The organism is Acinetobacter sp. BWR-L5 (assembly GCF_039655985.1).
Taxonomy (GTDB): Bacteria; Pseudomonadota; Gammaproteobacteria; order Pseudomonadales; family Moraxellaceae; genus Acinetobacter; species Acinetobacter johnsonii.
Genome location: NZ_JAGFEV010000001.1, coordinates 462,816 through 520,486, shown reverse-complemented (window position 1 = coordinate 520,486; position 57,671 = coordinate 462,816). Strand labels below are relative to the sequence as shown.

Below are 57,671 nucleotides of genomic sequence, written 5' to 3'. Positions count from 1 at the left end.
GCCTCAGGCTGAAAAAGATCAGACTCGTATTTTCTAAATCAGCCATAAAAAAAGCCCAACCTGTTGAGTTGGGCTTTTTTTTGCTTTTTTAGGAGAGTGAATAGGACTGATTTTGTTTTTTGGCTTGCATAATATTAATGCTGATGGCGATCACCACCATCACAATCCCGATAATATCAGTCACGGTTTCAGGGATAATCATACATAAAGCACCTGCACCTAAGAAAATTCGCCAGAACCAGTTCAAACCAACTTTAAAGTAACCTTCAACTGCTGCCCCCAGTGCCAAAATCCCAACCACTGAGGTAAAGACAATACTCACAATAGTTGTCCATGCAGGAAAAGCAAACTCACGCGCATTGACTGCGACATTGGCTGTATCAATCATCAGCATGGCAGGGTTATAGACAAACAAGAACGGGACAATGAAACCTGCCAAAGAAAGTTTCAAGGCTTGGAAACCTGTGCGCATTGGGTCGCCCCCTGCGATTCCCGCACCTGCAAAGGCGGCTAAGGCGACAGGTGGCGTAATATTGGCAAACAGACCAAAGTAGAACACAAACATATGCGCCACCAGTGTGGGAATATCAAAGTTTGCCAAAGCGGGTGCAGCCATGGTCGCGGTAATGATATAGGCTGGAATCGAAGGAAGTCCCATACCTAAAATCATTGATGCAATCATGGTAAAGAACAGCGTTAGAAATAGGCTGCCTGCACCGATGCTCATAATCGAGGAGGTCATGACAGAGCCAAAGCTGGTCAGGCTCACCACACCAATAATAATCCCCACCACAGCACAGGCTGCCATGACTGAAAGGGATTGCTTTGCACCATCGGCGAGCGCTTCTAATATTTCTTTGAAACCCATACGGGTCGATTTGCGGAAACTCGCCACAATCACAGTTAAGACAATGGTGTAGACTGCGGCATAACTGACAGGGATGGATTGAAAGAGGAAAAACACCAAAGCCACGATTGGAATAAGTAAGTGCCCTCGCTCTTTTAGGACATCTTTAACCCGTGGTAAATCCGCTTTCGGGACACCTTTTAAATTGTCTTTACCAGCACGGAAATGAACTTGAGCCATCACACCTAAATAGTAGAGTAAAGCCGGAAGCGTGGCTGCAAGGGCAATGGTGCCATAACTGACACCCGTGGTTTCAGCCATAATGAAGGCACTGGCTCCCATCACAGGGGGTAAAATTTGTCCACCTACAGAAGCGCTGGCTTCAACAGCACCTGCAAAATTTTTGTGGTAGCCAATTTTTTTCATCAGGGGAATGGTAAATGAACCAGTACCTACGACATTGGCCACCGCTGTGCCATTAATGCTGCCCATAAATCCACTGGAAATGACGGCAACTTTTGCAGGGCCACCTTGTTTATGTCCCGCAAGTGCCATCGCGAGATCATTAAACAGTTTTCCCATGCCTGATTTCGCCAAAAAAGCACCAAACAAAATAAACAGGAAAATAAAAGTGACTGAAGCACCGATTGCGGAAGAATAAAGCCCTTCGGTTTTTAAATACATTTGCCCGAAAATATCACTAATACTATACGGGCGCGTCAATAAACGATCAGGGACCCAGTCATAGTGGCTAAAAAACGGGTAAGACAGAAAGACTAAACCTAAAATAGGCAGCATCCATCCCATGACCCGCCGAGCACCTTCAACCACCAGCACCACGGCTAAAATGGCAAAAACAATATCTAAGGTGTTTGGAATACCCCCACGCGTGGTCATAATGGCTTGATATTCTTTCCAAAGGTATAAAAAGGTTGCTAAAGAGGCTAGGGCAAGTAACCAATCCAACCAAGGGATGCTTTGTCGTGAACTGGACTGACGTGCAGGATAAAGTAGAAAGATCAAAACCAAACCAATAGCGACATGGGCGGAACGTTGAATCAGTTCGGGTAGTGGATTAAAGGTAATAAATAAATGAAATAAGGAATAGAAAATAGCAATCGCCGCTATGAACCATGCCACAGATTTGTTGCTTGGGGTACGAGTCACTGACTCACGATCAAATTTTTCTAAAATGGCTTGTTGTTGTTGCTCATCTAATTGTTCAGGGGCAACTTTGTCTTCATTTTGAGTCATCGGCATTCTCCGATCTGCCATGCTTTCCACAAGGGCTGTTGTTGTGCTGTAATTTGAACCAAGGTGTAATCTGGATATTGTTGAAAAATGGGCCAGACGCTCTGGTGAATGATGATACTGCCTTGCATATTCTTGGAAATGATCCAGTTGATTTGATCAATGCGCCGATTAACTTTCATTCTGACCATACCGTCTTTTTGAAAGATGATGGGGTAGTCATTCGGTGTGCCTGCACCGAAAGAAATCAGGTCGGTGTAGCGCAATATAAAGTGCTGTTGCTCCTGTTGATAGTTTTCAATCCAACGGGTTTTTTCAACTGAATGTTTCCACTGCAAACTAAATTGTGCTGTTGAAATTCGGCACTGCATTTGAGCAACAGTTACTTCGCTATAGCGAACAGGTAAGAACAACAGCCCGCATAAACCGAGTAGAAAAAGTGCAGTAATCACTGCACCTTTTTTCAGCTTCATTTTTTCGCTGCGAGTTCGTCGTAATAACGCTTAGCCCCAGGGTGTAGCGGAGCAACCACGCCTTTTTGAGCCGTTTCCAGATTAATTTCTGTCGCTGCCTGATGTGAGTTGGCCAATTGTCCTAAACTATCAAAGAAGGTTTTGGTCAGTTTATAGACATCATCTTCAGAAAGATCGGAACGTACCACTAAAGCGTTCATAATGGCCGCAGTTGGAATATCTTCTGCATTACCATAAGTGCCTTTCGGAATATTCAGAGATAGGAAATAGGTTTGGTTTTTGGCGATTTGTTTCACTTTCTCAGGATCGATCCCGACCAGTTGTAAATCGAAACCTTGTTGCAGTTCCATCAAGGATGAGTTGGGGATACCACTGGTTAAGAATGCAGCGTCAATTTTTCCACCCTTTAAAGCATCCGCGGCTTCTGCATAGCCTAGATAATCGACCTTCACGTCATTGTAAGTAATACCAAAACCATTTAAGAGGGTGCGCGCATTAACTTCAACCCCTGAGTTTTGGGCACCGACGGCAATGCGTTTACCTTTTAAGTCTTCAAGCTTTTTAATGCCTGATTTTTTTGACGCCACAATTTGCACATAGTTGGGATAAAGTGCTGCAATTTGTTGGACATTATCAATTTTCCCACTGGCAAAACTGCCTGTGCCATTCAGTGCTTCAGTTAAGCTGTCACTCATGACAAAAGCCATTTCGACTTTTTTCTGTTTGAGTAAGTTAAGATTTTCTACCGATGCGCCTGTGGTTTGGGTTTTTGAATTTACACCGTAGGTTTTATTATAAATTTCAGCCAAACTGGTGCCAATCACGTTGTATGGCCCAGATGCGCCACCTGTTGCTATGTTGACAAATTTACTTTGGAGTTTGTCGGATGCTTGTGCACTGGTTTCAGTTTGAACATCGCCTGAAGTCGTGGTTTTATTGTCACTTGAGCATGCTCCTAGACCCGCAAGTGCAATTGAAAGTAGCGTGAGTTGAGTCCATTTTTTCATATACTTTTCCTCGTTTTATTATCTTCAAAGCCATTCACTTGGCTCTTTTATCCTTGACTTTGCGCGATCAGATTGATGAATAAAAATACGCATGTTTTAAAAAGTAACTGATTAAAAATCATTTGAATAGTTTTTTTTCATTAGGCATGTCTATTTGATTTATAAAATCATTGATTTGAAAAAAGAATAAAGCATGTGGCGTCATTTTTATGAATGCTAGATTGGGTAAGGGTCTTATACGTTATTTATGTTAAGTATTGAATGAAAATTAAAAAAACTGTTATCACGGTTCACTAAATTTGATTGCTTTCAGCATGGCAAGTCATTACGCTTATAGCTATATATATGTGGGTCTGTGAATATGGTCACTTGGTTTTTTATTGGTTTAGTGATAACCATTCTTTTAACTCCAGGACCAACCAATACCTTACTTGCCTCTTCGGGCATTCAAGTCGGTATTCGTAAATCTTTGCGTCTCATTCCAGCAGAAGCTTTTGGCTATCTCATTTCAATCACGGCATGGGGCTTCCTTATTGGAAAAGTGTCCGTACACTTGCCTTTATTGCCGACTATTTTAAAACTGTTCAGTGCAAGCTATATCATTTATTTGGCCATCAAATTATGGCGTACAGCCGATGCTGAAGTGAGTTTTAATCAACCGACTATTCGGGCACGTGAACTGTTTTTGGCAACACTATTGAACCCTAAAGCATTATTGTTTGCTTCAGCCATTTTCCCAACCATTGCGTGGACAAAACTAGATTATTATCTGTCACATATGTCGCTGTTTTTGGTTTTGATCGTTCCAATTGCTTTCTTTTGGACTTTTATCGGGTCAATTTTAGCGAGCAATAAAATTCGTTGGCTTAACCAATCTAACCTGCAAAAAACAGCATCGCTGGTTTTGATGAGTTTTTCGATTCCACTGAGCTATTCTGCGATTTTAAGTTTTTAATTTAGTAATTAAAGCCAGAAATTTTGAGAACTTAAACGCGCTTATTTTCATTGAAAGCGATTTCAGTTAAAGTACAACGCAATTATTGAAATTAAGCTTTTTGGAAAGAATAAATGGCTATTAAGTCCGATCGTTGGATTCGCGAAATGAGCGAAAAACACGGCATGATCGAACCGTATGCAGAAAACCAAGTTCGTTTAGATGAAAATGGTCAAAAACTCATTTCTTATGGTGTGTCGAGCTATGGTTATGATGTTCGTTGTGCACGTGAGTTTAAAGTTTTTACCAATGTTCACTCGGCAATTGTAGATCCAAAAAACTTTGATGATAAAAGTTTTATCGACATTGAAGCTGATGTTTGTATTATTCCACCAAACTCATTTGCTTTAGCACGTACCGTTGAGTATTTCCGTATTCCGCGTAATGTGTTGACTGTGTGTTTGGGTAAATCGACCTATGCACGTTGCGGTATTATCGTAAACGTCACACCACTTGAGCCTGAGTGGGAAGGTCATGTTACTTTAGAGTTCTCGAACACAACCAATCTACCTGCACGTATTTATGCAGGTGAGGGTGTTGCGCAAATGTTGTTCTTCGAATCTGACGAAGTGTGTGAAACATCGTATAAAGACCGTGGTGGTAAGTACCAAGGTCAAACAGGTGTAACTTTACCGAAGACCTAAGTTTTTGATATTTAAGAAAGCGGATCATTGATCCGCTTTTTTTTATGTCAATTCATTCATCGGAAAATAAATATTATCGGACAGTTGGTTTTGCATTTGTGCTGAGTTTCAGCATAATCAATTATGAAATAGAGTGCTTTGGTTGACGCAAATAAAAATTATAGTGCGCAGAGTAGAATGCCAAGCAAAGGATGCAGTACATAAAGATGCGGAGCATCGAATAATAAGGATGGTCGAGATGACGAATCGTATATATCCCGCAGGATTGAAAAAATCTTGTTTAGCTAGTCTTGTCGGACTCATGCTTGCACAGTCTGCATTTGCGCTCGAGTCACTTTCCGATGAATATCTAGCAGATACTACGGGTGAAGGCATTGCTTTACTTCCTGAAAACTTCAAGATGGTGTTTCAAGGGGCCAATGATCTCTCCACGGCGTCTAGCTACAACCGTGGCGTGGCCAATCCACAACAATACGACACGGGCTTTATTCGTATTATTCCTGTGGGTGAGAACTATTCCAAGTATACCGACGCAGATGATCTGAGCACGAAACGAACCAAAGCAGACATCTTTATTTATGGTTTAGCGCTTTCGCGGTCTGATAATAATGCCAATAGTCGTTTCAGCAATCAGGGCTTTACATGGGGAAGCGATGTTAATCCTTGGTTATTTCGCGCTGGTACAGCCACGGGGATTAAACAGTTTCACCAGTCAAATGCAAGTTCAGATGTAAGTTTTCTGGGGCTGGAAGCGCCTTTAGCAACGGTTGTAGCGAGTGACACAGATAATAATATTAAATTAGGTCTATGGTGGGATGCTTTTTCGCGTAGCTGGAATTCCCAAAATAAAGTGGACCCTATCACTGGTGCACCCACAACAACCAACGCGGCAGCAGATCCTGATTTAAGTTTAAATCAAAGAATACGTTTACAGGCGGTTGCAAATGGATTGAGTTTAAATGGCTCACAGGTTCGTATGTTTCAAACTCAAGCATCTACCTTAGACCAGCAAAATAAAACCTTTGGGATGGCAGCCTTACTTCGGATCAATACTAATGATGATCCATCTACATTAATCTATGAAAATACAGATGCAAATAAAGCGCAGTTGAATGGCAAAGTCCTTCGACTGAGCACAGCCGCGACCAACGATGGTATGGCAGTCACACCCGCATTAGATCGTTCATTGGCTCCAATCTTTGATGCCAGTGAAGGACTTTATTTATACAGCCCAAATATTAATTTGGTCTTGGGTAATATGTATCAGCCTTTTGTTGTAGGTTCGGAAGGACGCAATATTATTCTTGAAGTCACGCGTATTCCGAACGTGCCTGAAATTTATAAGCAGATTTATACCTACTACCCAGATGTACAAGGTGGAAACAATGCAGATTATAAAGGATCAACCTGTAATGTGGCCTATTGTGGTTCGAATTTTGTTCAAACTGGGGCAGGGAGTACTGCGATTCAATACCAAGGAAATAACGCAACACATAGCAGTATTTCGATTGGTAGCGTGACACGAGATCCGACCACCAATACGCTCAAAGCCAATACGGCGACACAGTCTACTGGTGTGGTATTCCGTGGGACTGGAACAGCAGTTCCTGTGAATTTGGGTTCAGTTGCTATCGATGGTGTATTGATCCAACACTTAAAAATTAAGACCACAGGGCTATAGGATACCGACATGATGAAAAAATTATGTGTAACCATGTTGATGTCTGTATCCATGTTATCTCAAGCGGGTTTGGTAGATTTGGATAATACGGAGCTGGTCGGTGTGACTGGGCAGGGCGGCGCGGATTTGAGCTTAACCCTATCGATCAACCACCAATATGCCAATGATATGAGTTTAAATACGATCTCTAGGACCAATGGTGTAGATGCAAATGGGCGAGCTATTGTCACTGAAGCGTATTATCAAATGCGCGCAAATCAAGATTGCGCTTTATTAGAATTGTGTCGTATCGCCATTTCTCCAAATAATCATAAGGAAAATGGGCAACGAAAATGGCTGGTGTTTAAGCAGTTCCAAGGCACCATGCAAATTGATAAATTTTCGCTGGAAGGTACCACAATTCTGAATAAAGAAGGTAAGCCACAAACTGCGATGCTGTTAAAATTTTTCGATGATAAACCCCTTAAAATTCGTAACTTGGGTTTTGCCAGCCTTTCAGTAGAAAGTGGTGAAAATGGATATTTTAATACCTCAACATATAACAGTTATGGTACGAGTAAAACTGTCCCCACTTTTGATAAAGGTCAGGAACAAGGTTTTATGGGCTTAAATGTTCACGGAAACTTACATCTGGATGGAAATCTAAAAATCTTTAGCTATAACTGCTCGGGCACTGCGGGTAGCCGCTGTTAGACACATAGTTTCAAAAGGATATTGAGATGCATAAAATAATAAAACTAAACCTTCTGACACTGTGTATCTGTGCAGCGAATCAAAGTTATGCATTACAAGCTTTGAATGATCAGATTTTAAGTGATGTAACGGGTCAAGATGGTATTTCAATTACCCATGAAGCTTCAAAAGTTGACATTAAACAATTGAATTGGGTGGATCCTGCGGAAGTCGGTAAAACACCGATTAAACTGGGCTTACATAATATTGAAGTGAAAACGGCGACAGGTTATAACAATATTAAAACCAAACTCGATTTTGATGTGGGCACAACACAATTAGCCAATGGTACGCAAGGGGTTGGTATTCAGCTCTCTGCAAGTGTGTCACCTTTTACCGCAACGGCTGCCCAAATTATGCTGATGTGTTCGCCGAATTGTGCAACAGGTGAAACAGACCAAAATTTAGGAAGTTTTAAGCTTTCGACTATTTCACCTTTTGAAGTGTACTTGGCAACGACGAATGGTTTGTTTAACCGCGACTCAAAGGTGCATTTAGATTTTAAATTGCAGAATGCCAGTATTAGTTATGGACAGAATAATCAAGATTTAACCTTAAAGGATTTCAACTTCAATTTATCTGCTGATGGATATCTTTATATCGATGAAACGGAAGGTGTAGTTCTCACCTCAAAGGGCAGTGTTGGCGATAATATTGTTGTTTTAGGTCGAGTGGAAGATAAAACTGATGTACATGACAGCCGTGTAGGCAATGCCACAAATCCCGGGTTAAACGTCGATTTACGTTATGGCTCAGCAAACTCGACTCATCGGAACTTAATTCGAATAGGGGCATCAGGTGCTTTAACCAATGGCAAGATCGCGTTAAATGCTGACCAGACAGGTGTTGCTAAGTTTAATACGGTCAACCGTGTTAACGGTAATGTCCAAGAAAATGAGGTGGTTGCCTCTGCGGGTTATGGTTTTAAGAATGCAGGTGGCTTACATTTAAATGTGTCTGCTGACTTTACTCGTGCAGGAAATAGTTTGCTCAGCGCTGCCACACCAACAACGTTTGAATTAGGACACACTGGTACAGGCAGTTACGCCATCGAGTTTTCAAATTTATCACCGCTCAATGTTCGTTCTTCTACTGACCCTAATTCAGCAATAAACAGTCAAAATGCTTATATTGATTTTGGCCAGATTTATATCAATAACATTCGCACCAACTCAATGGGTTTTGTGGTCAATGACCAAATTAAGACGATATTGGGTGCGCAAAACTATGAACTGATTTATAACCCATCGCCAACGGGTAATGCTTCAAATATGGCTTTTATTGCTGTACGTGGGCTCGATTTTCAAGCGATTGCACGTAAAGCCCGTTTTATTTCAGATAATTCTATTGCAGTAAACAATACTAACGAAGGAACATGGGGTTTAGGTATTCCAATTTATAACCTCAATGCCAATGCAGCATTTTTTGCCAAGAAATATACCAATACCGTTGGAACAGTGAAGGATGGGTTGGGCTATGACATCGCGGTATCAACCGATGGTTATGGGGAAGATAGTCAAGGCAATCCGAAAACAACGTCTATTATCGTCATTGATGGTGCGATGAGTAAGCATGGCGAAGAAGTTAACTACTATACAGGCTTACGTAATATTGACTCATATTTTAAAGCCAATGGTGTGATTGGTTTTAATGAAAATGAAATCTATATCAAAGCCGATAGCTTATTGTTTGCCGCCAATGCGGAAATCGCAATCGGGCAGCTTCCGGGTGCACTATATAACTGTCCAGCAGGGGTAAATAGTTGTGCCAAAGAAGTTGTACCGATTAATAACTTTGCCAAAAAAGATGATGTTCTCGCATCGATTGCTTTTATGTTAGATGGTAAAGGTGAACTCTTTATTATTCCAGGACTTGAAGCTGTAGGTGGGACACCACAAAGCAACTATTTGTCATTTAAATCCAATTTTGAGTTTAATACGTTGAGTAGTACAGACCTGAGTAATGAAAGTAAAAAAGGCAGTTTTATTAGTTTAAGTAATACCGATAGTAATGGAACCACAACAAAAACCTCAAGTTTTAACTTAAACAAAATGCAAGGTCACTTAGGTTTGAATGGAAAAATTCATATGCAAAAGGACTCAGTTGTCATGGATAATCAAGTGCAATTTAACCATAAGGCATTAGCAGGTGGACAGGGAACTGCCTTTAGAACGGAAGTTGCATTGTCTCCGACGGGTACCATGCAGAAGATTGCAGATATTGCCATTACAGGTGGGGCTATGCGTAGCACATTAGGGATTACGCCGCGCTAAAAAGAATGACAAGGAATAAATAAAATGAATAAGTCTTTAATTTCAATTCTAATCACAGCGACTTTAGGTTTGAGTCAAAGTTATGCGATGACCGCTTTAAATGACGAGGAATTGGCAGAAGTCGAAGGTCAATCTTTGATGAATCTAGAGTTTCAGCAGGGGACGAATACAACCGATGCACAAGGGAAAACATATAATCAATCAAACATTGGTTTTTATAAGTTGGCTCTAAGTGCCGAATTGGAGTTGAATGCCAATATTAAAAAGCTTCAATTGGGATGTGGTGGCGACAATAATTCCATTCGAGCGAACAGTTGTGATATTGATATCGATCATATTGGTTTAAGTGGACTACCTGATGATCCAAACTATACATCAGATCAGCGTGCAGCAACTTCGGCATTAATCACAAATCCATTTATTCAGTTTGCCATTAAAAATCCGACTTCAGCCGCAACACGTGAAGTACTCGGTTTTCGTGTCAGTGCTGAAAAGATTAAAGGTTTAATGACGCTTGGTACAGAGAATACTTCGACGCCAAATGGTATTAATACCTTTAGTGGTTATATGAAAACTAAAACAGCTTCAGGTACTGCTGTAACAGAAGCTCGTACTATGACGTATGCAGATACGGGTTTACAAATTAAAGGGAAGGTTACAGGAACAATTTTATTTATTCCGACAACATTGGATTACACATCTGATAATTATAATTTAACCCTGAGTTCAACCACAGCACCTTTTACTATTAATTCGACAGTTGTGTCGGGAACTCGAATGAAAGATGTAACTTTAAAAGGAAGTGGTACTGTTGGACAAATCAATTTCTCAGGTCCCCTTACTGCAACAGTACTCGGCGGCGTGCCTCTGAATAAACAGGTAACAGGGAATATTACGGGATTAAAAACCGATATCACTGTGAATCAGAGTTTAGGTTTAATTCATGCACTGTATTTAAACAACCCTGCATCACTATCCTTGCAATCACAAGATATCTTATGGACAGGGGCTGCGGTTGGCGCGAATAAAGGCTGGTGGCTAGCGATGGAAGACGAAGTTGAACTGGGTAGCTTAAGTCCAACCACCAAAGTAGCAATTACCAATGAGGTTCTAAAACAAACCATTGCAGGGATTAATAAAGATTTAACTGAGCATCCACGGCCATGTGGAGATTTACTTTTTCAGTGTGCTTTGGGGAGTGACTTAGCAGTTGGTAATGTTCCAATGAATACGACGACTTTGGATTTTCCACTGACTAATTTAAGCTTACAAGGGCAAAACTTTCGATCGAACTGCTATGGTGGTTTAAAATTCTGCTAGATACATGATCTAATAAAAAATCCCGCGATATACGCGGGATTTTTTATTCTAAAATGAATTATTTTGCAATTTTCGCCAACAACTCGTCTTTAGAAATGTTTACAGATTCAGCATCACGACGGCCTTTATATTCAAAAGTACCTGCATCCAAGCCTTTCTCACCAATCACAATACGGTGAGGAATACCTGTAAGCTCAAGGTCTGAGAATTTCACGCCTGGACGTTCGTTACGATCATCCAGTAAAACATCATAACCTGCTGCCGTAAGTTCAGCGTACAGTGCTTCAGCTGCTTCCAAAGTGCGTGGAGACTTATGTGCATTCATCGGCACAATGGCAACTTCAAACGGTGCAATTGCCATAGGCCAAATAATGCCTTTTTCGTCAAAGTTTTGCTCAATTGCAGAGGCAACTACACGTGTTACACCAATACCGTAACAACCCATGGTTACAGTAAATGGCTTACCATCTTCACCTAAAACTTTACAGCCCAAAGCTTCTGAATACTTTTGACCCAGTTGGAAAATATGCCCAACTTCGATACCACGTTTAATTTGCAGCGTACCTTTACCGTCTGGAGACGGATCACCCTCAACCACATTACGTAAGTCATAAACTTCAGTGAACTGTGCATCACGTTCCCAGTTGAGACCAGTAACGTGTTTATCAACCTCATTTGCACCTGCAACAAAGTCAGATAGGACAGATGCAGCACGGTCGACAATGACCGTTAAGCCTTTTTCAACTAAGCCTTGTGGTCCACAGAAACCAGCGGTTAAACCCAGTGCAGCAAGTTGTTCTTCTGTTGCAAAAGTTAATGGTGATGCAATGCGCGGATGCTTCTCCGCTTTAATTTCATTTAGCTCATGATCGCCACGTAAGAACAATGCCACTACTGGTGTTGCTTGGCCTTCTTCGGTTGCAATACCTTGTACTAACAAGGCTTTGACAGAGTGTGCAGGATCAGACTGTAAGAAGTTTGATACATCTGCAATGGTTTTTTGATTTGGAGTATCGACCACTTCTAAAGCTTTGGTTGGAGCCGCACGTTCACCGACCAAAACGGCTTCAGCCATTTCAACGTTTGCCGCATAGTCAGATTCAGTCGAGAAGGCGATATCATCTTCACCACTTGATGCTAATACGTGGAATTCATGTGAGCCTGAACCACCAATTGAACCTGTATCGGCTTGTACTGGACGGAAATCTAAACCTAAACGGGTAAAGATTTTGCAGTACGCGCCATACATGATGTCATAGGTTTCTTGCAGTGATTCTTGGTTTGCGTGGAAAGAATAAGCATCTTTCATGATAAATTCACGTGAACGCATTACACCGAAACGTGGACGAATTTCATCGCGGAATTTGGTTTGTACTTGATAGAAGTTTGCAGGCAATTGTTTATAGCTTTTGAGTTCATTGCGTGCAAGATCGGTTATGACTTCTTCGTGTGTAGGACCAAGCACAAAAGGGTTGCCATGGCGGTCTTTGAAACGAAGCAATTCAGGGCCGTATTGGACATAGCGACCAGATTCTTCCCATAAAGACGCTGGCTGAGTTACGGGCATCAGGACTTCGAGCGAACCCGCATTGTTCATTTCTTCATGAACGATCGCTGCAACTTTATTTAATACGCGAACGCCCATCGGCAGCCAAGTGTATAAACCTGAAGCCAATTTACGAATCATCCCAGCACGTAGCATTAGTTGATGTGAAATCACTTCTGCGTCATTTGGGGTTTCTCTTAACGTTGCAAATAAAAAGCGACTCGCGCGCATGGAAACTGTCCTAAAATTTTAAACTTTGAAAGTCAAAGATTATACGATAAAAAATGAGGAGGCATGTCGACACCGCCTCAGAAAAATGTCGATTATTATGACATGATTTTACGTACTTGACGCAGCATAAAGTTCTTAAAGTCATCTAAATAGGTGAAGATCACAGGAACCACCACTAAGGTCAGTAGTGTCGATGTAATGACACCGCCGATCACTGCATGTGCCATCGGTGCACTTTGTTCACCTCCTTCACCTAGCCCTAAAGCCAGAGGCACCATGCCCATCACCATGGCACTTGTAGTCATCAAAATAGGGCGTAGACGTGTTTTACCCGCATCAATAATCGCTTGATAACGATCAACGCCGTGATCCATGGCTTTTTTAATGAAATCGATCAATAGAATTGCATTCTTGGTCACCAGACCCATCAACATGATAATACCGATAATAGAAAACAAGTTCATGGTGGAGTTAAATAAGAAGAGCGCTAAAAACACCCCAATCAATGATAGTGGCAGGGAAGCCATAATCGCCGCAGGGTGAATAAAACTATTAAACTGCGAACCTAGCACAATATAAATAAACACGATTGATAAGGTGATTGCGGTCATGGCATAACCTGCAGATTCAGCCATGTCTTTGTTTGAACCTTGTGTGTCAAAGCTATAACCTGCTGGAAGGTCAAAGTTGTCTTCAATTTTTTTAATATCGGCGCCAATATCGCCTGCAGGACGACCTGCGGTGTTGGCTTCGACTAAGACCTCCCGTGCTAGATCACGACGATTAATCTGCGATGCCCCCAGACTTTCTTCTAAATGCGCAACGCTAGAAAGGGGAATCAATAAAGCTTGACCATTGGCATCCGTTTTTTGCGATGTGAGGTAAAGGTTTTGTACATTACTAGGTAAGCTACGTGCAGTTTCAGTTAGGCGTAGGTTAACGTTATAAGTTTCGCCTTTGTTGTCTTGCCATGTGGTGACATCATCGCCTGCAATCAGTGGGCGAATGACATTGGCAATTTGGTTGACCGATAGTCCTAAATCGCTGGCTAAGACCCGATTAATATGCACGCCTAAAGTCGGTTTAGGGGCTTTAAGTGAGCTTTCTAAGTCGACAATGCCTTTGACTTGTGCAATTTCAGCCATAAAGCGGTCTGATATCTTCTGGAGTTCAGCTAAGTCAGGACCTTTGATGGAAATCATTACGGGCTTTTGTCCGCCCGATACCGTTTCATCTGCCGAGGCAATTGAGGTCACAGTAATGCCACCTACTTGTTGTAGGCGTTGGCGGAACTCATTGTTTAAGTCGGTTAAGCTTTTCTTACGCTCTGTGCGTGGCGTAACGGTTACGCGAATACTGACATGGTTTTTACCACGATCCGTAACGCCATTAATCACCGCATAAGTTGCTCGAACGTCAGGGTGCTGCTGAATAATTTTATCGACTTGCAGCAGTTTGGCTTGTGAATATTCCAAAGAGGCGTCGACAGGTGTTTCGAACTTAATCCGAATCTCACCTTTATCTGGAACAGGGACAAACTCTGTTCCAATTAGTTTAGATAAGCCTAATGCACCGAACAGTGAAGCCACAGCAATCATGAGGGTGATGAATCGGAAGCGCAGAGCAAGCTTGAGTAATTTCTCATAGTCATGGCTGAGATTATCTAGTTTGCCAGAAATCCAATTGAAGAAACGTTTGACTCGATTGGGTGGTTTATGTGGATTATGCTTTTCAGCCCAATGTGCAGATAGCATGGGATCTAAAGTAAAGCTGACAAACATGGAGATCAGCACAGCAGTACTGACGGTTACGCCAAACTGATAGAAAAAGCGACCGATAATACCACCCATAAATGCCACAGGTAAAAACACCGCAACAATGGTTAAGGTGGTGGCTAAAACAGCGAGTCCAATTTCTTTGGTGCCATCAAGGGCTGCTGTGACAGGGTCTTTGCCCATGTCTGCATGTCGCACAATATTTTCACGGACCACAATCGCATCATCAATCAGTAGACCAATACTGAGTGATAGTGCCAGTAAGGTCATCATGTTGATGCTAAAGCCGAAGATCCAAATAAACGTCAGAGTGCCAAGAAGAGCAATCGGCAACGTCATGCCTGTAATGGCGGTGGAACGGAACGAGCCTAAAAACAGCAGGACAATCAAAACGGCAAGAGCTGCACCCTCAATAATGGTACGTGCAACATCGGTGATGCTATTACGAATGCCTTTGGATGAATCTACCACGACTTTTGCTGTGGTGCCTTCAGGTAACTGTTTTTGGATATCTGCTAAGGTCTCATAAGCACCATCGACTACATCAATCACATTTGAATCGGAACTGCGTAAAATATCAATCGCAACCGCGGTTTTACCATCTAAATAGGCACTCGACTCAAGTTCGGCTTGGCTGTCTGAAATGCTTGCAACTTGGCGCAAATAAATCGGTACACCATTTTTATTGGCAATCACTAAATCGCCGAAGGCTAAAGGATGAATCACTTTAGACTTGATTTCGACCACAAGTTCACTATTACCATGTTTCAATGTTCCACCCGGAACCTCGACATTTTCAGCTTTTAGCGTGTTGATGATCTGGTCAATACCAATCCCAAAACTTTGTAGTTTGTGGGGTTCAATCTGTATGCGAATTTGTCGCTTGGCATCACCCAATAAGTTGACTGTCCCGACACCAGAAACGGTTCTAAACTGTGGAACGATGCGCTGATCCAGATAAGAACTGAGCTCTTTCAGTGACATGTTTTGTGATTCAAATACAATTGACATCACGGCATTGGCAGAAGGGTCATAACGTTCAACAATCGGGTCTTGAATTTCGTCTCGAAACTCAGCGGTGACCGGTGCAATTTTATCGCGGACATCTTGTGCGGCTATGGCAGAAGAAACATCGAGATCAAATTCAGCAATAATGGTCGATAAGCCTTCGCTAGACTGAGAAATGACCTGTTTTAAACCTGAAATGGTATTGATTTGGTCTTCCATTTTCTTGGTAATTTCAGACTCCACCGTTTCAGGCGATGCTCCTGGATAGGTGGTATAAACCACCACGAAGGGGAAATCGACATCAGGAAACTCCTCAACTCCCATTCTTTGCCAAGAGGCTAAGCCTAAAACCATCAGACAAAACATCATCATGATGGTAAAAACAGGATATTTCACACTAATACGGGTTAACCACATAGCAACAACCTTTTCTTATTTTTATGGATTGATTGTCACCATTTGATGCAAATCTTTTTCATTAAACTTTATACGGCTGATACGGTCGCCGGCTTGTAGTCCCTGTACTACAGCGCTGTTGTTGCTATAGCGTTGTTCCAATACTTTTATGTGAACACGTTCAATTTTATTGTGGCGAATCACCCAAACATAAGGCGAATTTTGTATATTTTGAATGGTATCCAGCGGGATAATTTGCCCTGAGATGGACTGTGAACCAAGTATGTTTCCCTCTACAAAGGTCCCAATACTCAATGAATTAATACTTTCAATTGGCTGAGCAAAAAACTCAATTTGACGGCTTGCGGGGTCAGCAATCGGGGAAATACGAGTAAGCTTGGCGGTTAGTTTTTGGGGATTGCCTTGCAGCCGATATTCAATTTTTTCTCCCAAACTTAAAGCTGCTTGTCGATCACTTGGAATTTTGGCCTGTATTTCTAAATGACTCGGGTCAATGATTTCAAATAGGGTTTGTCCTGCGGATACTGTTTGTCCAGGTTCCACCTGACGTTGAGTAATAACCCCTGAAATCGGGCTTAAAATAGTGCCATCGCGATCCGCTTTTTCGGCAATATCAACATTGGCTTGTTGCGCACGTACATTTTCTAATTGAGCTTGATAGTCCACAAGGCTTTGTTCATATTCCACTTTAGAAATAAAGCCCTGATCGAGTAAACGTTTTTTTCTTTGAACCATGCTTTTTGCAAGATTGGCTTGGGCTTGAGTTGATGCAAGATTGGCTTGAGCTTGGGCAAAACGCGCAGCATTATCTTGATTGTTCAATCGAACCAGTACTTGCCCTTTTTGAACGGCTTGTCCAACTTGAGCGGAGACGGCGGTGGCTGTCGCTGTCACTTGAGCCTGAATGGAACTTTGATTGACGGCTCGAATGGTGCCAGTAAAAGCTGTACGTTGGATAGAAGGCCCTTCTTGGAACTGAACCAAGTCTTGTGCTATCAGCTCGATTTTAGCTGTAGACGAAGTAGGGGAGGTGACTTCATCTTGTTTTTGGCAGGCAGAGAGGAGTAAGCACAAACACAGCGGACTGAGTTTTAAAATAGGGAGCACTTGGCGGCTTAATTTGTTTTTTATACGTAGTGCAGCCTGCATTGAGTCAAATCCTTTGGTCTAGCGGCGAAAGTCAGCACACTGTAAATAAGACGCAGATTATTCAAGTGTTTTTAAACGAGCAATAATTCTGTCGTATTCAGCCTTGGTATTACGATAGTGACTTTGTAACGATTGTATTTGCTCTTTTTTCATCACAATATTTTTGGAATTATAATCAATCATATCTTGGAGCGGTTTCGGATTGCTTTTGCCTTTACGCATGTTCTCTTTTTCTTGGCGTAAGAATCCAATACGGTCATTCTGTAATTGTTTCAATTCATCTTGCTGGAACTTAATCTGCTTTAAGATATAGGAAAGGGCGGTATTGCGTTTCTGAGTGGCGACTTGGCTGTTGGTATAAGCGCGTTTTAATTTAAGATCTGACTCGCGTTGCTTGGCCGCAGCTGCGCGTTGTGGCGCATATTGCGCATCTTTTTCTGCGTTGTATGGACGAGCCCGTTGAATCACTTGCATGTTGCTATCAAGTGCTTCATAACCATAACGAATATGGTTGGGGGTGACACTACTACTGACGTTCGCGATGCCTTTACTGTCGTAATATCGATACCAGACCGCTTTAGGTGGATCGGCCATAATCGAGATGGTCTGCAAACTTAGCAAAGCCAGCAAAATGACTTTCGCAGTCATCCTTTTTTTCACGATCAAAGCAAGTTTGTGATTAAACTCCCTAAGCATCGATACCCCCAGTTTAAAGTTGACTAAATTACTTATTTACAAGCAATAAATAGTGCTATATTAGTCCTAAATTTAGGAATAAAAAATATAATCAGTCAAAAAAAAATCGACGGGTATAGGAAAGTGTGAAGCCGTTCTTAAAAAGAAGATGAAGTGTGGCTTTATGCGGAAACTGTTCGTTGAAAATATAAGTAAATATATGTTAAAAGTGTACGTAACTTGTAAAGCGTCTACGAATCTGTTTCTACAAACATTCTAAAAATGGGAAGGGTCATATTAAATGGACGATAAATTCCAGAATCTAAAAGTAATGGTCATTGATGATTCAAAAACCATTCGTCGTACAGCTGAAACATTATTACAACGTGAGGGTTGTGAAGTTGTGACTGCTGTCGATGGTTTTGACGCATTGTCAAAAATTGCTCAAGCAAATCCTGATATCGTATTTGTCGACATTATGATGCCGCGTCTAGATGGCTATCAAACGTGTGCATTAATCAAAAACTCACAAAATTATCAAAATATTCCTGTAGTGATGCTCTCTAGCAAAGATGGTCTATTTGACCAAGCCAAAGGGCGTGTTGTCGGTTCAGATGAATATTTAACAAAGCCGTTTAGTAAAGATGAATTATTAAATGCGATTCGTAATCATGTTTCAGCATAAATAATATAAGTGTAATTGGGGAAAATTATGGCGCGTATTTTAATTGTGGATGACTCACCTACAGAGACATTCCGCTTTAAAGAAATTTTGGGGAAACACGGTTTTGAAGTGATTGAAGCGTCGAATGGTGCCGATGGTGTAACCATGGCTCAAGCTGAACTTCCTGATCTAGTGTTGATGGATGTGGTGATGCCAGGCGTTAATGGGTTTCAAGCAACCCGTCAAATTGCGCGTGGCGCAACAACAAAACACATTCCCGTAGTGATCGTCAGTACTAAAGACCAAGCTACAGACCGTGTATGGGGTAAGCGTCAAGGTGCATGTGATTATTTAACCAAGCCTGTTGATGAAAACCAACTGATTGATGTGATTAAGCAACACCTGAACGCAGGATAAGCTCTATGGCAGCAAATGGATTTATCGAATTACTTCGACTTGCTAAACGTGGTAATAAAAACTACGTTTCAAACGAAAATGAGGTAAACCGCTGGTCGGGCATTGCTTTTGAGATGATGGGGCAATATTTCGTTGCGCCATTAGGTGAAGTTGCAGAGGTGATTTATCCTCCGAAATATACTTTAGTGCCAAATACTCAACCTTGGGTTGTGGGTTTGGCCAATATTCGAGGACGTTTACTTTCTGTTGCCGATTTAGCGCACTATGTATCAGGGCATCGTAGTGCATATTCACCGACTCAAAAAGTACTCTGTATTAGTCACAATGACCACTATGTCGGTTTAGTTGTAGATCAGGTTCTGGGGATTCAGCACTTTAATAAGAAGAGTTTCTTTTCTAAACATGAAGATTTAGATCGGAATTTAAAAGAATATTGCCAAGGGTATTTTCACCAACACAACCAACAATGGCATGTTTTCTTATTCAGTCGCTTATTAGACAATCCAAAGTATATGAACGCATCTATAAAATTTATAAATTAATATCATTGTCGCGCGCGAAATTATAACGGCGTAAATCGGGGAGAAGCTGCATGGGCTTTAAACTTAAAAAGAAAAATACGGATGGAAGCACTAACCGCTCAGGTGGAAATGCTTTAGTAGCAAAACTTCAATCACAGACGGAACAGTTTTCACGTGTATTTGGTGATAGTGAAAAGTCCAAGCCATTAATTTTGGGTGCGGCATTTTGTATCGTACTGGCAATTTTCTTACTGTTGTACCTATTCTATAGCGTACCTCGAAATAACGAATTCACCCGTAGCTTGGGTGATTTACGTCTTTTATCGCAAACGATTTCGCGTCAGGCAACTGAAGCAACAGCATCAGGTACACCTGAAGCCATTAAAAAACTGACAGAATCACAAAAGTCTTTTGCTGAAAACTTAGAAATAGTAAAAGATATTCACGCGAGTACAGATGCACTGCGTGAAGTAGATACGCAGTGGAAAAAAGTTTCTGAAAATATTGATTTAATTGCATCACAACAAAAAATCATTAACCAACTTTATGATACCAACATCGCGATTAGTGAAAGTATTCCGGGGATTCAGGCCGAATACAACTTAATGGTTGACCAAATGGCACGTCAAAATGTGCCAGCCAACCAAGTCGTAATTGCAAAAAACCAAGTATTCATCGCAGAACGTATTTTACGCTCAATTGGTTCGGTATTAACAGGTTCAGCCAACTCACGTGAATCTGCGGATGACTTTAGCTCAGATACAGAAACCTTCGCGTCATACTTAAACGCACAGTTAAATGGCAGTGCGGACTTAGGTGTAGAGCGTATTAATGACCCTGAAATGCGTGACTCTTTAACCAGTATTCAATCAGAATATGATGATGTACTGAAGTCGGCAGCAGCAACGGTGTTAAAGAACTCATCACAAATTGTTAAAGTACGCCAAGCATCATCATCGATTTTTGAACAGTCGGATGCTTTGTTAAGTAATTTGAACAAATTGTCAGGTGGTACAGGTTTAGCAATTGCAATTCCTGCCTTAGGTTTAATTCTAGCCCTGATTGCTTTCTTATTCTGTGTATTTAAATTACTCGTACTTCGTGGCGAATCAGATAAAAAACGTGTATCTCGTCTACAAGATGAATATGACCGTAACCAAAACGCGATTTTACGTTTACTGGATGAGATTGCCGATCTTGCAGATGGTGATTTACGCTCATATGCAACGGTATCTGAGGACTTCACGGGTGCAATCGCCGACTCGATTAACTTCGCAATTGACCAATTACGTGACCTTGTATCGCGTATTACCGAAACTTCTCAAGAGGTTGCGCAATATACGGCAAGTACGCAGGGGATTACCAACCAGTTAGCCGAAGCATCTGAACACCAAGCACAAGAAATTGCGGGTGCATCTGCTGCGATTAACGAAATGGCAATGTCAATTGACCAAGTATCTTCAAACGCTGAAGAATCAGCGGTGGTAGCAGAACGTTCAGTAAAAATTGCTGCAAATGGCGCGAATGTTGTAAACCGTTCAATTGAAGGTATGGATATCATTCGTGAGCAGATTCAAGAAACCTCTAAACGTATTAAACGTTTGGGTGAATCTTCGCAAGAGATTGGTAACATCGTTGCCTTGATTAATGATATTGCCGACCAAACGAACATCTTGGCTTTAAATGCAGCGATCCAAGCATCGATGGCAGGTGAAGCAGGTCGTGGTTTTGCCGTGGTTGCGGATGAAGTACAGCGTCTAGCTGAACGTTCAGCATCAGCGACCAAACAGATTGAAACATTGGTAAAAACCATTCAGACCGATACCAACGAAGCTGTAATTTCGATGGAGCAAACCACGTCTGAGGTTGTACGCGGTGCGAACTTATCTAAGGATGCGGGTGTTGCACTGGATGAGATTCAAAACGTATCGGGTAATTTGGCGAAATTGATTGCAAACATTTCGGATGCAGCAAAGCTACAATCCGCATCTGCAGGTCATATTGCAACTACGATGAATGTCGTACAAGAAATTACCTCACAAACCACCACTGCGACTTTCGATACAGCCCGTTCAGTCTCTGAACTTGCGAACATGGCGGAAGCGTTACGTGAGTCTGTAACAGACTTTAAACTGCCTGATTAAGCGCTTGCTTTGGGGAGGTATGCTGCTCATTGTTTGAGTGGCATACCAAATCAGGATACACATCAATTCAGTTAGCTTAAGCAAAAAAGACTGGTTTGGGATTGATGGTTATAATGAAGTTTATGCACCTTTTTGGGTAGCTGACAACGCAAGAAGCCTTAGCTATGAAAGAAATATTAAAACATTTAGTTGAAACGACAACGCTTCCGGAAGATAGTTATCTAGATCAAGATGCAGAAATTCTTGAAATTTTTGTTGAAGAAATTGAAGAAATCTTCGTTGAGTTAGATCCATTATTTGAAAAGTGGTACGCTGAACCGACACATCAAGAAACTTTGTTGAGCATACGCCGTCATTTCCATACCTTAAAAGGCTCTGGTCGTATGGTGGGGGCAAAGTCAGCAGGTGAAACAGCGTGGGCAGTTGAAGACACCTTAAATCGTGTGATTTCAGGGGCTGTACCGCTTACGGCAACGGTTCAAAAATTTGCTAAAACAGTATTCAAACTGTTTCAATTTAAACTGTATCCGATATTCAAAGTGGTACAGGAGATTGATCTTGACCTTCGACCACTGGTTTTAATTGGACAACAATTACAACAAAATCAAAGTTTAGAACCTGCACTAGAAGAGTTGCTACAACTGTCTAATCATCTAAATAGTAATGATGTCGTGACGGGATTAGAGCTGAGCGATATTGAAGTGGCTGAATCTGAGCCACAAGTTGCAGACGTTTCTGAGCAGGATGATCAAGTGCATGATGTCCTTGAAGAAACTTTAGCGATCTTCATTGAAGAAGCGGAAGACCATTTAGCGACTATCGATCAGTTCTTAAATGCAGATGAAACCAAAGTACAAGATTACAATGGCTTAATCCGTGCCTTACATACATTGCGTGGTAGTTCGTCTATGGCGCAAATTGAGCATGTCTTTAATGCCAGCTCAAAAGTTGAAAATCTATTTAAAACCTTGGTACAAGAAGAAATTGTTTCTACCTCGAAGGAAATCTCTTTACTCACCCAATATGCTGAATTTGTACGTGACTATTTACACGTGCTTGGGCGTGGTACGAACGAACAGCTTGACGTGATTTACGCCACGTTCACTACGGCTTGGGATAACTATGGTTTCAGTATAGAAGACGTAGACGATGAGCTAAACCCACAAGGTATGGTCTCGAAGCTGATCGAGTTAAATATTGATCTACTGCTTGATGCTGAATTTGAGTTTGATCAGCGGGCTAAAGTTGAATATCCAGACTATATTCAGCACTTAGGTGAACAAGCAAAACAATTGCTAGAATTCACCAATAACCGTGCTGCTCAAGGAATTCATGACTTTACTTCTGAGCTATATGCGGGTTATCAAGCCTTACTGGAAAAGCCAGAATTACTCAATGTAGATTATGCATACGAGTTATTTGGTCAGGCACATCAAGAATTTATCCATTTATTTGACACTTTAGCTGCGGGTCAGCGCGTCATTCTGACTGCAGATGTACATAAAGTTCTGAATGAATTAATGGCCTTCGTACAGCAAGATGTTGAATCGACTTCGACGACGGTAATTGAACCGGTTGCTGAGGCTGTTATTTCTGGAAATACTTCACAACCAAGCCTTGATCTTGCGCAGATTTCGCAGCAAATTGCATCGGATCATCAGTACAAGCAATCGAATACGGCCAATACCGATTTTGATGATGATTTGCTCGATATTTTCTTGGAAGAAGCTGAGGAATTATTGATGGGGATGGATCAGGATCTTAATACTTGGTCTAAAAATGGCAATGATCCAGCAGCACTCAACAATTTAATGCGTTATTTGCACACCTTAAAAGGTGGTGCCAATATGATTTCTGCACCTTTTATTGGTTCGATTGCACACGAATTAGAGTCTATTTATGAGCGTGTGATTCGTCAGCAAATAGCTACAACGCCACAGTTGATCAGCATCATTCGCTTAGTACAGGATGACGTCGCAGACCGAATTCAGGTCATTCGTACGGAGAAGGTTGATTATCCAGCAACAGCGACGATCAATGTACTGCATAACATTCAGAGCTTGGTTGAGGGTACGACTGTTACAACTACAGCATCCGAGCCTTTAGTTAAAGCGTTTGTTGCGGCAGTTGAAGAACCTTTATCTAATATAGATAGAACGATTGAAGCTGAGGCAGCTGCGGTTGAGTCAGCAACTGCGATTGAAGAGCCGAGTATAGTTGATAACACTGACGTTACTGTCGTTGAACAGCTGGATACTCCGTCACTTGTCCAAGAAGAAGCAGTCAGCGCTGTTGAAGAAGCAGCTAGTCTTTTATCAATTGTTGAAGAAACCTTCTTGGAAGAAGCTGAAGAAATTTTAGCGACTACGGATGGCTTACTGAAACAGTGGACTGAACAACGTAGTGACCGTAGTGTGTTACTACAATTGCAACGTGCTGCGCACAGCTTAAAAGGCGGCGCGCGTATGGCGGAGAATGAACCCGTTGGTGCGATTGCTTATGAACTAGAAACTACATTTGAGCAATTTGCTGTACATAATTTCAGTTCAAACGTGTATGACCCATTATTGCAAACTGCATTTGAATGGTTAAAACAAGCCATCTTCAAACGTGATTTTAGTAATTATGATGGTTTGAAAAATAGCTTAGCATCTATTGATTATGTGGATGTGATTGCGCAATTACCGACGCGTGTAACTCAAATTGATTTACTCAATGCGGTACCAAGTTTTGAGTTTGTGCAGGGTGATGGTACTGAGCCGCCAGCAATGCTGGGTGAGTGGAAAGAAACGACTCACTTGGATGGCGGTAATGAGATGATCCGTATCTCAGCTGATTTGGTTGAAAAAATGATCGACCTGTCCGGTGAAAATGCAATTAACCGTTCACGTATTGAAATGGACTTAGGTCAGCTCGGCAATACGTTGAACGAGATGGAGCTTGCAATTAAGCGTTTGGCGGATCAGTTGCGTCGAATGGAAGGTGAGCTTGAGAGTCAAATTATTGCGAAGCACGGTTCTGAAAACTCGCGCTACGCAGACTTTGACCCTTTGGAAATGGACCAATATTCATCGTTGAATCAATTGTCCAAATCCTTAGCCGAATCAGCTTCGGATTTGGTCGATTTTAAGAGCACTTTGGCTGAGAAAATTCGTGATGCGGAAGGCTTGTTATTACAACAATCCCGTATTCAAGCGGAGATTCAAGAAAGCTTAATGCGGACACGTTTGGTACCGTTTTCACGTATGTTGCCTCGTTTGCAGCGTATTGTGCGTCAGACCGCATCAACCTTAAACCGCCCAACGGAATTAGTCGTTCATAACACCGAAGGTGAGTTGGATCGTACGATTCTTGAACGTTTGGTTACGCCGTTTGAGCATATGCTACGTAACGCAATCGACCACGGTATTGAAGATGCGGAACAACGTAGCGCTGCGAAAAAATCAGCGACAGGCCAAATTGAACTAAACATTAGCCGTCAAGGTACAGACGTTATCGTCAGCTTTAAAGATGATGGTAAGGGTATTGATGAAAGCACGATTAAAGCGAAAGCGCTAAACTTAGGTTTAATTAAAGCCGATCAAGTGCTAGATAAACAGGAAATCTTACAGTTTATTTTCCATCCGGGTTTCAGTACAGCCAAAGAAGTGACGCAAATTTCTGGACGTGGTGTCGGTCTTGATGTGGTGCAAAGTGAAATTAAAGCACTGGGTGGACATGTCACGGTTGAATCGGAAGTTGGATTCGGCACGACCTTCATTATTCGCGTACCGACTACGGTAGCGGTGAGTGATGCCTTGATGGTGAAAGCAGGCGATCAACAATATGCGATTCCATTGGCGCAGATTGATCGTATTGTGCGTATTGCTCCAACAGCATTGGATCACTATTTCCACAGCAAAGATGACCAATTCAAAATTGATGGTGTGAGTTATAAACTGCGCTATTTATCTGAGTTTTTATCCAATCAGCCGATTCCGCGTTTGAGTAATATTGGACATTCATTGCCGGTGTTATTGATTAAAGGCAATAGTGGACAAACCATTGCCTTATTGGTTGATCAGCTGATTGGTTCACGTGCGCAAATTGTAGTGAAGCCCGTTGGACAACAGTTTGCCAGCATTGGTGCAATTGCGGGTGCAACGATTTTGGGTGATGGTCATGTCTGCTTGATTTTAGATGGTCAGAACATCGCACGTCAGATTTTAAGTACCAAGCGTGTAACGCATGCAGCCGATCACCGTGACTTTGGTCGTCATCAGGATATGCGTCGTTTAGTGATGATTGTGGATGACTCGGTCACGGTTCGTAAGGTCACATCGCGCTTATTAGAGCGCCAAGGCTTTGATATTGTGACTGCTAAAGACGGTGTCGATGCGATGGAGCAGTTGGAGAGCGTTAAACCAGACTTGATGTTGCTGGATATTGAAATGCCACGTATGGATGGTTTCGAAGTAACGAACTTGGTTCGTCACCATGAAATTCACCAGAACTTGCCGATTATTATGATTACATCGCGTACGGGTGAAAAACACCGTGAACGTGCTTTCAGCTTGGGCGTGACACACTACATGGGCAAACCATTCCAAGAGGCAGAATTACTTGCCAACATTCAGCAGTTATTGGCTGAAAAGCAGGGGTAAATAAATGAATGCAAATGTTTCAAAGAGCATGAATGAGCAAATCAGTCAGCAAGAATTGCAATATCTGATTACAGTATCAACAGGTTTTATTGATGCTTATATTATTGAGTGTCATAGTAAAAACCCCATGCTCTTGCCGCAAAATATTGTTTTATCTGCACTCGATAGTGATACGCAAGTGAAAACGGTGGAATGGCATGATCTACATTTGCCTGTTTATGCCATCAACCGTCCCGACCAAACGGAAGGCGTGGCGCTGGTGATTGAAGGGGATGATGCTTCTCAGCGCTTTGCTTTGATGTGTAATGAAATGCCGAAGTCAATTCGTTTGCGTATTTCTGAAATTGTTGATGATGAAAGCCCTGTGAATGATCCCACCATTTTCCAGTTAGTGCGTATGGGGGATGAGACTTACCACGTACCGAATTTAAATAAAATTCAGGCGAGTTTAGGGCTTTAAGCTTAAGTTTGAATGTAATAAAAAAGGAACTCAACTGAGTTCCTTTTTAATGCGGGGTTGAATGCTTATGCCAAAAGGCCTTCTAAAATTTGTTCGTAAATCTCAGCAAGCGGTTCCAGATCAGCGACATTCACATGCTCATCAATTTGATGGATGCTGGCATTGAGAACGCCAAGTTCAAGTACTTGAGCACCTGTAGGAGCAATAAAGCGACCATCAGATGTTCCGCCTGAAGTTGAAAGCTCAGTTTCTACACCAGTTACATTACGAATGGCATTTTTAGCTGCATTCACCAACTCACCCACTGGCGTCAGGAAAGGTAAACCTGAGTGTGTCCATTTAATGTCGTAGACTAAACCATGATGATCCAAAATTTCTAAAACACGTGTTTTTAATTCCTCAGCGGTCAATTCAGTTGAATAACGGAAATTGAAAGTCACGGTCATGGTACCTGGGACGACATTGGTTGCCCCTGTACCAGCTTGAATATTGGACACTTGGAACGACGTCGCAGGGAAGTATTCGTTGCCCTGATCCCAAACCGTATCACAAAGTTCAGCAACGGCTTTAGACGCCATGTGAATCGGGTTAATAGCCAAATGTGGATAAGCCACGTGACCTTGTTTTCCTTTGACAGTCAGTACTGCATTGAGTGAACCACGACGACCATTTTTAACAATATCACCCAATTGATGGGTACTTGAAGGTTCACCCACCAAACACCACTTCATTTTTTCATTACGGGCTTCGAGTGTTTCGATCACTTTGACCGTGCCATTGATCGATGGGCCTTCTTCATCTGATGTGATGAGGAACGCGATTGAGCCTTTATGATTTGGGTGTTTTGCAACAAAGCGCTCAGAAGCAACCACCATTGCAGCCAAGGCAGTTTTCATGTCTGCACTGCCACGGCCATAAAGCTTGCCATCACGAATTTCAGGGGCAAATGGGTCTGAGTTCCAAGCATCTAAATTACCTGTAGGAACGACATCGGTGTGACCCGCAAAGCAGAATACAGGTGCTTCAGTGCCTTTTCGTGCCCATAGGTTATCAACATCATCAAAGCGCATAGACTCAATGTTGAAACCAATTTTTTTTAAGCGTTCAGCCATAATATTTTGACAGTTGTGGTCCACAGGTGTAACCGATGGCTGACGTAAAAGTTGGAGGCTTAAATCGAGAGTAGCAGAAGAGGTCATGCGCATTTCAAAGTCAATAAAACAGTCGGCACTATAATAGGCGATTAATCTCTGGAATGCGAAACTTAGCAATAAAAAAACCTTATCGTTTAGATAAGGTCTATGGGGCTTACAAGCAGATTATAATTTATCAGCAGTTTTATCAGCAGAGTTGGTCACGACATCACCTACTTTGGAGACATCTTTACCTACACCAGCCACGGTATTACAGCCTGTTAAAACAAAAAGCATCACCAGTGAACCTAAAACAATTTTTTTCATCGCTGTCTCCAAAATTTTTAGTGTATTCATCAAATGATTTTGTTCTGATGTAATTAGAGATTAAAAAATAAACACTTTAAAAAATAGCATGGTTTTGCAGGAGATAAGTAACTGTATGTTGCGTTATGTATTTTTGTATAAAGGAACTTCTGCAAAATCAAGTTAAAATCAAATTAGGATTTCTATACATATAAAACTGATTGTTTTTATTTTGTAAGTACAGTCCATTGGTCCACCAATGTGCATTTTGGCTGCTGACTTCCGCATTTGGGCAAATCCACTCTTGACGTTGTAGGCGATAGTAATTCATGTCGGCCTTTGGAATGATGTTACCCCAAGTACCTAGTCGACGGTCAGGATTGAGCCAATTGGGGAGGGAGTATTGGTTTAACGTTTCGACTGCCGTGAAACCATTTGTTAGTGGGAGAAAGAGTTGCCCCTTTAAAACGGCAAAGCGCGTCTGAATGTCTGTGTCTAAAGCTTGCTGGAATTGAAACTGTTTATGGGTAAAGTGTTTTAATTTTCGATTTAAAGTATCGGTACGATTCAAACCATACCATGTGGTTAAGCTTAGATCTGTTTCACCTAAATAATATTTCAACGCGACTTCCCAATGTTCGATTTGATTGGTTTCGGTATTTTTAATTAAAAAGTCCAGCTCACCCGTAGTCCGAGCACCATCAATGATTTGAATACTATGCCCCAATAACTCGTATGCATGATAGCGATGATCCAATAACCAAAACCACATGAACATTTCAAAGCGCAGACCCAGACGGGTACTTTTCAGTTGAGCCATAAAGTCTTCAAGTTCTTTCGGGTCTTGATCGAGCTGTTTAAGGCGAGGTAAATAGGTTTGAAAGTGCTGTTGCCAGATCTGTGAGGGATGAAAATGAAAAGCATGTTGTATATCGAGTTCTAACGGCAACGCAGACAAAATGTTTGGACTTGCTACAGCAAAAGCCAACTGGCGAACCAATGGGCGTTTGAATTGGAGCCAAGGTTCGAACAACTGATGTTGTGAAATAAGGTGCATGCGAGTGCCTTAAAAAAGAAGCTAAATATGCAGAAGGACAACGGATAAACTTAAAAAACACTTTATACTACCGCAATTCGGTGTTCAGGAAAGTGGTATGAAAACGTTGTTTTGGCGTTGTTTAGTGGTGATCTTTGTCATCCTAGGCTTTATCGGTGCACTGTTGCCGGGTATGCCAACCACTGTTTTTCTGATCTTGGCCGCTTGGGCTGCATCTAAAGGTTGGCCACAAATGGATGCTTGGTTACTTAACCATCCTAAATATGGTGCAACGTTAAGAGCATGGCGTGCCAATGGCACTGTACCACGTAAAGCGAAGTGGTTTGCCAGTATCATGATGTTGATCAGTGGACTGATCATGCTACTTACCAATGCACCATTTTTAGTGAAATTATTTACCAATACCACCATGCTGCTTGTCGCAATATGGTTATGGTTACGTCCAGAACCAAATACTGTAATAGATAAAAAACAAATAGAGGACAATTGATGTCTTATGTAATTGCTGATGCAGACGTCTTGATTGATCTGGCTGAACAGACTCTAACGCTGCCTAAAAAGAATAAATTTTATCTGATCTCGTCAGGGAAAAATGGTATTGGCGAAACTGAAAATAGTGGTAAAACGCCGCGAGGTTGGCATCTGGTTGCTGAGAAGCATGGTGCTGAGCAACCGCAAAATGCCGTTTTTATTGCTCGAAAGCCTACAGGTGAAGTATACGACACCGATTTAGCCAAGCAGTTTCCTGAACGTGACTGGATTTTGTCTCGGATTTTATGGCTGAGTGGTTTAGAAGAGGGCTTCAATCGCGGGGAAGGCTGCGATACCTATCAACGTTATATCTATATTCATGGAACACCAGATAGTGAACTAATGGGGATGCCGATGTCGCATGGCTGTATTCGTATGCGTAATACGGATGTCATAGAGTTATTTGAACTAATTGATTGCAATGCGCTGGTTTATATTTCCGAACATAAACTTGAACTCTAAAAATAGATGTTAAAAAATGTGCAAGCCTATTTTATTGAGTATTCAACGCTGTAATTTAAAATATGAATATTTAGTAGAAGAAGGGGATTAATCATAGAAAATGTGTATTTTTGGGAAAAGAAATTTAGCGAATAATCATTTTAATTTTCGCAAATATGTTAAATAACATACAGAAAATACTTGTTTTTATACCATTTGACCTATTTTTTAATCACTCGATTGCAAAAAAGCGAAAACAAGCCGAAAAGCGTTTGACAGCCTGTAAAGATTCTCTATAATGCACCTCACAAACGATAAAGACGTTAAGGGCGCTTAGCTCAGTTGGTAGAGCGTCTGCCTTACAAGCAGAATGTCGGCGGTTCGATCCCGTCAGCGCCCACCAAGCCTTTACGTTAAAGATCTTACGTGCAGCGGTAGTTCAGTTGGTTAGAATACCGGCCTGTCACGCCGGGGGTCGCGGGTTCGAGCCCCGTCCGCTGCGCCACTTAAGATTTTTAATATTGTTTGTACCACATTAGTGACTTTGTGTAAGTGCAGCGGTAGTTCAGTTGGTTAGAATACCGGCCTGTCACGCCGGGGGTCGCGGGTTCGAGCCCCGTCCGCTGCGCCATTTATACAGAATCCTTAATGAGGGCGCTTAGCTCAGTTGGTAGAGCGTCTGCCTTACAAGCAGAATGTCGGCGGTTCGATCCCGTCAGCGCCCACCAGATTTTTTGCGATGCAGCGGTAGTTCAGTTGGTTAGAATACCGGCCTGTCACGCCGGGGGTCGCGGGTTCGAGCCCCGTCCGCTGCGCCATTCAAAGAATCGATTAAATTTAAGTTCCTGAGCTTAAGTTTAAAAACTAAGACTGACAATCTTAATCAGGGCGCTTAGCTCAGTTGGTAGAGCGTCTGCCTTACAAGCAGAATGTCGGCGGTTCGATCCCGTCAGCGCCCACCATATTTTACGACGCAGCGGTAGTTCAGTTGGTTAGAATACCGGCCTGTCACGCCGGGGGTCGCGGGTTCGAGCCCCGTCCGCTGCGCCATATAAAATATAAATTTAAGTCCCTGAGCTTAAATTTGAAAACTAAGACTGACAATCTTAAATCAGGGCGCTTAGCTCAGTTGGTAGAGCGTCTGCCTTACAAGCAGAATGTCGGCGGTTCGATCCCGTCAGCGCCCACCATATTCAAGCTGTAAAGCTTAATGACCCTAATTGCATTCGCAATTACCGTTGCAGCGGTAGTTCAGTTGGTTAGAATACCGGCCTGTCACGCCGGGGGTCGCGGGTTCGAGCCCCGTCCGCTGCGCCATTTTCTAGATCCCTTGTGCTAGTAAATGGAATCAAGCAAGATTTCTTTCTTGCATCATAAAAATAGCGACGCTATTCTTATTTCTCAAGGGCGCTTAGCTCAGTTGGTAGAGCGTCTGCCTTACAAGCAGAATGTCGGCGGTTCGATCCCGTCAGCGCCCACCATATTCCCTTATCGTAAAAACCTTGCTTATCTCAAGCTGTTTTCATACACTTCTGTGCAATAATAATTTTAAAATATGACAGATTTATGAGAAACCCATATCAACGCAAAGCTGCGTCTAAAAATCAAAATATTGCTTACGATCCTCTTGAAATTTATCGTCTTTTTATCGAAACTATCGTGCATCAAGGCCATGTTATTGCCTTATACCAAGATGGCTGGGCTTTATGTGCTACGCCAACCGGTCAACGTTCATTTGCGATGTGGCAGAGTAAAGGTTTAGCACAGCTTTTAGTGAAAGATAATTGGGCAGGCTACGAAATCCAGAGTATTGGTCTTAGCGATTTAGTCGAAAAAGTGATTCCATTCTTACGTGCAGAAAAAACCACGGTCTCGATGAATTTAAGCCCAGAAGGGCAGAATGTCTTGGTTGCTCCAGAAAAATTATTATTAGATATCAAAAACTATTTATATCAATTTTCAATGCAGAAGCCTGAATTATTTAAACAATTACAATTACCATCACCACGGACAATTCGCCTCCATTAATTCAAGATGATCCCATTTTAGTATTCATTGAGTAACCAACCACTCCAATATGCAAAATACTCACGTAACCATGCATTATAGCGAGTGGCAAGAGGTGTCTGAGCGCTGATCATGATAGGCATTTGATAACCCTGACGTATGGCTATAGCACGACTACGGGGGATATGAAAATCACTGGTCACAATAGCAATCGGTTGCTGGAGAGAAATATGCTGCTTGGCTAAAATCTTTTTACTATTGATCAGATTTAACTCAGTACTGGTGCTTTGATCTTCGGTATAAATACGCTGTGCTGGGATATGGTGTACATCAATCAGATATTGTCGCATTGCTTCAGCTTCACTATTTTTTTGCTGAAAGGAGAGGCCGCCACTGACGACCATAATACTGTTGGGATGGTGTTTGGCATAGCTTGCCGCTTGATCTAAACGGCTGGCCAATGTTGGACTCGGTTTGCCATGCTTCAGACCACTCCCAAGAACTACAATAGCGGGTGCAGCGATATGAGGGGTATTTTGTTGATTTGAAAACCCTAAAAAGACGAAGAAAATGACTAAGCTAAAAACCCAAACAAAGAAAATCGCCCAAGCCCAACGCCATATTGATTGTCTGATTGTAGTGGTTTGAATATAGGCGATAAGTTTAGGATAAGCCAGTGCATAAATGATTAGACCTAGTCCAATCAATAAGGGCAAGAGGGTGCCAAAATTAAAGCGTAGTTGTAAAACAAAATACAAGCCGTCTGCGAACAGTAATGACCCGATAATAAAACTAATGACTCTTTTTGATTTTTGCATATAGGCTTGTGGGTTATCGTTTGCATGATTCTAGCAAATTTACGCATGAAAAAACCGAGCGCTGTGGCTCGGTTTTTTCATTTAGACTTAGTGTTTAGTAAACATCGCGACGATAACGACCTTCTTGACGGAGTTGATCTAATTTTTCTTCGCCTAAGATTTCAATTAGGGCAGCATCGACATCGCTCGCCATACCATTAATGCTACCGCAGACATAAATTACGGCACCATTTTCAACCCATGTTTTAAGCTCAGTGGCTTGTTCACGCAGTTTATGGTGTACATAGACTTTCTCTGCCTGATCTCGCGAGAACGCTAAATCTAAGCGTTGTAGCATGCCTGTGGTTTGCCACGCTTCAATCGTACTTTGATAGAAGAAATCATGTTCACGTTGACGCTCACCAAAGATCAACCAGTTTTGCGTATAGTCTAGGCGGGTACGTGCATGGAGTAGACTCATTAAACCAGCGATACCTGTACCGTTCCCAATACAAATGATAGGACGGTTGTCATTGATCAAATGGAATGATTCATTAGTACGAATACGTAGTGCGATAGGTTGCTGAAGCTCGGCATGTTGGGTTAACCAACCAGAACCTAAGCCCAGTTCACCTGCTGAATCTTGCTGTTGGCGCACGACTAAACGTAACACTTGTTGAGTCGGTACACTTGCAATTGAGTATTCACGTGTAGGTAAAGGGCTCAACTGTTCCAGTAAATGTTCCAAATTGGCAAAAGGCTCAATCTCTGTGTTGAGGTTTTTATCCCAAAGCGCTTGCTCAATGGAAATGGCTAAAGACTCAACGATGCTCTGTGCTGCAATGTGATGCTTTTGCATAAAGGCTTGGATACGTGCTGTGCTGTTACCTGGTTGAACTTCAGCAATATCACCCGCTTGCCATGTTGCATCGAAGTTGGTTTTGAGCTCAATATTATAAGCATGTGCTCCGACACTATTTGGATTGAGTACTTCACGTTGTGCCAAATTCCATTGATCAAAGGTTTTGTCAATGTTCATGGCTTGAAGCTCAAGTTTGGTTGCAGAGGCAAGAGCACTGTTCCAACGTTGAATATCATTGTTATCTGCGTTGTTGACTTCAATGGTTGCAAACAAAGCATGTGCGCCATTGGCTTTTAACCAACTATCAATGCGATGTCCAAAACTACAATAGGAATCAGGATATTCTTGAGAGCCTAAAGCCAAAACGGCATAGTGAAGGTGTGACAAATCCAAAGTTGTATTTAAAAATTTCTTTTCAAAACTACTGGCTAAGTCAGGTGCTTCACCCGTGCCATAAGTACTTGCAACAAAAAGCACTTGCTCAGCAGCTTTTAAGTCATCCTGTGTTAAGTGTTGCACAGCTTTAACGCTTACAGGTTGTCTTGCTTCTTGTAAGCTGGTTGCAGTACGCCAAGCAATTTGTTCAGAAACACCCGTTTGAGTTGCATAGGCAATGAGCCATGGTTTCGCATGTGGATCAACTGGAACATTCAACGCTCCACCACGGGCTTGCTGGGTGAGTTTCTTTTGCTTACGGCGTTTGAGATACAGCATCCAACCCGTTACAAAGAACAGTGGCATCATCAGTGATGCAAACATGGCAAAGAATTGATAAATTGGGCCAAAGAAGCTACCACGGTGCACAGGAAGCATACTGCTCATGATTTTTTCATTCAGCTTCTTCTGCTCATACAACTCCATTTTTTCAATTTGTGAAGTTTGATAATTGAAGACCGCTGAGTTTCTCGCCCGCTCATGCTGTGGAATTGCATCTACAAATGAAAGCTCAAGTGTACCGTCAGGCTTTTTCGGAATATTTAGGGTCAGGGTTGAATAGTCTCGACCAACTTGTGCGTTAAATCCTGTCCATGTTTGGGTTAAAGCAATTTGCACTTGTTCAGGAGATAAGCCTTTACGCTCGCCATGTTGTTCGCCTTGCCCACGTTCGCCACGTGCAGCGTGCTCACCTTGTGGCCCGCCACGACCTTGCTCACGTGATTCTCCACCACGAGCACCAGCCTGTTCGCCACGTGGGCCTTGAGCTGCACCAGTATTTGGACGGGGTCCTTCTTGCATTTGTGCTTGTGGGCGTTCAACGCCGAGGACTTTAAACATGCCATCGCGCCACCAATCATAAGACCAGTACAGTCCTGTACAGGCCAAGATCAGATAAAAGATCACCACCCAAGTACCAACAACAGCATGCAAATCCCAAATGAAGTTGCGTCCTTTCAATTTAGGTTTAATAAAAAACCATTGTTTGATGGAATGACGTTTGGGCCAACGTAAGTACAGGCCACTCAATACAAAGAAAATAAGCATGAGGGTACAAGCGCCAGTAATTTGTTTACCGACAGGACCAACAGTTAAATTACGGTGCAGCTGTTGAATAAAGTTAAAAAACTCACGGCCTTTAACTTCAGGTAAGACTGCAGCAGTATATGGGTTCACCATCATGTTATAACCACGACGTGCGCCTTCTTTCTCGATATTGACTGTACTTGAAGTGGTTGGTTCTTGAGCAATCGTAATACTATTGATTTTGATGGCAGGATTTTGTTTTTGGAAATGTAGATACAGCTCAGCAGGGGTTAATTTATTGTTTTGTGTTGCTTGAACGGTATAGCTATCTGGGTTCATCCATTTTAAGATTTGTTGTTCATAAGAATAGATGGCCCCTGTGACGCCCATAAGCGACAGGATAAGACCCGCAGTGATTCCCAAAAACCAATGCACTTGGAAAAATGTTTTTTTAAACATGGCGATACTTAATGGTGAGCGATTTGTTGTGCGCAAATTATACCTGAAGATTGAGAAGATAATATGGATTTAGAAATTAATATTTATTCTCATTATCATTTATATTCGAGGGTTTGGGATATAAAAAAACCTCCAAAAGTTGGAGGTTTTTTACAGAGGAGAAAGCAGGATTTAAAGTGGCTGCGGTTCACCAACTGTTTCTTTTAAATGTTTACGAATCGTATTAAACGAGAAGTTTTTGCTATCCATGCGTTTTGGCAGAATGTATGCACCTTCTTGGCCTTTCACTTTGAATTTAATCAACAAAAACTCAGGTGTGTTGTACCATTCGTAGATATCTTTCCAACCGATTGCACCGACACCTTCTTGCATGCCCATTTGCTGGCGCATAATCAGACCGTGAGGTTGTACACCTAAACGAATGCCTTTAATTTCCTGAACTGGAAACTCATTCATTTTTCGCTTCACATACCATTCTAAACCGAATTTACGGACTAAAAGGTAAACCACGACGCAGGCGATTGCGACCCAACAAAAGATGGTTGAATAATTCTTGAGTAAAATTAGGCCAAGAATCGAAAGGGCTGTAACGATAGCCATGATGATCCAAGCTTTCATGCTAATTTTGTTTGTGCTACGCCAAATTTTTAATTGAGCATCGCGTTGTTCAGCTTCAGTGATTTCATAGGTCACAGGCTGTAAAGTATAAGCGTATAAATTTTTCGCGGTCATAGTGAAAGTAACAGATTTAAAACTGCAAAAAGTTTAGCATCATTTAGAGCATTTCAGTGAGTATATTGTTCCAAAATCACCCAAATTATAATGAAGCCAGTTCTGTGGCCTCATGATCCCGTTCGTGGCTTAAACTTTGCTTCAAACGACTGAACTGATTCAAGATGCTAAACATCAAGGAAAGCTGTTGTAAAATAATCAATGCCTTCTGATCTTCCTCATTATTTTGGCTTAAACGCTGACGAATGGTCTGTAGCATATTCTGGGCAGTTAAATCAGGCATTTCATCCCGCAGGAGTGCACCTTGGATATTGTCAAAAGCACGATCCATCAATTCTAAAATTTGTGGGTCTTCAATTTTTTCACGATGTGCACCCAGCGCCGCAATATAACTAATAAAGGTATGATTGAGACACAAGAACTCAAACGCCAAGCTCTTTTGCGTTGGGTCAAAGTCGGGCTCGGTGGCTAAAGTTGAAATGAGTGAAGCAACTTCGGCATCAGTATTGTGTGCCGCACGACGGACTACACGATAATTCAGGCCATTGTTGCGTCCAGACTTATACTGTTCAATCACCTCTGCCAAATAATCACATTGAGCGGAAAGCGAACGATAAATTGTGCGGGGTAGGCGACGGAACTTCCAGTCAGGGAAAATAAAACTTACGCCTAACCATGCCAGTCCACAGCCAATTAAGGTATCCATCATGCGCGGAAGGGCAGCTTCGTATCCCATACCATCTAAGTTGAAATTAATCAGCGCCAAAATAGTGATGAAAGCGGTGGCTTGAGCGTATTGTTTACTGCGAAGCTCAAAGAAAAGTACCCCGCTGATGACCAAAACGAGAAGTTGTCCTTCAATCGAAGGTACAAAGTACAATACGGCATACCCTAAAATGATTCCGACCAACGTCCCTACGATACGTAAACGTAAACGACGTTTGGTTGCGTTGAAATTGGGCTGACTGACAAATAGCGCTGTCAGTAGAATCCAGTACCCATATTCAATGTTAGTAACTTGAACAAAGATATATCCAACTAATAGCACGATAGACAGACGAATCGCGTGTCGAAATAACACCGACTCTGGGGTGAGATGTTGTTTAATCCGAACCTTAATGTCATCCCAGCCTTTCAGGTCATCATCTTTGAGCTGGCTTTCGATATGTTTTGTTTTCTCGAGTTTAATATTGCGTTCAGTTTCTAAGTTACGTAGCTGTGCATCAATCGATTTTAAGTTTTGATACAGTGAAAACAGAGCATTGACCCAAATTTGGTCGTATTGTTGTTCATCTCTGAGCTTTTCTAATGATAAACGGAGATTTTCAAAAGCATGTTTAAAGCGTTTATTATGGGTATAGGTTTGACGGTTTAAAATGCTGCTGCTTAAGTCCTTACAGGCTTTGGCTTGAATAGATAAAATTCGTTGAAAGCGGAATAAGATATCGCTGTGTTGAAAAATTTTCGCCAGTTTTTGATAGTCAATATGTGCTGAATCTGCACGTTCATGAATATCTTGCGCCACAAAATAATATTGCAGACTGCGACGTGTATCTCGTTGTCCACGGTCACCTTTTAAACGAGTGAGTAGGGCGGTTTTCATGTCGTTGAAAATTGCAATTAATTTACCATTTTCCAACGACAGTTCAATCATGCTCTGTTGATAGCTGTTAGCTGTCATATCAACATCAAACAGGTTGGATTTGGCAAACAGAAAATCGGCGAGTGAGGAATAACACTTCGATAGATTGTCTTGTACTTGACGAACGGGAAAGAGCAGAAAACTGATGGTTGAAATAACGCTATACCAAATTGCCCCAATCACCAGCAGAGACGGTTGTGTATACCAGTTGTCAAAAAGTCCGACACCGAGCATGGAGTAAACGGAAACCACTAAGCAACCATAGGAAATCGTGGCATAACGACGTCCCAGTGAGCCCAGTAAAATCAGACCAATACACGAAACGATTAGACCCAGTGCGAATAAAATTGGATGCGGAAATAAAAAGTAAATCGACGTTGCAGTAATGAAAAAGCCAATATAGGTAAAAATTAAATTCATGATTCGCACGGAAAAGCGGTCATCAATATCACTTAAACCCGCAGCAACTGCGCCGAGTGTCAGCGGAATAGTTGCCAGTTGAAAACCCATGAGATATGGAACAAAAGCAGTCCCTGCAAAAGTAATGACCATGCGGAGGTTATACATGAAGGTTGTATTATAAGTAGCCTGTTTTAGACTGGTCAGCCATGCTTTCAAAGGGCACCTTTGTTTGTCGCTTAGGGTTGGACAATTTTCAAATATGAGAATATGTGAAATTTCACCTGCTCTGCTATAAATCATACTATGGAGCGTGTAAACTTGTCTGCAAACTCTCCTTCCAAAACATAAATTAATCCTATGTCGACTACACAGGAAAAAGCGGTCTATTCCAACGCTTGGATTCTCTTACTTGCTTCACTGACTGCACTCGGTCCACTGTCTATTGATATGTATTTGCCCGCTTTGCCACAAATGGCGAATGACTTTGGGGTAAGCACACAAATGGTGGCCAACAGCTTACCTGCGTACTTCTTAGGCTTGGCTATTGGACAACTGATTTATGGGCCGGTAAGTGACCGTATTGGGCGCAAAAAACCGCTGTATTTTGGCCTAAGTCTCTACATTATTGCCAGTTTACTGTGTGTGTTTGCAAACAGTGAGTGGAGTCTCATTGCCGCTCGGGTTTTACAAGCCTTAGGCGGTTGTGTGGGCGTGGTGATTGCCCGTGCTGCGATTCGTGACCGTTTAGATATGCAAGCCTCAGCCCAAGCATTTGCCAGTATGATGATCGTGACCACCATCGCGCCGATTATTGCACCGAGTTTAGGTGCGTTGGTGCTGAGTTTCAGCAGTTGGCATAGTATTTTTGCCTTTTTGATGGTCGTTGGTTTGGGAAGCCTGTGCTGCGTACACTTCTTCTTTGAAGAAACTTTAGACCCGAACCGTCGTTTAAAGTTGAACTTTAATCAAGTTTTAAACCTCTACGGGGCGATTCTGCAAGATTCGAGCTTTAGACGTCCGATGTTTGTTGGATGCTTTGCTGGGGCTGTACTCTTTTGCTATATCAGTGCTTCTGCTGCCATTCTGATGGATGGTTACGGCTTAAGTCAGCAAGTTTTTGCCTATGCCTTTGGTGCCAATGCAGTTGGGATTATGCTGTTCTCGACTTTAAATAAACGTCTGGCACAAAAGTTAAGTGTTTTTCAGCGCTTAAAATTAGGCAGTTTTTTGCAGTTAGCTGGTGTGGGGCTGCTGTTGGTAGCGGGTAGCATGACGCATGCGCCCTTATATATCGTATGTGCAGGGATGTTTCTCGCTGTCGCAGCAATTGGTTTTACAGGGCCAAATGCCATGGCGATTGCAATGTCTGAGCAGGGTGCACGGGCAGGAACGGCCAGTGCGATTATGGGCAGTATGCAATTTGGTTGTGGTCTACTTTGTGGTGTGATTATTAATTTTCTACTCTGGTCGGCACTTTTGAATATGGCCATTGTCATGGCTATTTTTGTGGCTTTGGCTTTGTATTATGTGTTTAAGCTTGAGCACGAACAAGCCTAAAAATTGAAGTTGTGACTATATAAAAAAAGAGACTTATTTTAGTCTCTTTTGTTATTTAAATGAATGCTTTAAATCTCACTCATTGTTTAAGAATACTGCAAAATCTTCAACTGGTACGCCAGATGTTATAAAGCGATTGACGATCTGCTCAGGATCCGCATAACCCAGTGCCATGCCGCAGACCAATTCTTCAAATTGTGCAGCATCGAGTATATTCAGCACGAGAGCATGAAGATGATTCCATGCGGCTTGTGGGCAAGTGTCTAAGCCTTGTACTTTGACTGAAGTCATGACATTTCTCATCATGGCAATATCCATTTTCGCGCCGATGCCTAAGGCTTGATTGACTGCGAAGAATAGTCCGACAGGTGCATCAAAAAATTGGTCATTACGTGGTTGCTGCTGTGCGATTTTCGCTTTTCACCTTTTTGAATATTAAGCAAGCCATATAAGCCCCAACCATTTTCACGGTGGCGCTCAATAAAAGGCGAAATTCATTTTTCTGGATAATATGCAAAAGCTTCTTGGTATAGTGCGGATTTTTTTGGATGTTGAAATCATTCAAATTGAACATAACAGACCTACTCAAGCATTTCGTCACGCTTTTTTCCTATGAGCACATCTTTTTGCCCTAACCGTGTATTCATGCTTGCGGATATTTTATTCATCATGCTCAATAATAGTCTGAATAGTTAGGGTTTTTTGGTGCAAAGGTGTGATTTTGACCCATCATTGGGCATAGATGGCTATCTATTAGACTAAGACTTTAGTTATAAGAAAAAAATATAGATCTCAAATAAAACTCAGTCTATATTTAAGAAAATATGAAGAATTGTTACTTAATTATTGCAAAAGTCTGTCTAAATTGTAATTTGATGCTTCAAAGCCAATCGCGAATAACATCAATTATCGTTCAAAATTGCTGGCATTAGACTTTAGTGGCAAGAGTAATAAAAGGTCATATCTTAAAACATCGAAATGTGCGATTTTTCATCTTTATAAGATTACTTTGCATATGAAAAGACCAAAACGGAGTGGTCTTTTGTGCAAAAAATTTTACTGAAATGGAATTTTTGATTCACAATTAACAATGTAATAAAGGAAGTTTGTGTATGCGTTTAGCCCTCAATAAAAAGCCATTTATCGCTCAAAGCCTAGCACTTAGTGTGGCTGCTCTGATGATGACAACAACTCATGCTGCAACCAAAGAACAACAAGAACTCGCTCAGTTGCGTGCCGAAGTTGCAGAGCTAAAAGCATTAATGCAACAACAGCAACAAGTTCAACAACAACAAGCAGTTCAGATTCAACAAGTGAAAGCACAGCCAGCTCCTGTAAAAGCTGAATCTTCACTATCTTCGTTCAAATCTAAGTCTGGCGCAGACATTAACCTATATGGTTTTGTTCGTGGCGATGCAAACTACATTATTGAAGGTGCGGATGACGACTTCAACAAAGTTTCAAGCTCAAATGGCCAAACTAAAGACAAACTTCGTGCAACAGCGAAAACCACACGCTTAGGTTTAGATTTCAATACCAATGTGGCTGGCGACAACAAACTTGGCGGTAAAGTAGAAGTAGACTTTGCTGGAACGAATGAAGCACTGCGTATTCGTCATGCATATTTGACTTATAACAATTGGTTGTTTGGTCAAACCACTTCTAACTTCCTGTCAAACCACGCACCAGAAATGATTGACTTCGGCACTAACGTGGGTGGCGGTACAACTCGTATTCCACAAGTGCGTTATGGCTTTAATTTGGCACCTGCAACGAAATTATTCATTGCTGCGGAAGAAGGAAATAGTTCAGCAAACCAACTTAAAGTTACCACGACTAACGGTGTAACTACGAGTGAGACTGTTAGTTCAGATGTGAAATATAGCTTACCAGTATTAACTGCGAAATTAACGCAAGGTTTTGCAGATGGTAAAGCAAATGCATCTGTTCGTGGTTTGGTAGAACAATACAAATCTGAAACAGCTGGTGATGACAAAACTGGTTGGGGTATTGCTGCTGGTGTAAATTATCAAGTGATTGATCCGTTAAAACTCAGTGCTGATGTGTCTTATGTACAGGGTAATAGCAACTACTTATACGGAAGCAACACTGCATTTTATGTAGATAATGCGAATGGCAAGATCGAGCAAAATGAAGCATTCGGTGTACAAGTCGGTGGTACGTATAAATTCAACGAAAAATTACGTTCGACTTTAGCGTATGGCGCACTCTTTGCGGATGATGGTACTGATTACGCGCGTTTAAACACAGCTGCAAATGAAGAAGTTTACCAAGCATGGATTAACTTCATCTATTCACCAGTTAAGCCTTTGGACTTAGGTGTTGAATATATCAATGGTAAACGTGATACCTTTGCTGGGGATAGCTACAAAGACAACCGTGTTGGCTTAATGGCGAAATACAGCTTCTAATCATGTGATGAAATAGTTGCGGTTTTAAAAACAGGAGCTTTAGGCTCCTGTTTTGTTTTAGTCGACAAATTTATACAGACTAAATACATTCTGAATATAGACTTAAGTATTAGGTCAGAAAAGAATAAGTGAAATAGTTGGAAATTATTGTAAAAAAATAAAGATTATCTATAAAAAATCTGCATAATGTCGGTCTTTCGCCCATATTGTACTTTTATTGGTTGTTTTTGAGCCAATATGGGGCGGTTTTGTGATTTTTTTCAAAAAACCGTATCTGTGTCCAAACATTATTGGGCATTACGTTATTTCAGTTTACTCATCGTGTAGAACTGAACATGTTATGCATCAGATCGCTTAGTTTGTTACCAATTTACCCGTTGCCTGAATTTCCATACGCAAGACTGAGTTTGTCTCAGATTTACGAAATATCTCTTGAAGTATCAATGGATTCGGTGGCTTATTAGCCAGATAACAAAATCTAAGCATCCGCTTTATGGACAATTGTCATGGAATTTACTTTTAACGCTTTTTATACCTTGATTGCTGCTGTCATCGTTTTGTTACTTGGCCGCTTCTTGGTAAATAAAATTGGTTTCTTGAAACGCTACAACATTCCTGAGCCTGTCGCAGGTGGTTTAGTTGCAGCGATTATCTCCTTGGTTGTGCATAGTCTTTGGGGCTATAGCATCACGACCAGTAGCGAATTGCAAACAAGTTTTATGCTGATTTTCTTCGCCTCAATTGGTTTAAGTGCAAACTTTGCCAAATTGCGCGAAGGCGGAATTGGTCTGGTTATTTTCTTGATGGCTGTCGCATCATTTATTGTGGTGCAAAACTTTGTCGGCATTAGCCTTGCAACTTTATTGGGTATTGACCCACTTATTGGTTTGATTGCAGGTTCAATTACCTTAACTGGTGGTCATGGTACTGCGGGTGCTTGGGGTGAAATTTTAGAAGTTAAACATGGTATCCAAGGTGCATTAGCTTTGGGTATGGCGAGTGCGACATTTGGTTTGATTATTGGTGGTTTGATTGGTGGCCCTTTAGCGAAGTTACTCATTAACCGCTATCAATTGGCGACGCCACGTACCAATGAACAAATTGAAAAGAGTGATAACACGCCACTGACTGATATTAATTCAACAGAATATGTACCGTTTGAATATCCACATCGTGTGCGTTTAATCACTGCGGATAATGCGATTACCACATTAGGTTTGTTTGCAGGCTGTTTGGCTTTTGCTGACTTTATGACCGGCCATATGAAAGGCACAATGCTTGAGTTACCGACTTTTGTTTGGGCGCTTGCAGGTGGTGTGATTTTACGTAATGTGTTGGAAGGTATTTTCAAAGTTCAAATCTTTGACCGTGCGATTGATGTATTTGGTAATGCATCATTGTCGTTGTACCTTGCGATGGCTTTGCTTTCATTGAAATTATGGCAATTGGCTGACCTTGCTGGTCCGCTTGTGGTGATTTTAGGTGCACAAACGATTACGATGGGCTTATATGCTGCATTTGTGACATTCCGTGTGATGGGTAAAAACTACGATGCTGCGGTGTTATCTGCGGGTCACTGTGGATTTGGTATGGGTGCAACCCCGACTGCGGTTGCAAACATGCAGGCGATTACCAACATGTATGGTCCTTCGCACAAGGCATTCTTGATTGTGCCTTTATGTGGCGCATTCTTTGTAGACTTGATTAACGTGGCTGTCATTCAGTCTATTTTGCAATATTTTAACTAATTAGAAATGCAATTTGCCCTAGGAAACTAGGGCTTTTTTGCTTTCAGGTCTCTCACAATAATTAGGATATCGAGATGAATGATCAATTAAATGAAACATTACTCGGGTGGGTGAATACACTGAATGGACCTCTGTGGGACTTTTTGGTGATTTTCCTTGTTGCGGTCGGTGTGTTTTACACGCTAATTACGGGTGCAGTACAGGTTCGCTTATTTTTGCACAGCATCAAGGTCATGAAATCAAGCCGTAAGGAATGTGATGATGATCATGGCATTACACCTTTTCAGGCTTTTGTCACTGGGCTTGCAAGTCGTGTAGGGGTAGGTAATGTTGCGGGCGTTGCGATCGCAATTGCGATTGGTGGACCGGGTGCAGTATTTTGGATGTGGGTCACTGCATTTTTAGGCATGAGTTCGGCTTTTGTTGAGTCATCTCTTGCACAGTTGTTCAAGGTGCGTGACCAAGAAAATAAACAGTTCCGTGGTGGACCTGCCTACTATATTACCCAAGGCCTGAAACAAAAATGGTTGGGGGTAGTCTTTGCCGTTGCCCTCATTTCAACCTATGGTTTCGTGTTTAATGCAGTACAAGCCAATGCAATTACAGGTGCGACAGCACATGCATGGGGATGGGATAAAGCCAATTTAGCATTTGAACTCGGCGGCATTCATATTGTGGTGTCTTGGGTTGGACTAGCTTTAGTCTTGCTGACCGCGATGATTATCTTTGGCGGAATCAAACGTATTGCCAAAGTCGCAGAAAGTTTTGTGCCATTGATGGCCTTGTTGTATTTGGCTGTTGCTTTATATATCGCCGTAATCAATTACGCTATTTTACCTGATATCTTCCAACTCATTTTCTCTAAAGCTTTTGAGTTTGAAGCTGCTGCGGGCGGTTTCTTTGGTGCGATGGTTTCTATGGCAATGATGATGGGGATTAAACGTGGTTTATTCTCTAATGAAGCAGGGATGGGGTCGGCACCGAATGCGGCAGCTGCATCGGATGTAAAGCACCCTGTAAACCAAGGTTTGGTACAAATGCTCGGTGTATTTGTGGATACCTTCGTGGTGTGTTCATGTACAGCGATTATTATTTTGGCATCAGGACTTTATCATGATGCGGGCTTTGAAGGCGTAGCGCTCACCCAAATGGCTTTAGAGAGCCAAATTGGTTCTTGGGGTGATGACTTCCTTGCAACGATTTTATTCATGTTTGCCTTTTCATCAGTCATTGGTAACTATGCTTATGCTGAAGGGAATGTGCAATTTATCAATAACAATGCCAAGGTGATGTTCGTCTTCCGTATCTTTGTTTTGATTATGGTGTATCTCGGTTCAGTGATGAGTGTGCCTCTCATTTGGAACACTGCCGATTTGTTCATGGGCATTATGGCCACCATTAACTTGTTTGCTATTTTGCTGTTAACACCATTCTTATTGATGCTGTTAAAAGACTATTTGGCACAGCTGAAACAAGGTGTGAAAGAGCCAGTGTTTAAATTGGATAACCATCCTAAATTTAAAGACAAAGTGAAATCAGACATTTGGTAATCTTTTAGCACATTAAAAAAGCCTCTACATTGATAGGGGCTTTTTTATGGCTATTTAGCCGCTAAAGTAAAACAACAGCTGATACAGTGCAAAACTTAAAATCAGGCTTAGCCAAATCGGGAGTTTGGTTCGAAGTAGTAAAATAACAGCGATTACAAAAACTAAGTCAGTCCAATGCTTGAAATAACTTTGTCCCATTTGTATCACTAAACACAGCAGTAAACTGACCACTGCCGCATTGATCCCAATCACGACTTTTCGGATCGCAGCTTGCTGCATAAGCCAAGACCAATAGGGCAAGGTGGCAAATATTAAAAAGAATGAGGGCAGAAAGATTGCTAAAGTGGCTAGAACTACATTCAGCCAAACAAATGGCGTTAAAGGCAGTAAAGCACCTAAGTAACTGGCGAAACTAAATAAGGGGCCGGGCATGAGTTGAGCCAGCGCATAACCTAAGTCAAATTGTTCGGCAGATAAAATATGGTTGGCAACAAAGTCCTGATGTAAAAGTGGCAAAATAATATGTCCACCACCAAAAACTAAAGATGCGGCTTGGTAAAAACTAAACAGGCTCTGTGAGAAGAGTGAAGAAGATGAATGCCACACCATAAAAACTACAAAAGGCAAAACAAATGCAATCAGCCAAAGATAAGCCTGCTTTGCTTGGACTTTTGATTTTAAGCTGCTGTCTTGAAGCTTTGATGTCGAATCTGCTGCAAAATAAATACCGACGAGAGCAGCCACTAAGATGACGATAACTTGGCTGAATGACCATGGTACAAAGTAAAGAAACAAGGTGCTAAGTAACATCAGCATATATTGCCAAATGGTTTTGCAGAAACTTGTCAACATTTGCCAAAAGGCCCAGATCACCACAGCAAAAACGATCAACTGAATGCTATGTAGTGTCATCGCGCTGAGTTGATTGAAATACTGCTGACCCAATACCGCGAAACATGCCATGAGGAGCATAGACGGCAAAGTAAAACCGAGCCAAGCCGCGCACGCACCGCGGTAGCCTTGGAGTTGATAACCAATGGCAATACCCACTTGGCTGCTGGTTGGCCCTGGAAGTAATTGTGCGAGAGCAACCAACTGGGCGTATTCAACATCACTCAACCATCGAAGTTGCTGTACAAAATGACGGTGAAAAAACACCAAATGAGCAGCAGGCCCACCAAAAGACATGCAGCCCAATTTTAAAAAGTGCAGAAAAATTTGAGTGATATGCTGAGTGCACATGTTGAATTATGCTGACAAATTGAAACAGATTATAATGGGGGAATATGACGCTTTTACGAAAAGCAACAGTACATGGACTGCTGATTTTCATACACTATGCTGCTGGAAAACTTCGCTCTATCTCAACTTCGGTGAATCATGTTGAACATTAAACTTAGCCTTATGTCGTTTACATTGCTCGCTTTAGCAGGCTGTCAAAGCATGCCCAAAGTTGCTCAAGAAACGCCAAGTCAGGCATTTTTAGCTGAAACTGACTCAGGGGAACCCCAAGAGCGACTCAACCAGATTAACTTTAAACAGCTCAAAAAAGAACAAAACCGCCCAATCATTGCTTTGGTATTGGGGAGTGGTGGTGCACGTGGTTATGCACATATTGGCGCAATTCAAGTTTTAGAGCAGTCGGGGATTCGTCCCGACTTTATCGTGGGAACCAGTGCCGGTAGTATCGTCGGTTCACTGTATGCTAGCGGTAAAAATGCCAATCAAATTCGTGATATTGCGCTGAATATGAAAGCCAATGATGTGCGCGATATCCGTTTGGACATGAAAGGTTTCTTTGATGGTCAAAAAGTTGAAGACTATGTCAATGAGCAAGTAAGCGATGTTCCACTACAGCGCTTACCTATCCCGATGTATGTGGTGGCCACGCAGTTAAAAGAAGGTAAAAAAGTCGTCTTTAACTATGGCAATACTGGTCAAGCAGTTCGAGCATCGGTATCGATCCCGAGTATGTTTATTCCAACCAAGATTGGTGCTGATGAATATGTAGATGGTGGTTTAGTCAGCCCCGTACCTGTTGATGTGGCACGCAAGTTAGGGGCAGATATTATTATCGCGGTCGATATCTTGGCACAGCCGATGTATACCGAAACTTCAAATGTTTGGGGGCTGTTTAACCAAAATATCAATATTATGCAAAAGAACCTTGCGCAAATTGAGCTGAAAAATGCAGATATTGTGATTCAGCCAGACTTGCGTGAGAAAGTACATATTTTCGATGTCAGCGGACGTGAGTTGACCATGCAAGCTGGGGTCGATGCAACCGTTGCGCAGTTAGGACAGATTCAAAAAGTTTTTACGCAGAAAAATTATAAGCAGAAATTGAATATTCAAAGTATTCAAGCGCGAACGAATTGATCATGTGTGATTTCAAAATAAAAGCCTGAATGGACTGGACTAACATGTGTTTCTATCACTCGAAATACAGTCAATCAGGCTCAATGCCATTCATATGCTGTAAAAATATCACAGCGACAATGTTTTTGAATAAATTAAAATTTAAAGAAGGCCTATAGATTCAAAAGCTTAGTGTTCTTTATATATATTTTTTTGAATGATAGTCAAATCACTATAAATAATAATGATGTTTTTGTTACCAAATTCAGCGTTCAAAACCGATATAATAAATGTCACATATCCTATTATCTTACCAATTAGAGAACGCGATGTCCCCATTAGATCAAATTGCTGCGGCTGCGGATGACCAGTCTGAACTCACTATGTCGGTCTTAATGACACCTGATATGGCGAATTTTTCAGGAAATGTGCATGGTGGCACCATTTTGAAACTGTTAGACCAAGTGGCATATGCGTGTGCGAGTCGTTTTTCAGGAAGTTATGTGGTGACCTTATCGGTTGATAAAGTTAATTTTAAAGAGCCGATTCATGTGGGCGAGTTAGTGACTTTCTTGGCAAGCGTGAACCATGTCGGTCGTACTTCGATGGAAATTGGTATTCGTGTTGAAGCACAAAATATTCAAAAGCGTACAGTACGCCATACCAATAGTTGTTACTTTACCATGGTCGCGGTAGATGAAAATGGTAAGCCAAAACAAATTCCTGCATTGAATTTGGACAATGACTGGAAGCGTTGCCGTTTTGAAGCAGCAGAACAACGTAAGGTCGCGCGCTTACAAGAGAACCATCATCCTTCGTGCAGTATTTATAAAAAAACATCGCATAGTTAAGTTTTAAAAAAAGATCTCCTACATAGGGGATCTTTTTTTATGTCTGACGTTGATGTTTTGAATAGAAGCTCATATGGGAAAACTACGCAAATTTGGTTTTCTGCACCTGTTGATCTCGAATTTCTAAAGCCCATATGCATAAATAAAAAGAAACCAAGACAGGATATATCTTGGTTTCAAGTGACGCTAAAAAGTTGTTGCGATCCAGCAGGAGAGTAAAGCCACTGGATCTCTCAACATTTCAATTATTTAGCAGCTTTTTCTTGATTCGGTTGTTCTGCTGATGCTTCCGAAGCAGGTGCATTTGCACTTAAGTCTGTAGTTTCAGCTGTTTCTTGGGTTGATACTACAACTTTGTCTTCTTGAGCTGGCGCTTGTTGAGGTGCAGCAAAAGTTGCAAAGCTCGCAGCTGTTAAAGATGTTGCAATAATTAAGTGAGAAAGTTTCATGGTTTTGGCATCCTTATATTTTATAGATAAAAATAGTTCAGACTGATCATCACATCAATTTGAACTGAGCTTCATGCTATCGCCTGAATATCTGCGGTTCAATCGAAGCAACAATGTGAAAAGTGCACATTACCTAAAACTACAGATAATGAAAAAATAGTAAGCTTTAAGTAACAAGTAGAAGTTTTTTGTGAATAGATTGAGAGGAAATGAAGAATTAATGATCAATATGGATGTTTGAAAACTCACATAAACTGTACAAAGCATGCGAATTAAGTGCGAAACCCTAATTTCAGTACTGAGTAAAATGTAAGGAAGTTTGTCCAATAGGGGTATAAATGAATGAAATGTCAGCCAACTGAATGCTGAGTGTTCGATGCCATGGATTTGAGATGAGAAAGTTGGTGATTTAAATTAAGATAAAGGCTTATTTTATTGTGCTGTTTTTATCATATTCCATGCTAGGTATAAAATTTTGAAACTGATGTCGATGCCGCAGGCGGTTCCTACGCATATTATTTCGGGCTTTCTTGGTGCAGGTAAAACCACTTTGCTCATGCATTTGTTAGGTCAGAAACCGGAACATGAAGTTTGGGCGGTACTGATGAATGAGTTTGGGCAAATTGGCGTAGATCAACAGCTCATGCCACAAACGGAAGGCTATGCGGTGAAAGAATTACTCGGTGGTTGTTTATGTTGTAGCAGCCAACTACCGATGCAAATTGCACTGTCTCGTTTGCTTTCAGAACAAAAGCCTGATCGGCTGTTTATTGAACCCACAGGCTTGGGACATCCAGCACAGTTACTAGAGCAACTGACCGAGCCACATTGGCATTCGACCCTGCACATGCGTGCGCCGATCACAGTGCTGGATGGTTCACGTTTACATGATCATGCATGGACAGCACAAAATCTTTATCAGGATCAATTAAAAGCGGCGCAGATTGTGGTGGTTTCGCATCAAGCTCATATGCAAAAAGCAGATCAAGATGCTCTTGAAAAACTGCAAACCGAATATAAGCCTTATGCTCAGCAGTGGCTGATGGCAGAGCAGGGTAAGGTTGAGCTTGCACAAATCGATTTTGAGTACATCGGAACAAAACGATTCAAGCAGCCTTTACTGAACATTCAGCAACAGTTGAAAGCGACTCAACAAGATTTTCCCGAGATTAAACAGCTGCCGTATCACTATGTAGAAACGGCACAAGGTTATAGTGTTGCTGGTTGGAAAATGCCGAAGCGTTGGGTTTTCAACTTTTACGATTTATTAGATTTACTTTGTGAACAGCAAGATTGGCGACGGATTAAAGGAATTTTCCATACCAATCAGGGATGGAAGGCATTTAATTTCAATCCAGAACAATTTAACTATCAAGATGTCGAGGAAGGTATTGATAACCGAGTTGAATTGATTGTTCAAAATGAAAGAGATTGGATGGATTTTGAAAGCGCACTTTTTGCATGCCGCATTGAGCAATGACTTAAATTGTTTTAAGCAAAAAAAGCCGAAATCTTATATGCTAGTCGGCAAATTTGAGGATGGTATGTATGGCGCTTAAAGCTACAATTTATAAGGCAGATTTGAATATTGCCAATATGGATGTTCACCAATATGGGGACTATCAACTGACTTTGGCATTGCATCCTTCAGAAACCATTGAGCGTTTGATGGTGCGTTTGTTGGCATTTGCACGTTTTGCGGATGAAGCTTTAGAGTTTACCAAAGATTTATTTGAAACCAATGAACCTGCGCTGTGGGAAAAAGACCTCACGGGTCAGTTGGTGAAATGGATTGAAGTGGGCAGCCCAGACGAAGATAAAGTGAAAAAAGCCAGTGCACGTTGTAAGCAAGTGGCGATTGTCACTTATGGCACAGCGGTCGATGAATGGTATAAGCGCAACAGTAAGTTGAAGACATTGAACAATGTAGAAATCTGGCAGTTGTCGACTGCAAGTACTGAAGCGGTTCAAGCCCTGTGTGAGCGTACCATGCAACTTCAGTTGAATGTGATGGATGGTGAGTGGACTTTAATTGGTGACCATGCTCAAGCCATTATTGAGTGGACGCAATTGCAATAAGCATACAGTTTAACTAGATTTATTGATTGAATAGGTTGGAGCGAAAACATGAGCGCAGAATTAGAAATTATTGATTTGGTTGTCGGTGAAGGTAAAGAAGCGGTTAAAGGTGCTTTAATCACCACGCATTATACGGGCTGGTTAGAAGATGGAACGAAGTTTGACTCATCTTTAGACCGTGGAAATTACTTTGAAACCGTGATTGGGACAGGCCGTGTCATTAAAGGTTGGGACCAAGGTATTATGGGCATGAAAGTGGGTGGTAAACGTAAACTCATCGTGCCGGCACATTTGGCTTATGGTGAGCGTAAAATGGGCAATATTATTCCTGCCAATTCAAATTTGATTTTTGAAATTGAATTGTATGATGTAAAAACACGTGATTAATCAAAAATAGTGATAAATAAAAGAGTCAATTACAAGGATGTATTTGATTCATTTGTAAAAACACTTGGTTTTTAAGAAAAACATTTGTAGATTAATTATTAGGCAGAGCGTATTTAAGGGAAGAGTCGCTTTTGTATAGCTCATTGAGCAAACGGTCTTTGTTTGGGTTTGTTTTAAGCTGTTTGCTGGTTTTAAGTTTGATACCTTCGACGTGGGCACAATATGAAGCTGAGCCCACGCAGTATTATTTGCATCAAAAAAATGTCAATGACATTCAATTCACCGAACAAACCACCAGTTATTTAAAAGGTACATGGTCTTATTATGACCAAGAGCTGATTTCTCAGCCTAATCGTAAACTCCCTTCTAAAACTACCGAATTGCCAATTTCATTTCAAGAACTTACAGGCAGTAATACTGGTTATGGGACTTTTGTCGGTCATTTCAAAATTCCGGATGAATTTATTGGCCGAAGATTAGCCATTCATATCCCCAATCAAAATTGTGCTTATCGGATTTATCTCAATGGCGATTTTTTAGTTCGTTTAGGGGATGTCGCGGATAATGCGGGAGCACAGCAAACAGAAAATGCACCACGAATTGCTTATTTCGTTCCTGACGGCCCCTATTTTACTTTAAGTATACAAGCCTCAAACTTTAACAATTTACGCGGCGGCCTTGAAAGCCCCATGCATATTGGCATTGCTAAAACCATCAATCGACATTATCAGCAACTGATGATGAGTATCGCCATGATCTGTGGTGTGGTGTTTGGTGTGGGGATGTTCACCACCATGTTCTCGATGTTCCGTGGTTCAGATGAACGGAATAGTAAAAGTATTTTTGTTTTTGGTATTTTTATTTTATTTCTTGCCTTACATAATCTTTTTACCGCACCATATGCTTATACGACTTTCCTAGATATCAACTGGTTGTGGGGCATACGCTTAGAATATTTATTTATCTATTTAGCGGTCATGTTTTTTTTGAGCTATATGTATTTGCTCAATCAGCACTATTTACAGCATTGGATTTATACTGTTTCCATGTTGGTTTTGACCTTGAATATCGTCATTACCTTGTTATCCGAGCAAGTTGTTTTTGAGCAGCTGGCTTTTTATAGCGCATTCTTCAGTATTATTATTTTGCTTAATTTTGCCTATGGTTTTTACATTACTTTAAAGACCAAGCAAAAATATTCAAAACTCAATTTATACGCTGTGGTATTGCTATGTATATCGTTCATTCATGACTTTTTGTTGACGCTACATGTAATTGATTCGATTCATCTCTCTTTTATCTCTACCAGTCTGTATGCACTCTTGGTGATGTTCCAACAATCACGTAACTATGCTTATCAGACTTACCATACCGAACGTTTAAATAATAATTTAATTGAATTGAATGATTCTCTAGACCAAAAAGTGCAACAGCGCACCTCTCAATTACATGACTTAAATGAAAAACTCGAATATCAAATTCAAATTGATGCCTTAACAGGTGCTTATAATCGGCGTGCATTGAATCAAGAAATTCAGCAGCGCTTTGTAGAAACACAACAAGATAGTCATGCAACTTTGGTTTTTGCCATGATGGATGTCGATTATTTCAAAAATTATAATGATTACTATGGGCACTTAAAGGGCGACGAAGTCCTGCAAAACCTGGTCAAAGTGATTGGTGCGGTACTGCCACATAATGCTTACTTAGCACGCTATGGTGGGGAAGAGTTTGCCATTGTTTTATATAATGTCCCAATTGTGATTATTAGTCAGATTATGCAAACCGTTTTAGATGCGGTGCGTAGTGCGCGCTTTGAGCATCATAACCGCCAAGATGGCAAAGATTATGTGACTTTGAGTATGGGCGTGTCGTGGATGGATCGTGAAACGAGTTATGCCAATATTCACGACCTCATGAAAGCGGCCGATTTAAAACTTTATCAAGCCAAAGAAGCGGGCCGTGATCAGATGAAAATGCCTAATGAATCCTATGAAAATGAGTGATTTTTAGGTGAGTCATGCTTCGGTCAATCACCCTTAGCATATGAGTTTAACCATAGTCACCATTTTGGGATTTGGAATGTCTTGGACGTGGATTTGAAAGCCATGTTTTTGATAAAAAGAGCATGCCGTTTGGGTGCTTTCTAAACTAATTTGGTGAATTTTTTTACGTTTAAGATGTTCAATAACGGTTTCTAATAAGGCTTTCCCAATGCCGCGCTTTTGTTCAGCGGATGAAATATAATTGAGTAAAATACGACCTTGATCACTGACCATAATAAAACCCACTACGTGCTGATTGAGTATATAGACCCAGCTGTCGTTATAGTGCATCCACATAATCAGGTTGGATTGGGTTTTATTTTCTAGCCAAATTTGAATCGTACTTTCATGGCGATGGTGGTCTTTGATACATGATCGAATACTGTCGTGCACGACATTTAAAATTTCAGGAATGTCCTGAAGTTGGGCTGCCCGTATCATCTTTTCTTCTTGGAGCTATAGAAACAGCTATTTCATGCTAGGGACTGTATTTATTAAATTGAATTACTGTTAGTACGGATGTAACTTTGTTGTTCAATCGCACTAAGTTAATTATTTTTTATAGTGATTTTGTGAGTGAAAAATCACATATCGTGATGCCTTTCACGTTTGTGCGAATATGTGTTGAATCACTTGAATTGGTCTGAGAATCAACACCCAATTACAAGTCATCGAATTGAGCATTTGAGTTTATACGTAGTCTGCTTTAATTAATTTTGTGTTTATTTGAGCGATAATGTTGTATTTTAAAAGGGAATATTTGTTACGAGAGCAGAGCATGGTGACATTTTTAATGATGATTTGCACACTCATTGCTTTGGTTGCGACATCTATTATTGGAATCAAAATTCAAAAAAAGCACCGCTTTCTGAAGCGACAAAAAAAAGCGGTTGAATCGGAAGCAGCATCTGTGCAAATGGCAACGCATACCAATAGAGCACCTCAGGTTGAGCGTGTTATTGAAGTCGATGCTTATGAACAAGTGCTGTTCGATGACGTGGCGACTCTATTTCTAGATCAAGCGATATTGCTCACGGCTGAAGAAGATGCAACGTTAATGCAAAGCACCTTATTGGTCAAAATGCCTGCGAAAACCCAGACACAAATCCGAAAAATGGATTTAAATGAATGGTCTATTTTTTGGAATTTCTATGATCAGTCGCTTGAATACTATGTAAGTCGTTATGGCATGTTTTATACGCATATTGACCGCAGTGGACGCGAGCATAAAAAAAGCTATCGTACTCGGGATTGATCTCTTCGCTTAAGCCTCCAAAGCGTCCATCCCAGTCATGGATAACTGCTTAAGAATTCGCTCTGCAACATGAGTTAGATAGAAGTCATCCTGTTTTAAGCGTGTCATTAAAATTGCCCCCTCATAATCGGCAACACTGATTTTAGCCAGTGCCTCAGCTTGAGCAATAGGCATGACTTGCTGAAAGTAGTGCAACAACGCCAACTCCCAATCTTGGAAAATTGATTGAATTTTGAGATGAATTTGTTCGGATAAATGTGGGACTTCCAAAGACAGCATCCCGACTAAACAGCCTTGAACACCCGTACTAAAAAAGCTGACAGCTTGCTGGTGCAAGTGTTCAAAGCGAACGCAATAATCTAAGTGCGTATCACACAAAATACTGAACAGTTTATGGTTTAAGTATTGCTGGCTGACTTGCAAAATATCTAAAACCAAAGCTTCTTTATTGGGATAATAATAATAAAATGCCGCTTTACTGAGCCCACAAGACTTTGCTAGTAAATCCATACTAGTGCCTGCATAACCATGGGTTTTAAAGGTTTGCATGCAGTGCAACTGGATTTGTTCTTTACTCAGTTTTTGTGGGCGCATAGAGCTTTAACGTTCCGTAGGGGTTGGTGAGGATAAATAGCCATCGAAAGTGTTCAGCATATCGTCCCAGATGGCTTCGGCCCCCTGGCGGAAATATCCCATGTGTCCAATTTCTTTTAAGCCATAGTCATTGGCTTCAATATTGAGGTAATGCATGTTCGCATGCCGATAATGCTGCATAAATGCATGCCTTGAGTTCGGTAAAGCCCAGTCATCATCCAGTGCTGAAACAGCATAGATTGGAGTTTTGACCTGTGCATATTGTTCCAGTAAGTGTTGTTGCTCGGGATCTGCAAAAAAGTAGGTCGGATTTTTACACCATTTTCGCCACTGTGTGTAGACATCCACAGGTAAATCGGTGCCCATTTTCAGTAGGCTCCAAGGCAGATAGCCCTTTAGTGCAACCATCGGCGGGAAAATAAGATTCCACATGACATGTACTTTCATTTTCTCCCGAAACGGCATATAGCCATGCCAACCCGCACCTGTGCCGAAGCAATACATCGCAGTGACTTGGTCATGGTTGTGGGTTAAACCGAGCGCTTGGCCTCCATATGAGTGTCCAACCACAAAAAGAGGTTTGTCATCTTTGCGGATAGAGTCAATGGCAGCCGACAAGTCTAGCTGCCCCCAGTCCAAATAGGACATGCTAAAACCTTTGAGTTGCTTCGGTGCAGAGAGCCCCACACCGCGATAATCAAAAGTTAGGACTTGATAACCTAGCGCTACTGCATACTCGGCAAAGCGACGATAGAACTGCTGTGGTACACCTGTTGCACTGGCAACAATGATGTTGGCTTTGATCGGCTCAGATGAGCGATAACGTGTACCAACGAGTACATAACCATCGGTTGCTGAAAATTTTACAGTTTGTTTTTGAATTTGGGTCGAATTTAAATGGGCTGTGGCTTGCATTATCATTTCTTCTTTTTTGTTAAATCCTAAAGTGGGTTCCAGACTTTTAAGCTTTATTGCCCTTGCTTTACTGTCCCTTAAACTGAGCAGGGCGGCGTTGTAGCATCGCCATGACACCTTCTTGGACATCTTGGGTTTTGAGTAGCGGGCTGAGGTGCTCTTGTAAATGTGCAAAGGCATAGTCTGCGCCATGTTGTACTGCTTGTTGTGCAGAAGCCAGCGTGGCTTGAACGGCGAGTGGAGCAGCATGTGCAATCGATTCTGCAAGGGCCAATGCTCGCTCTAATGCAGCGTTTGGCGTGGATGCTTCTACGACCTCGGTAATTAAATTGAGATCGAAAGCTACTTGAGCATTGAAGCTGTCACCTGTGAGTAGATAGCGCATAGCCTTGTTCCAACCCGCCGCTTGTACAAAGCGAACCGTTGCACCGCCAAAGGGTAAAATGCCTCGCTGTACTTCCATTTGGGCAAATTGTGTATTGGCATCGGCAATCACCACATCGGCATTGAGCATTAATTCAATTCCCGCGGTAAAGCAAAAGCCTTGGACTGCCACAACCACGGGCTTGGTGCGAGGTCTGGAACTGGTGCCCCAAGGGTTAATTTGTGACGCGGGAAAGTCGAAAACGCCTGCAGTGAGTTTGGGTTGCAACTCAACCAAATCAAGCCCAGCAGTAAAGTGTTCTCCGTGCGCAAAAATCACGGCACAGCGCAGTGAAGGATCATCCTCATATTCGGTAAGGGCCAGT

At 41.6% G+C, this 57,671-nt stretch carries 47 protein-coding genes, 10 tRNA genes and 1 pseudogene (2 of these 58 cut by a window edge); 37 read left to right on the top strand and 21 right to left on the bottom strand.

Annotated features, from left to right (window positions below):
* A protein-coding gene (apbC, locus tag JZ787_RS02565; RefSeq protein ID WP_346311554.1) for an iron-sulfur cluster carrier protein ApbC crosses the window boundary here: on the top strand, window positions 1–37 show its final stretch. It extends 1,241 nt beyond the left edge of the window; only the last 37 of its 1,278 coding nucleotides appear in the window; its start codon lies off the left edge, out of view; its stop codon occupies window positions 35–37.
* Window positions 38–88: 51 nt separating this feature from the next.
* On the opposite strand, the gene JZ787_RS02560 is transcribed toward apbC, so the two are convergent.
* The 3 genes from JZ787_RS02560 to JZ787_RS02550 are packed head-to-tail and all read right to left on the bottom strand — an operon-like array spanning window position 89 to window position 3,578.
* On the bottom strand, window positions 89–2,101 hold the full coding sequence (locus tag JZ787_RS02560) for a TRAP transporter permease (protein WP_346311553.1): 2,013 nt from the start codon (window positions 2,099–2,101) through the stop codon (window positions 89–91).
* Window positions 2,098–2,571, bottom strand: a complete 474-nt coding sequence (locus JZ787_RS02555; RefSeq protein WP_279045148.1) for a DUF1850 domain-containing protein — start codon at window positions 2,569–2,571, stop codon at window positions 2,098–2,100. Before JZ787_RS02555 ends, JZ787_RS02560 begins: the two co-directional genes overlap by 4 nt.
* The gene (locus JZ787_RS02550; protein ID WP_151836362.1) at window positions 2,568–3,578 is read right to left on the bottom strand and encodes a TAXI family TRAP transporter solute-binding subunit; all 1,011 of its coding nucleotides are present in this window, start codon (window positions 3,576–3,578) and stop codon (window positions 2,568–2,570) included. The genes JZ787_RS02555 and JZ787_RS02550 overlap by 4 nt, the downstream gene beginning before the upstream one ends.
* A 361-nt stretch (window positions 3,579–3,939) precedes the next feature.
* On the opposite strand from JZ787_RS02550, the gene JZ787_RS02545 reads away from it, so the two are divergent.
* The 6 genes from JZ787_RS02545 to JZ787_RS02520 all read left to right on the top strand — a co-directional run bounded on the left by JZ787_RS02545 (window position 3,940) and on the right by JZ787_RS02520 (window position 11,222).
* Complete coding sequence (locus tag JZ787_RS02545; protein ID WP_004694517.1) at window positions 3,940–4,533, top strand: LysE family translocator; 594 nt, start codon at window positions 3,940–3,942, stop codon at window positions 4,531–4,533.
* Between the two features lie 113 nt (window positions 4,534–4,646).
* Complete coding sequence (dcd, locus tag JZ787_RS02540; RefSeq protein ID WP_004694514.1) at window positions 4,647–5,216, top strand: dCTP deaminase; 570 nt, start codon at window positions 4,647–4,649, stop codon at window positions 5,214–5,216.
* A gap of 238 nt (window positions 5,217–5,454) precedes the next feature.
* On the top strand, window positions 5,455–6,897 hold the full coding sequence (locus JZ787_RS02535) for a hypothetical protein (RefSeq protein WP_346311552.1): 1,443 nt from the start codon (window positions 5,455–5,457) through the stop codon (window positions 6,895–6,897).
* A gap of 9 nt (window positions 6,898–6,906) precedes the next feature.
* On the top strand, window positions 6,907–7,590 hold the full coding sequence (locus JZ787_RS02530; RefSeq protein WP_004694509.1) for a hypothetical protein: 684 nt from the start codon (window positions 6,907–6,909) through the stop codon (window positions 7,588–7,590).
* A 26-nt stretch (window positions 7,591–7,616) separates the two neighbouring features.
* The gene (locus JZ787_RS02525) at window positions 7,617–9,902 is read left to right on the top strand and encodes a DUF6160 family protein (RefSeq protein ID WP_346311551.1); all 2,286 of its coding nucleotides are present in this window, start codon (window positions 7,617–7,619) and stop codon (window positions 9,900–9,902) included.
* 24 nt (window positions 9,903–9,926) lie between these two features.
* Window positions 9,927–11,222: a hypothetical protein gene (locus tag JZ787_RS02520; protein ID WP_346311550.1), complete on the top strand. Its 1,296-nt coding sequence runs from the start codon at window positions 9,927–9,929 to the stop codon at window positions 11,220–11,222.
* 58 nt (window positions 11,223–11,280) lie between these two features.
* Here JZ787_RS02520 and JZ787_RS02515 read toward each other — a convergent pair whose 3' ends face one another.
* The 4 genes from JZ787_RS02515 to JZ787_RS02500 form a co-directional block, all read right to left on the bottom strand.
* Window positions 11,281–12,999 carry a proline--tRNA ligase gene (locus JZ787_RS02515; RefSeq protein WP_346311549.1) on the bottom strand — a complete coding sequence of 573 codons (1,719 nt, stop codon included), beginning with the start codon at window positions 12,997–12,999 and terminating at the stop codon, window positions 11,281–11,283.
* A 95-nt stretch (window positions 13,000–13,094) separates the two neighbouring features.
* Window positions 13,095–16,199, bottom strand: a complete 3,105-nt coding sequence (locus JZ787_RS02510; protein WP_346311548.1) for an efflux RND transporter permease subunit — start codon at window positions 16,197–16,199, stop codon at window positions 13,095–13,097.
* Between the two features lie 21 nt (window positions 16,200–16,220).
* Complete coding sequence (locus tag JZ787_RS02505; protein WP_346311547.1) at window positions 16,221–17,348, bottom strand: efflux RND transporter periplasmic adaptor subunit; 1,128 nt, start codon at window positions 17,346–17,348, stop codon at window positions 16,221–16,223.
* A gap of 57 nt (window positions 17,349–17,405) precedes the next feature.
* Window positions 17,406–18,044, bottom strand: coding sequence for a hypothetical protein (locus JZ787_RS02500; RefSeq protein WP_087010454.1), 639 nt, complete (start codon window positions 18,042–18,044; stop codon window positions 17,406–17,408).
* 280 nt (window positions 18,045–18,324) lie between these two features.
* Between JZ787_RS02500 and pilG the strand changes: the two genes are divergently transcribed.
* The 6 genes from pilG (at window position 18,325) to JZ787_RS02470 (ending at window position 26,872) form a co-directional block, all read left to right on the top strand.
* The gene (gene pilG / locus JZ787_RS02495) at window positions 18,325–18,708 is read left to right on the top strand and encodes a twitching motility response regulator PilG (RefSeq protein ID WP_004694493.1); all 384 of its coding nucleotides are present in this window, start codon (window positions 18,325–18,327) and stop codon (window positions 18,706–18,708) included.
* A gap of 27 nt (window positions 18,709–18,735) precedes the next feature.
* Window positions 18,736–19,104, top strand: a complete 369-nt coding sequence (locus JZ787_RS02490; protein ID WP_004694491.1) for a response regulator — start codon at window positions 18,736–18,738, stop codon at window positions 19,102–19,104.
* Between the two features lie 5 nt (window positions 19,105–19,109).
* The gene (locus JZ787_RS02485; protein ID WP_004694490.1) at window positions 19,110–19,646 is read left to right on the top strand and encodes a chemotaxis protein CheW; all 537 of its coding nucleotides are present in this window, start codon (window positions 19,110–19,112) and stop codon (window positions 19,644–19,646) included.
* A 50-nt stretch (window positions 19,647–19,696) separates the two neighbouring features.
* Complete coding sequence (locus JZ787_RS02480) at window positions 19,697–21,769, top strand: methyl-accepting chemotaxis protein (protein WP_218288072.1); 2,073 nt, start codon at window positions 19,697–19,699, stop codon at window positions 21,767–21,769.
* 164 nt (window positions 21,770–21,933) lie between these two features.
* A complete protein-coding gene (locus JZ787_RS02475) occupies window positions 21,934–26,412 on the top strand; it encodes an Hpt domain-containing protein (RefSeq protein ID WP_346311546.1) in 4,479 nt (1,492 codons plus the stop codon).
* A 4-nt stretch (window positions 26,413–26,416) separates the two neighbouring features.
* Window positions 26,417–26,872, top strand: coding sequence for a hypothetical protein (locus JZ787_RS02470; RefSeq protein ID WP_346311545.1), 456 nt, complete (start codon window positions 26,417–26,419; stop codon window positions 26,870–26,872).
* Window positions 26,873–26,937: 65 nt separating this feature from the next.
* On the opposite strand, the gene dapE is transcribed toward JZ787_RS02470, so the two are convergent.
* The 3 genes from dapE to JZ787_RS02455 form a co-directional block, all read right to left on the bottom strand.
* Window positions 26,938–28,071: a succinyl-diaminopimelate desuccinylase gene (dapE, locus tag JZ787_RS02465; RefSeq protein WP_346311544.1), complete on the bottom strand. Its 1,134-nt coding sequence runs from the start codon at window positions 28,069–28,071 to the stop codon at window positions 26,938–26,940.
* A 120-nt stretch (window positions 28,072–28,191) separates the two neighbouring features.
* On the bottom strand, window positions 28,192–28,332 hold the full coding sequence (locus JZ787_RS02460; RefSeq protein ID WP_087010462.1) for an entericidin A/B family lipoprotein: 141 nt from the start codon (window positions 28,330–28,332) through the stop codon (window positions 28,192–28,194).
* Window positions 28,333–28,489: 157 nt separating this feature from the next.
* Complete coding sequence (locus JZ787_RS02455; protein WP_346311543.1) at window positions 28,490–29,368, bottom strand: DUF1853 family protein; 879 nt, start codon at window positions 29,366–29,368, stop codon at window positions 28,490–28,492.
* A 97-nt stretch (window positions 29,369–29,465) separates the two neighbouring features.
* On the opposite strand from JZ787_RS02455, the gene JZ787_RS02450 reads away from it, so the two are divergent.
* From JZ787_RS02450 to JZ787_RS02390, 13 genes are all read left to right on the top strand, one after another.
* A complete protein-coding gene (locus tag JZ787_RS02450) occupies window positions 29,466–29,858 on the top strand; it encodes a YbaN family protein (protein WP_148826485.1) in 393 nt (130 codons plus the stop codon).
* Complete coding sequence (elsL, locus tag JZ787_RS02445) at window positions 29,858–30,361, top strand: cell wall-recycling L,D-carboxypeptidase ElsL (protein ID WP_346311542.1); 504 nt, start codon at window positions 29,858–29,860, stop codon at window positions 30,359–30,361. The genes JZ787_RS02450 and elsL overlap by 1 nt, the downstream gene beginning before the upstream one ends.
* A 306-nt stretch (window positions 30,362–30,667) precedes the next feature.
* A tRNA-Val gene (locus JZ787_RS02440) sits at window positions 30,668–30,743 on the top strand.
* Window positions 30,744–30,768: 25 nt separating this feature from the next.
* A tRNA-Asp gene (locus JZ787_RS02435) sits at window positions 30,769–30,845 on the top strand.
* A gap of 49 nt (window positions 30,846–30,894) precedes the next feature.
* A tRNA-Asp gene (locus JZ787_RS02430) sits at window positions 30,895–30,971 on the top strand.
* Between the two features lie 21 nt (window positions 30,972–30,992).
* Window positions 30,993–31,068, top strand: a tRNA-Val gene (locus tag JZ787_RS02425).
* A 13-nt stretch (window positions 31,069–31,081) separates the two neighbouring features.
* Window positions 31,082–31,158 (top strand) — tRNA-Asp (locus tag JZ787_RS02420).
* Window positions 31,159–31,226: 68 nt separating this feature from the next.
* Window positions 31,227–31,302 (top strand) — tRNA-Val (locus JZ787_RS02415).
* An 11-nt stretch (window positions 31,303–31,313) separates the two neighbouring features.
* Window positions 31,314–31,390 (top strand) — tRNA-Asp (locus tag JZ787_RS02410).
* Window positions 31,391–31,454: 64 nt separating this feature from the next.
* Window positions 31,455–31,530, top strand: a tRNA-Val gene (locus JZ787_RS02405).
* Window positions 31,531–31,580: 50 nt separating this feature from the next.
* Window positions 31,581–31,657, top strand: a tRNA-Asp gene (locus JZ787_RS02400).
* An 88-nt stretch (window positions 31,658–31,745) separates the two neighbouring features.
* Window positions 31,746–31,821, top strand: a tRNA-Val gene (locus JZ787_RS02395).
* 85 nt (window positions 31,822–31,906) lie between these two features.
* On the top strand, window positions 31,907–32,368 hold the full coding sequence (locus JZ787_RS02390; protein ID WP_004981136.1) for a DUF2750 domain-containing protein: 462 nt from the start codon (window positions 31,907–31,909) through the stop codon (window positions 32,366–32,368).
* Between the two features lie 17 nt (window positions 32,369–32,385).
* On the opposite strand, the gene JZ787_RS02385 is transcribed toward JZ787_RS02390, so the two are convergent.
* The 4 genes from JZ787_RS02385 to yccS all read right to left on the bottom strand — a co-directional run bounded on the left by JZ787_RS02385 (window position 32,386) and on the right by yccS (window position 38,918).
* Window positions 32,386–33,165, bottom strand: coding sequence for a YdcF family protein (locus JZ787_RS02385; RefSeq protein WP_148826483.1), 780 nt, complete (start codon window positions 33,163–33,165; stop codon window positions 32,386–32,388).
* A gap of 94 nt (window positions 33,166–33,259) precedes the next feature.
* Window positions 33,260–35,926 (bottom strand): sulfite reductase flavoprotein subunit alpha, encoded by a 2,667-nt coding sequence (locus JZ787_RS02380; protein ID WP_346311541.1) that lies wholly within the window; start codon window positions 35,924–35,926, stop codon window positions 33,260–33,262.
* A gap of 171 nt (window positions 35,927–36,097) precedes the next feature.
* Window positions 36,098–36,658, bottom strand: a complete 561-nt coding sequence (locus JZ787_RS02375; protein WP_346311540.1) for a hypothetical protein — start codon at window positions 36,656–36,658, stop codon at window positions 36,098–36,100.
* 85 nt (window positions 36,659–36,743) lie between these two features.
* Window positions 36,744–38,918 (bottom strand): YccS family putative transporter, encoded by a 2,175-nt coding sequence (gene yccS, locus JZ787_RS02370; protein WP_346311539.1) that lies wholly within the window; start codon window positions 38,916–38,918, stop codon window positions 36,744–36,746.
* A 141-nt stretch (window positions 38,919–39,059) separates the two neighbouring features.
* On the opposite strand from yccS, the gene JZ787_RS02365 reads away from it, so the two are divergent.
* A complete protein-coding gene (locus JZ787_RS02365) occupies window positions 39,060–40,259 on the top strand; it encodes a multidrug effflux MFS transporter (protein ID WP_346311538.1) in 1,200 nt (399 codons plus the stop codon).
* 75 nt (window positions 40,260–40,334) lie between these two features.
* Here the strand turns inward: JZ787_RS02365 and JZ787_RS02360 are convergent.
* Window positions 40,335–40,999: pseudogene (locus JZ787_RS02360) on the bottom strand (nitroreductase family protein).
* Window positions 41,000–41,371: 372 nt separating this feature from the next.
* Between JZ787_RS02360 and JZ787_RS02355 the strand changes: the two are divergent.
* From JZ787_RS02355 to JZ787_RS02345, 3 genes are all read left to right on the top strand, one after another.
* Complete coding sequence (locus tag JZ787_RS02355; protein WP_168158356.1) at window positions 41,372–42,691, top strand: DcaP family trimeric outer membrane transporter; 1,320 nt, start codon at window positions 41,372–41,374, stop codon at window positions 42,689–42,691.
* 506 nt (window positions 42,692–43,197) lie between these two features.
* Window positions 43,198–44,439 carry a sodium/glutamate symporter gene (gene gltS / locus JZ787_RS02350; RefSeq protein WP_058869175.1) on the top strand — a complete coding sequence of 414 codons (1,242 nt, stop codon included), beginning with the start codon at window positions 43,198–43,200 and terminating at the stop codon, window positions 44,437–44,439.
* Window positions 44,440–44,513: 74 nt separating this feature from the next.
* The gene (locus JZ787_RS02345; RefSeq protein WP_218288060.1) at window positions 44,514–45,989 is read left to right on the top strand and encodes an alanine/glycine:cation symporter family protein; all 1,476 of its coding nucleotides are present in this window, start codon (window positions 44,514–44,516) and stop codon (window positions 45,987–45,989) included.
* Between the two features lie 54 nt (window positions 45,990–46,043).
* Here the strand turns inward: JZ787_RS02345 and chrA are convergent, their stop codons facing one another.
* Window positions 46,044–47,231 (bottom strand): chromate efflux transporter, encoded by a 1,188-nt coding sequence (gene chrA, locus JZ787_RS02340; RefSeq protein ID WP_346311537.1) that lies wholly within the window; start codon window positions 47,229–47,231, stop codon window positions 46,044–46,046.
* Between the two features lie 138 nt (window positions 47,232–47,369).
* Between chrA and JZ787_RS02335 the strand changes: the two genes are divergently transcribed.
* Together JZ787_RS02335 and JZ787_RS02330 are read left to right on the top strand one after the other, a co-directional pair.
* Window positions 47,370–48,368, top strand: a complete 999-nt coding sequence (locus JZ787_RS02335; protein WP_346311536.1) for a patatin-like phospholipase family protein — start codon at window positions 47,370–47,372, stop codon at window positions 48,366–48,368.
* 308 nt (window positions 48,369–48,676) lie between these two features.
* Window positions 48,677–49,198, top strand: a complete 522-nt coding sequence (locus JZ787_RS02330; protein WP_058869179.1) for an acyl-CoA thioesterase — start codon at window positions 48,677–48,679, stop codon at window positions 49,196–49,198.
* Between the two features lie 245 nt (window positions 49,199–49,443).
* Here the strand turns inward: JZ787_RS02330 and JZ787_RS02325 are convergent, their stop codons facing one another.
* Window positions 49,444–49,647 (bottom strand): hypothetical protein, encoded by a 204-nt coding sequence (locus JZ787_RS02325; protein WP_004694446.1) that lies wholly within the window; start codon window positions 49,645–49,647, stop codon window positions 49,444–49,446.
* A 475-nt stretch (window positions 49,648–50,122) separates the two neighbouring features.
* Between JZ787_RS02325 and JZ787_RS02320 the strand changes: the two genes are divergently transcribed.
* The 4 genes from JZ787_RS02320 to JZ787_RS02305 all read left to right on the top strand — a co-directional run bounded on the left by JZ787_RS02320 (window position 50,123) and on the right by JZ787_RS02305 (window position 54,119).
* Window positions 50,123–51,127, top strand: coding sequence for a GTP-binding protein (locus JZ787_RS02320; RefSeq protein WP_346311535.1), 1,005 nt, complete (start codon window positions 50,123–50,125; stop codon window positions 51,125–51,127).
* A gap of 68 nt (window positions 51,128–51,195) precedes the next feature.
* Window positions 51,196–51,726 carry a YaeQ family protein gene (locus tag JZ787_RS02315; RefSeq protein ID WP_004981095.1) on the top strand — a complete coding sequence of 177 codons (531 nt, stop codon included), beginning with the start codon at window positions 51,196–51,198 and terminating at the stop codon, window positions 51,724–51,726.
* Window positions 51,727–51,774: 48 nt separating this feature from the next.
* Window positions 51,775–52,113 carry an FKBP-type peptidyl-prolyl cis-trans isomerase gene (locus JZ787_RS02310; protein WP_183174069.1) on the top strand — a complete coding sequence of 113 codons (339 nt, stop codon included), beginning with the start codon at window positions 51,775–51,777 and terminating at the stop codon, window positions 52,111–52,113.
* A 131-nt stretch (window positions 52,114–52,244) separates the two neighbouring features.
* A complete protein-coding gene (locus tag JZ787_RS02305) occupies window positions 52,245–54,119 on the top strand; it encodes a diguanylate cyclase (protein ID WP_346311534.1) in 1,875 nt (624 codons plus the stop codon).
* 33 nt (window positions 54,120–54,152) lie between these two features.
* On the opposite strand, the gene JZ787_RS02300 is transcribed toward JZ787_RS02305, so the two are convergent.
* Window positions 54,153–54,599 (bottom strand): GNAT family N-acetyltransferase, encoded by a 447-nt coding sequence (locus JZ787_RS02300; protein WP_346311533.1) that lies wholly within the window; start codon window positions 54,597–54,599, stop codon window positions 54,153–54,155.
* 337 nt (window positions 54,600–54,936) lie between these two features.
* Here JZ787_RS02300 and JZ787_RS02295 point away from each other — a divergent pair, with 337 nt between their 5' ends.
* Complete coding sequence (locus JZ787_RS02295; RefSeq protein ID WP_346311532.1) at window positions 54,937–55,413, top strand: hypothetical protein; 477 nt, start codon at window positions 54,937–54,939, stop codon at window positions 55,411–55,413.
* A 9-nt stretch (window positions 55,414–55,422) separates the two neighbouring features.
* On the opposite strand, the gene JZ787_RS02290 is transcribed toward JZ787_RS02295, so the two are convergent.
* From JZ787_RS02290 to JZ787_RS02280, 3 genes are all read right to left on the bottom strand, one after another.
* A complete protein-coding gene (locus JZ787_RS02290) occupies window positions 55,423–56,007 on the bottom strand; it encodes a TetR/AcrR family transcriptional regulator (RefSeq protein WP_346311531.1) in 585 nt (194 codons plus the stop codon).
* 6 nt (window positions 56,008–56,013) lie between these two features.
* On the bottom strand, window positions 56,014–56,922 hold the full coding sequence (locus JZ787_RS02285) for an alpha/beta fold hydrolase (protein ID WP_234966436.1): 909 nt from the start codon (window positions 56,920–56,922) through the stop codon (window positions 56,014–56,016).
* A 67-nt stretch (window positions 56,923–56,989) separates the two neighbouring features.
* Window positions 56,990–57,671, bottom strand: partial view of a crotonase/enoyl-CoA hydratase family protein gene (locus JZ787_RS02280; protein WP_234965516.1) — the 3' portion only. It continues 116 nt past the right edge of the window; the window shows 682 of its 798 coding nt (coding positions 117–798); its start codon lies beyond the right edge, outside the window; it ends in the stop codon at window positions 56,990–56,992.

Coding starts and splice junctions, on each gene's coding strand:
- JZ787_RS02555 (WP_279045148.1), bottom strand. CDS start 2,571: ATGAAGCTGAAAAAAGGTGCAGTGATTACTGCACTTTTTCTACTCGGT.
- JZ787_RS02315 (WP_004981095.1), top strand. CDS start 51,196: ATGGCGCTTAAAGCTACAATTTATAAGGCAGATTTGAATATTGCCAAT.
- JZ787_RS02530 (WP_004694509.1), top strand. CDS start 6,907: ATGATGAAAAAATTATGTGTAACCATGTTGATGTCTGTATCCATGTTA.
- JZ787_RS02330 (WP_058869179.1), top strand. CDS start 48,677: ATGTCCCCATTAGATCAAATTGCTGCGGCTGCGGATGACCAGTCTGAA.
- JZ787_RS02455 (WP_346311543.1), bottom strand. CDS start 29,368: ATGCACCTTATTTCACAACATCAGTTGTTCGAACCTTGGCTCCAATTC.
- JZ787_RS02295 (WP_346311532.1), top strand. CDS start 54,937: ATGGTGACATTTTTAATGATGATTTGCACACTCATTGCTTTGGTTGCG.
- elsL (WP_346311542.1), top strand. CDS start 29,858: ATGTCTTATGTAATTGCTGATGCAGACGTCTTGATTGATCTGGCTGAA.
- pilG (WP_004694493.1), top strand. CDS start 18,325: ATGGACGATAAATTCCAGAATCTAAAAGTAATGGTCATTGATGATTCA.
- chrA (WP_346311537.1), bottom strand. CDS start 47,231: ATGTGCACTCAGCATATCACTCAAATTTTTCTGCACTTTTTAAAATTG.
- JZ787_RS02380 (WP_346311541.1), bottom strand. CDS start 35,926: ATGTTTAAAAAAACATTTTTCCAAGTGCATTGGTTTTTGGGAATCACT.
- JZ787_RS02545 (WP_004694517.1), top strand. CDS start 3,940: ATGGTCACTTGGTTTTTTATTGGTTTAGTGATAACCATTCTTTTAACT.
- JZ787_RS02385 (WP_148826483.1), bottom strand. CDS start 33,165: ATGCAAAAATCAAAAAGAGTCATTAGTTTTATTATCGGGTCATTACTG.
- JZ787_RS02285 (WP_234966436.1), bottom strand. CDS start 56,922: ATGCAAGCCACAGCCCATTTAAATTCGACCCAAATTCAAAAACAAACT.
- JZ787_RS02310 (WP_183174069.1), top strand. CDS start 51,775: ATGAGCGCAGAATTAGAAATTATTGATTTGGTTGTCGGTGAAGGTAAA.
- JZ787_RS02375 (WP_346311540.1), bottom strand. CDS start 36,658: ATGACCGCGAAAAATTTATACGCTTATACTTTACAGCCTGTGACCTAT.
- JZ787_RS02550 (WP_151836362.1), bottom strand. CDS start 3,578: ATGAAAAAATGGACTCAACTCACGCTACTTTCAATTGCACTTGCGGGT.
- dapE (WP_346311544.1), bottom strand. CDS start 28,071: ATGACCTCTTCTGCTACTCTCGATTTAAGCCTCCAACTTTTACGTCAG.
- JZ787_RS02355 (WP_168158356.1), top strand. CDS start 41,372: ATGCGTTTAGCCCTCAATAAAAAGCCATTTATCGCTCAAAGCCTAGCA.
- JZ787_RS02560 (WP_346311553.1), bottom strand. CDS start 2,101: ATGACTCAAAATGAAGACAAAGTTGCCCCTGAACAATTAGATGAGCAA.
- JZ787_RS02450 (WP_148826485.1), top strand. CDS start 29,466: ATGAAAACGTTGTTTTGGCGTTGTTTAGTGGTGATCTTTGTCATCCTA.
- JZ787_RS02500 (WP_087010454.1), bottom strand. CDS start 18,044: ATGCTTAGGGAGTTTAATCACAAACTTGCTTTGATCGTGAAAAAAAGG.
- JZ787_RS02335 (WP_346311536.1), top strand. CDS start 47,370: ATGTTGAACATTAAACTTAGCCTTATGTCGTTTACATTGCTCGCTTTA.
- JZ787_RS02365 (WP_346311538.1), top strand. CDS start 39,060: ATGTCGACTACACAGGAAAAAGCGGTCTATTCCAACGCTTGGATTCTC.
- JZ787_RS02300 (WP_346311533.1), bottom strand. CDS start 54,599: ATGATACGGGCAGCCCAACTTCAGGACATTCCTGAAATTTTAAATGTC.
- JZ787_RS02475 (WP_346311546.1), top strand. CDS start 21,934: ATGAAAGAAATATTAAAACATTTAGTTGAAACGACAACGCTTCCGGAA.
- JZ787_RS02485 (WP_004694490.1), top strand. CDS start 19,110: ATGGCAGCAAATGGATTTATCGAATTACTTCGACTTGCTAAACGTGGT.
- JZ787_RS02470 (WP_346311545.1), top strand. CDS start 26,417: ATGAATGCAAATGTTTCAAAGAGCATGAATGAGCAAATCAGTCAGCAA.
- gltS (WP_058869175.1), top strand. CDS start 43,198: ATGGAATTTACTTTTAACGCTTTTTATACCTTGATTGCTGCTGTCATC.
- JZ787_RS02460 (WP_087010462.1), bottom strand. CDS start 28,332: ATGAAAAAAATTGTTTTAGGTTCACTGGTGATGCTTTTTGTTTTAACA.
- JZ787_RS02515 (WP_346311549.1), bottom strand. CDS start 12,999: ATGCGCGCGAGTCGCTTTTTATTTGCAACGTTAAGAGAAACCCCAAAT.
- JZ787_RS02390 (WP_004981136.1), top strand. CDS start 31,907: ATGAGAAACCCATATCAACGCAAAGCTGCGTCTAAAAATCAAAATATT.
- JZ787_RS02290 (WP_346311531.1), bottom strand. CDS start 56,007: ATGCGCCCACAAAAACTGAGTAAAGAACAAATCCAGTTGCACTGCATG.
- JZ787_RS02510 (WP_346311548.1), bottom strand. CDS start 16,199: ATGTGGTTAACCCGTATTAGTGTGAAATATCCTGTTTTTACCATCATG.
- JZ787_RS02480 (WP_218288072.1), top strand. CDS start 19,697: ATGGGCTTTAAACTTAAAAAGAAAAATACGGATGGAAGCACTAACCGC.
- JZ787_RS02505 (WP_346311547.1), bottom strand. CDS start 17,348: ATGCAGGCTGCACTACGTATAAAAAACAAATTAAGCCGCCAAGTGCTC.
- JZ787_RS02345 (WP_218288060.1), top strand. CDS start 44,514: ATGAATGATCAATTAAATGAAACATTACTCGGGTGGGTGAATACACTG.
- dcd (WP_004694514.1), top strand. CDS start 4,647: ATGGCTATTAAGTCCGATCGTTGGATTCGCGAAATGAGCGAAAAACAC.
- JZ787_RS02490 (WP_004694491.1), top strand. CDS start 18,736: ATGGCGCGTATTTTAATTGTGGATGACTCACCTACAGAGACATTCCGC.
- JZ787_RS02325 (WP_004694446.1), bottom strand. CDS start 49,647: ATGAAACTTTCTCACTTAATTATTGCAACATCTTTAACAGCTGCGAGC.
- JZ787_RS02525 (WP_346311551.1), top strand. CDS start 7,617: ATGCATAAAATAATAAAACTAAACCTTCTGACACTGTGTATCTGTGCA.
- JZ787_RS02520 (WP_346311550.1), top strand. CDS start 9,927: ATGAATAAGTCTTTAATTTCAATTCTAATCACAGCGACTTTAGGTTTG.
- JZ787_RS02535 (WP_346311552.1), top strand. CDS start 5,455: ATGACGAATCGTATATATCCCGCAGGATTGAAAAAATCTTGTTTAGCT.